This window comes from Methylorubrum podarium (genome assembly GCF_040270385.1).
GTDB classification, from domain to species: Bacteria; Pseudomonadota; Alphaproteobacteria; order Rhizobiales; family Beijerinckiaceae; genus Methylobacterium; species Methylobacterium podarium.
Genome location: NZ_JBELQE010000061.1, coordinates 1 through 57,485, shown reverse-complemented (window position 1 = coordinate 57,485; position 57,485 = coordinate 1). Strand labels below are relative to the sequence as shown.

Here is a 57,485-nt window from a genome sequence, read left to right as displayed (position 1 = left end):
GGAGCTGCTGGATCTTCTGCACGACGCGGTAATGGTCGCACTGGGGAAGGTCGCGGTTGGCGACGATGACGACGTGTCCGTTGGCCGGAACCGCGAGGGGCGCCGGCAGCGGATCGACCGCCTCGATCAGGCTGCCGATCTGGTCGAGGCAGGCGGTGAGGCGATCGTCCGCCTCCTGCCGCCGGCCGGCGGCGTAGTCCGCGCGGGCCTTCTCGCTCGTGAGCGCGAAGGACGCCGCCATGGCGCGATGCGCGGCGGCGCGCCAATGCGCGTTGGCGTGCCATTCCTCGGCCGAGCGCCGGACCCGGTCGAGCGCCTCCGCCACGCCGCTCGGCTGCGCGAGCAGGCCGTCGATCGCGTGGACGTGGCTCCACACGATGGCGCCCGGCACATCGGCCGCATGCGCGAAGGCGCGCGCGGCATCGTTCGTGCGGTTGAGGATGAGCAGCGCGTCGCCGCGGCGATGATGGAGGCGGCCGGAGACGAGCCCGGCCTTCAACGCCCGGTCGAAGGCCTCCTTGGCCCCGATGGCGTTGCCGTTGATGAGATGGTACTCGCCGATCCGCTCGAGGAGCTGGGCCGAGCAGGCCTGCCGCACGGCCTCGAGCTCCCAGAGCTGGAAACCCGTCGTGACGAAATGCCGGAGGGCGTTCAGCCGTCCGGGCGGCGGCGGGGCGACGCCCTCGGGCAGCAGCGAGCGGTAGACCGCCTCGTCGAAGCTCTCGGGAAAGGATTCCTCTCCGACGAGCCGGACCAGCGCCGCCGCCTCGGTGCCGGGCTCCCCCTTCCGGATCCCCTCGCCGAGCCAGTGGCGGTACAGGTCGGCATCACGAGTGCCGGCAGGAACATCCGGGTTGGACGAGCGATAGAAGGCGGGGTCGAAGCGCAGGCTCAGCGAGATCGGCGCGAGGCGGTCCACCCCCTCCGTCAGGAAGGCGACAAGCCCCTCCATGCGCGAGGTGGGCGTGCGCGTCAGCCACCCCTCGTTCAGCAATGCGAATTCGTGGAGCACGAAACGGTCGAGCCACGCGCCCGGGAGAACGCGTGCGGCAACCAGCAGCTCGACGAAGCTCTCGGCGGGGCGCGTGGCGGGGCGGCGCCCGCCCGACGCGGCATCGGGCGCGACGAGCAGGCGCTCGTATTCCTGATCGAGGACCGACAGGTCGGCCCGGTAGGCCCGCCCCTCGGACCGACCGAAGCGCAGATAATGCTCGCTGAGCTCCCACGGCTCGGACATGCCGGCCAGATCGTCGTGGAGCGCCCGGTAATGCTCGGGAACGAAGTCCTTCGGCAACGGGCTGCTGTCACGCTCCAGGGCCGCGATCAGCGCGGCCGCATTCCGGGCGCGACCCTCCTTCCGGCCGTGCCGGACGTAGTGATCCTTGAGGACCTTGCCGTCGTCCCCCAGGACGGCGAGGTCCGGATAATATCGCCGATAGAAGACGGGATCGAAGCTGCCCTCGCCCGTCGGCCCGCCGGACGCGCGCAGCCGTGGCCCGCGCGGGAGCTTTCCGAGTCCGACCTGCTTCGAGAGCAATTGCAAGCTGCGCCTGAACACCGTCAGCAACCTCGCGCGTGGATCGATCCACGATTTCCAGGTAGGATCCGGGTCGATGTCCGGTTCCGATCGGGTGGCCGATGGGTCGATGCGGCACCCAACCGGCCCGGAACGGGAAGGGGTCTTAGCACTCCCTGCACGCCGCTTCAGCGCGGGACAGCACCGAGCGCCGGGAATGCCTTCTTCCCGGTCTCTGAATGGCCTTCGCACGGATTGCCAGACGTCACATCTCGCCCCTCGACCGCGCTGCAACAAGCGAAGCAGTAGCCATTGCGCCGGCCGGGGGCAATCCTCCCGCCACAACCGTGGAGCGAAAATGGACCGGGCCGGATGGATCGACCATTTCCGGGCCGTCCGCGTCCTTCTTTCGAGGACAGGAGGCGCCGGCCCCCGTTTATGCCTCAGAATTCAAGAGCAGCGGTGCGATCCATGTGTAGGCCCATCTCAATAGGACGAGACGACCGATTCGGCACTGGCATACCGATAAGATGCACTGCAATTACGAAACAATATTTTGTTGAAGATGTATCAATGCGCTACAAAATAATATAACATAGCTTATTCGATCGAGAATTATGTTTTTACATTCATTTTATGTCGGATTTCAGGGCCTATGCTTGAAATTGTAGCCACGGCCCGTCACGACAGGCCCGCAAACGGTATCGCTCCCGCACTGCGGAATCCTGCCGCGCTTCGCCGTTGTCGAAGCGGTGCTTGAACGGGTGCCTCGGTGCCGACCATGGAAGCCGGCAGCACCTTCGCCCCGACCGGGAAACATGCGCCGGCCGGAGGCCGTTCGGGCGCGTTCACCTCTCGGTGATCATCGTCTTTTCCGGGAGGCGGCGCCGTATCCGGCCGGATCGCGTCAGGCTGGCGTCGCTCGCCCCCGTCGCGACGTCCGTTCTCCCCGCGGCCCCGATCGCTCTGTCGTCGCAGCGCCTCGGCGCGATCCTGAGGCGGCGGCGCGTCGATTGCGGCCGCCTCTTCATCGGCTCCGAGACGCCGCCAGGCCTACGGCTCCCGGCCAAGCAGGCTCGAGGACGAGAGGCGCGGCGCCGAATCCTGCGTCCGCCCGTGCCGGACGCGCCTTATTCCCGGATCGCGGCGAGGCGGGCGGCCGCGGCGTGCAGGGCGGGATCGTTGCGCGGACCGCTGAGCGCGTAGGCGGTGCTGCCGTTGCGCCAATAGGCGGTCGTCCCGTCGCTCGAACGGGCCACCGGCTCCACGCCGTCGGCCAGCGGCGCGGCGCTGCTGTGCTTGGCGAACAGGGCGAGTTCACCGATCTCGGCCGACTGGATCGAGATCTCGATCCCGGTGCCGCTCCGGCTCGGGAAGACCTGTACGTCCCGGACGACCCAGCCCGCCGGCAGCGGCGGCAGGTCGACGCCGGTCGCGGCTTCGATGCCGGCGGGATCGTAGGCCGAGGCGAGGGGCAGGCTGGTCACGCGGGCGCGGATCTGGACCGCCTCGCGGGCCTGTGCCGCCTCTTCGGCCAGGGAGGGATCGATCGGCGAGGCGAAGGAGCCGGGCACGCCGAAGCCGCCGCTCTCGGTATGGGCGAGCCAGCCCGCCCCGACCAGCACCACGACCGCCGCCGCCCGGCGCAGGCGGGAACGGACCCGCTGCCAGGCGAAGGCGCGATCGATCCGGCGGGCGCTCGCGCGCAGCCGCTCCGGCGGCAGGCTCGGCACGGACAGGAAGGCTTCGCGCAGGGCGTCGCGATCGCGCAGGTCGGCCATGACCTGCAGCGCGTCCTGGGGATTGCGCGCGAGATGCGCCTCGACCTCGACGCGACGCATCGGATCGAGTTCGCCATCGACATACGCGATGAGATCGGTTTCCGTGACGGGATCGACCATCGGCCCACTCCGACTGCCCTGCTTGCCCACCGGTCAGCCTCGTCGCCGGCCGGTGCTGCTGTGATAACGGTTCGCCGGGGTCATCAATTCCGCCCGACGACACGAAGATGCGCGCGGCCCCGGTCGGGGCCTTCGTCGGACGAGCCGGCCTTGCCCTTGTGGCTGCCTTCCTCGAAGGCGCGCAGGGCGGCCCGGCCGCGACCGAGCCGCGACATCAGGGTTCCGATCGGGATGCCCAGCACGGCCGCCGCGTCCGCATAGGCCATGCCTTCGAGCGTCACGAGGTGAAGCGCGGCGCGCTGCTCCTCGGGCAGGCTCTCGAACGCCTTGCGGATCTGCATCAGCCGCACCTGCCCTTCCTGAGCCGGCGGGGCCACCTCCTCGGAGAGCTGCACCAGCACGTCGGCATGGCGCGCCTCGACCCGCTTGCGGCGCTGCTCGTCGATGAAGACGTTGTGCAGCACCGTCATCATCCAAGTGCGCAGGTTCGTGTCGGGCCTCAGGCTCGCGCGCGATTCGAGGGCGCGAACCATGGTATCGTGGACGAGGTCGTCCGCCTTGAGCGAATCCCGCGTCAGCGACCGGGCGTAGCGCCGCAACGGCACCAGCAGGTCGACGATATCGGAGCGTTTCGAGCGCGTTCTATCGAGCACCATGATCCGTTGACGTCCGTCCGGAGCCTTTTAATCCGCGCATTCGGCTCGCCGGCGACAAACCTCGCGAGACATCCTCGGCGGATCGTTCCGCGTCCCGCGCGAATCGATCCGGCCCAAAAAAGACGACCCCGGCCCGGATGTCGAATCCGGGCCGGGGTCGCCGTCCTTCCGATCCGCCTCGACCGGTCATGCCGGCGAGGCGAGCGCCTGAGCGCGCCTGAGAGCGGCTCAGTTCTCCTCGTCGCCCGGCTCGAACACCTCGGGCTGGGTCGAGGCGGCGCTGGCGACCGGCGTCGGCGCCTCGATGGTGGAGGGCACGTTCACGCCGTCGCGCTTGTAGATGTCGTCGCGGAACTGCACCGTTCCGTCCGGGGTCGCCCAGGCGGTGATGTAGGTCCAGTAGACCGGCACCGGCTGCGTGAGGCGGGCGTCGATGCGCTGGCCGCTCTCCACCGCCTGCTCGACATGGGCACGGTCCCAGCCGGGCGTGTCCTTCAAAAGCCACGTGATGTACTCGCGCACGTTCTGCACGCGGACGCAGCCGGAGGAGATGAAGCGGAAGTCGTCGCCGAACACGCCGCGGGAATTGGTGTCGTGCATGAACACGCCGTGCGGGTTCGGGATGTTGATGCGCACGACGCCCATCGAGTTGAAGTCGGCGCCCGAATCCTGGCGGTAGGTGTAGCGGGTGCCCTCGTCCGAGTTCCAGTTCACGGAGCGCGGCGAGATCTCCTGGCCGCCCGAGAGGATGCGGATCTTGTTGTCCGTGAGGTAGTTCGGATCCTTCTGCATCTTCGGGATCAGGTCCTTCCTCACGATCGAGGCCGGGACCGTCCAGGTCGGGTTGAAATTGATCTCGACCGCCTTGGCATTCATGATCGGCGACTGGCGGTCGATCTTGCCGACGCCGGCGGCGTGCAGCGTCACGACCTGGCCGTTCTCCACCGTCTGCACCAGGGCGGCGGGGATGTTGGTGATCACGAAGCGCCGGCCGAGATCGCCCGAGTAGGAGCGCAGGCGAATCACGTTGGTCTCGAGCTGGCGCAGGCGCACGTCGGCGGGCACGTTCATCGCGGCCTGCGTCGCCGGGCTCATCTGGCCGGTCTGCGACAGGCCGTGGCGGGCCTGGAAGCGCTTCACGCCGGCCGCGACGTAGGAATCGTAGACGCCGGCGCCGCCGGCGGTGGCGTCGAGGTCACCGGTGACGATCAGGCGCTGGCGCACCGCCGCCACCGCCGGGCCGCGGGAGCCGACCCGCAGACCCGCCGCGCCGGACACGGCCTGCCAGCCGCCGCGGGCGACGATGGAGCGGTACTTCTCGACCATCGCCTCGGTCGCCGCGATGGTGTCGGGCGAGAGGATCGGCGTCGAGGAGCGGTGCACCTGCATGGTGGTCGGCGAGGAATAGTCCTGCGCCCATTCGGCCTGGGCGAAGCCGGCCTCGCGCGCGACCGCCGGGCCGGCGAGCAGCGTCGCCCCCAGCAGAGCGGCGGCCAAGGGGCGGGCCGAGGAGCGGACAAGGGGACGGAGGTGGGCGTGGCGCGCGGTCTGCAGCATCGATCCGGGCTCTGGATGGAGGGTGCGGTCGGTGGACCCGGCCAAGGGTCTCGGCTCGAACGCCGGGGGGTACTTCGGGGTACGCCCGGACGCGAAAGCCAAGTCTCGGCCAAGTCCTCGTGCCGCGTTTGTTGCGGTCTCGTGGTTAAGAAGCCATGCCGTTCCGGGCCATATTGTGGCGTCCGGGTGTGGCGGCACACGCCGTGTGGCCCGAGGACACTTTTGCCGAGCGTCTTGCCGAGGATCGCGCGGGGCGGCGGAATGGCGCCGGCCCGGCCCCTACCGGAGCCGCGCGAAGCGGCGTAAGGCTCGTGCATGCCGAGCCCACGCCGCGACCGGACCGGAGGAGCGCCGCGCGTCCTGCGCGGGCTGACCGCCGTGGCCGCCCTCTACGCGCTGGTGCTCCAGGCCCTGCTCGGCGGCATCGCGGCCCTTCCCGTCACGGGGGCGCCCGCCTTCCTCTGCCAGCCGGACGCGGCCGTCGCCACGGCGGCCCCGGCGAAGGACGGGCTGCCGGCCCCGGATTCGCACCATGCCGGCTGCTGCACGGCCGCGCATCACGCGCCCCCCGCGACGCTCCCGCCTCCCCCATCGGCCGAGATCGCCTGGCCCGAGCGGGACGCCGCCCGCGCCGACTGGTCCGGTGCCCAGGGCCGGGCGGCCCGGCCGTCGCCCTTCACCCTCGCCCACGCCCGGGCCCCGCCGGCCGTCTGACTCGCCCGATCCCCGCGATCCCTCGACGTCAGACAACCGGACCCATTCCATGCCCCGCTCCCGTTCACGCGCTCCTCTTCGCGCCGCCCTGCCGCTCGTCCTGATCGGCCCCGCGCTCATCGCGCCCGCCTCGGCCCACGCCGTGCTGGAGCGCAAGGAGGCGGCGCCCAATGCCGCCTATCGCGGCGTCGTCCAGATCATGCACGGCTGCGACGGCCGCCCGACCACCCGCGTCAGCGTCACCATCCCCGAGGGCGTGACCGGCGCCAAGCCGATGCCGAAGCCCGGCTGGACGATCAGCACGGTCAAATCGGCCTATGCCCGCGCCTACCCCTCCTTCCACGGACAGGTCTCGGAGGGCGTCACCCGGATCACCTGGAGCGGCGGCAGCCTGCCGGACGACCAGGTCGACGAGTTCACCTTCTTCGCCCGGATCTCGGACGCCTTCGCGCCCGGCGCGACGATCTACTTCCCCGTCGAGCAGGACTGCACCGAGGGCAGCTACCGCTGGAGCGAGGTTCCGGCCGAGGGCGAATCGGCGCGGGGGCTGAAGGCGCCGGCCCCGGCGGTGCGGATCGTCGCCGCCCAGGGCGGCGCAGGTCACCAGGGCGGCACGGTTCAGGCGGCGCAGGCCCCGGCCGCCCCCGCCGCGAGGGCCGGGGCGATCGCGATCGAAGCGCCCTGGCTGCGGGCGACACCGGGCGGCGCGAAGGTCGCCGGCGGCTACGTGACGCTGCGCAACGCGGGCACCGAGCCCGACCGGCTCACCGGCGCCGCGATCCCGCAGGCGGGCCGGGCGGAGATCCACTCGATGACGACCGAGGGCGGGGTGATGAAGATGGCGCCCGTCGAGGGCGGCCTCGCCGTCGCGCCGGGAGGAAGCGTCGCGCTCAAGCCCGGTGGCTACCACCTGATGTTCCTCGACCTGAAGGACGGGCTGAGGGCGGGCGAGACCGTCTCGGGCACGCTGACCTTCGAGCGGGCCGGGACGGTGCCGGTGACCTTCAGCGTGGCGCCGATCGGCGCGCAGGGACCCGGCGCCGGATCCGAGGCCGGCGGCCCCCCGCACCATCACTGAGCGGCGGCACCGGCCGTCGACCCCGCCGCGCGGGGCTCGAAGCCCGAGATCCGCGCGCTCCCTTTCCTCTCCGAACGGAGACACGATCATGCGCCTTCACGCTGTCCCGGCCGCCCTCCTCCTCGCCCTCGGTTTGGCTGCGACGAGCCCGGCCCGGGCCCACGACTACCAGGCGGGCCCGCTCAAGATCGGCCATCCCTGGTCGCGGGCGACGCCCGGCGGGGCCAAGGTCGCGGGCGGCTACCTCACGGTCACCAATACCGGCACGGAGCCCGACCGGCTCACCGGCGGCACGATCGAGGCGGCCGGGCGCGGGGAACTGCACACGATGTCGATGGAGGGCGGCGTGATGAAGATGGCGCCCCTCGCCGACGGCCTGGCGATCCCGCCCGGCCAGACGGTGTCGCTCGCCCCGAGCGGCCACCACCTGATGTTCCTCGACCTGAAGGCCGCGCTGAAGAAGGGCGAGCGGGTGAAGGGGACGCTGCGCTTCGAGCGGGCCGGCAGCGTCCCGGTGGAGTTCGCCGTCGAGAGCCTCGCCGCCAAGGCCCCGGAGGGGGCGGGCGGCAAGCCCGGCCATTCGGGGCAAGACCATTCGGGGCAAGACCATTCGGGACATGACCATGGCCACTGAGCCGCGACCGGACCGGGCCGCCGCCCCCGCCTCGAAGCGGGGGAGCACGCTGATCCTGATCGCCTTCGCGCTCGCCCTCGTCGGCATCGTGGCGGCGACGGTCGCCTTCCTGCCGCGGGGGGACAGGCCCTCCGCCCTGTCGGTGGTCGGCGGCCCGTTCCGGCTCGATTCCTCGAAGGGCGGCACCGTCGATTCGCGGGCGCTGAAGGGCAAGCCCTTCCTCGTCTTCTTCGGCTTCACCCAGTGCCCGAACGTCTGCCCGACGACGCTGGCCGACCTCGGCACCCTGCTCGACGAATTCGGCGCGCAGGGCGGCGCGATCCAGGCCTACTACATCACCCTCGATCCCGAGCGGGACACGCAAGAGGTGATGCGGGAGTACATGGCCTCGTTCACCGACCGGATCACCGGCTTGACCGGCGCGCCGCAGGAGATCGAGCGGGTGGCGCGCGACTACCGCGCCTTCGTGAAGCGGGTGCCGCTGCCCGGCGGCGACTACACCCTGGAGCACACGCTGATGGTCTACATGATGGACCGCGACGGCGGCTTCGCCGGCCCCCTCGACCTCGATGCCGGGCACGCGCTCGCCCTGAAGCAACTGCGCAAGCTGGCCGCCGACGGCCGCAACACCTGAAGGCTCGGAGCCGCCGACGGCACGGCGCCCGCCCTGGGGCCGAGACGAAAACCGGGCGGCCGGGACCGTGAGTCCATTGACGCCCGTGCGAGCTTGGCCATAGCTGGCGGCCATGCGAGGGCGCTTGCCGGGATGGTCCGTGTGCCGCGCGGTCATCGCCGTGGCCGCGCTCTACGCGCTCGCCCTGCAGGTCGTCCTCGGCGCGGCCGCGCTCGCCGGAACCGCCGGCCCCGACGGCGGCCTCGTTCACGTCCTCTGCGCGCCCGATGCGTCGGACCCCGACGCGCCGGCGAAGCCGCACCCGGCGCACCTGCCCTGCTGCCAGGCCGCCCACGTCCTGCCGAGCCTCGACGTGCCGGAGCCCGGCCACGCCCTCGTCGCCTGGCCGCCGGACCGGATCGCCCCGGTCGCGTGGCGGCCCGAGATCGTCGCCCTCCCCCGCGCGCCGCCCGGCACGCGCCCGAGCCCGCGCGCCCCGCCCGTCGTCTGATCGATCGCCCTCCCCGATCCTTCAGACCACGGACGCTTCCTCATGCCTTGCCGTCAACGGGCCGTGCCGCGTGCCGCCCTGTCATCGCCCCTGCTCGCCGCCGGGCTCCTCCTCGCCGCCCCGGCCTTCGCTCAAGCCCCGACGGAGGACGCGGCCACCTCCTCCGCCACGCTGTCCGAGATCAGCGTCTCCGGGACCGGCCGCCCCGCCGCGCCGGGCGAGACGGCCGGCTCGCTCACCGTCCCGAGCGTCGCCGCGCAGCGGGCGGCGGTGAACGCCACCGTCGGCTCGGTCGCCTTCGTCGATGCCGCGACTTTCCAGAACCGCTACGCCAACACCGTGCGCGACGTGCTCAAAGACGTGCCCGGCGTGTTCGTGCAGGAGCGCTACGGCCAGGAGATGCGCCTCTCGATCCGCGGCTCCGGCATCGCCCGCGGCTTCCACGTCCGCGGCATCGAGCTGCTGCAGGACGGCATCCCGCTCAACCTCGCCGACGGCAGCGGCGACTTCTACCAGATCGACCCGCTCTCCCTGCGCTCGGTCGAGGTCTACAAGGGCGGCAACGCGCTGACCTTCGGCGCAACGACGCTCGGCGGCGCGGTGAACTTCGTCACGCCCACCGCCTACACGGCGCTGGCGCCGAACACCGTCCGGATCGACGGCGGCAGCTTCGGCACGATCCGCGAGCATTTCCAGATCTCGCGGATCTCAGGCCCGGCCGATCTCCTGATCTCGGGCACGGCGACCGATTCCGACGGGTTTCGCGACCACGCGACCCAGCGCACGCGCAACCTCAACGCCAATGTCGGCTACCGGCTCGCGCCGGGCGTCGAGACGCGCTTCTTCCTCGGCTACTACGACACCGACCAGAAGCTGCCCGGCTCGCTCTCGCTGTCCAACGCCCTCAACAACCCGCGCCTCGCCAACCCGAGCGCGATCACCGGCAACCAGTCGCGAAAGGTCACGACGGAGCGGATCGCCAACCGCACCTCGTTCGAACTGGAGGTCGGGCGCCTCGACATCGATTCCTGGGCGATCCACAAGAACCTCTATCACCCGATCTTCCAGGTGATCGACCAGGACGGCTGGACCTACGGCGTGGCGCCGCGCTGGGCCGGCACGTTCGATCTCGGCGGCTATCGCAACGACCTGATCCTCGGCCTGCGGGCGTTCGCCGGCATCAACGAGGCCCGGCAATTCGTGAACGTGGCCGGCCTGCGCGGTGCCCAGACCCTCAACGCCCGCCAGAGCGCCTCGAACTACGAGGCCTATGCCGAGAACCGGTTCTGGTTCCTGCCCGACATGGCGCTGATGACCGGCGCCAAGCTGTTCTCGGCGAACCGCACCTACAGCGACAAGGGCGGCCTGCCGACGAACCCCGCCGCGCGCTTCGCCGCCGTCACCTACGAGGGCATCAACCCGAAGCTCGGGCTCCTGTGGCAGCCGCTGCCGGAGATCCAGGTGTTCGCCGACATCACCCGCTCGCGCGACGTGCCCGATTTCTCCGACCTCGCGCAGACCAACACGCTCGGCACCACCTTCGTCCCGCTCGCGGCCCAGCGCGCCTGGACCTACGAGGCGGGCTCGCGCGGCCGGATCGACCGCCTCGCCTGGGACGTGACGCTCTACCGGGCGGAGGTGCGCGACGCCTTGATCAACTTCACGCCCAATCCCGGCCTGAACATCCCGGCGGCGACCTTCAACGCCCCGCGCACCCGCCACCAGGGCGTCGAAGCCGCCGTGACCCTCGACCTCGCCGAGGATCTGACCGGCCCCGGCGACCGGCTCAGCCTGACCCAGATCTGGACGCACAACGATTTCCGCTTCGTCGGCGACCCGGTCTTCGGCAACAACCGCATTGCCGGCGTGCCGGTCGACGTGCTGCGCACGGTGCTGGGCTACCGCCATCCGAGCGGCTTCTACCTCGCCCCGGCCCTCGACTGGGTGCCGCAGGGCGCCTTCGCCGACCACGCCAACACCCTCAAGGTGCCCGGCTACGCCCTCCTCGGCCTCCAGACCGGCATCGATTTCGCCAACGGCGTCTCGCTGTTCGTGGATGCCCGCAACCTCACGGACGCGCGCTTCATCTCCGACATCGCGGTGGTCACCAACGCCGCGACGGTGGCGGGCGGGCCGGTGGCGTTCTTTCCGGGCAACGGCCGCAGCGTGTTCGGGGGCGTGCGCACCTCGTTCTGAGGGTTCGGACCGCGAAGGGACGGCCCGCGGGCCGTCCGGGCGGCCGAGGGCGGAAGGGCGACGTCCGGACGGCGAGAGGCCGGAACCGGATTGTTCGCATGCCCTTCGCGCCGCGTCCGATAGGCCGCATCGGGCCGACACCCCTTAGTTGTTTCGGCACGCATCCTTTCGGCGAACCCGCTGCCACAGGCGGGCAGGCGCGCTCATCACAATTCGCATGTCGGAGGGGTTGATCCGGAGCGAGCTCCGCATCAGCCTGACTGTATCCAGCAATCGGCAAATCAGAAATTTCAGATCGTCATCCTGAAGACATTGGAGCGAGGTCATGCCGAATTCATTGCGGATCCTTTGCGTCCATGGCCTCGGCGATCAGCGTCAGAGCGGCTGGGATGCCGATTGGTCCCGTGCGATCAAGCAGGCCGTGGGACCGGACACGGACACAGAACTCAACTTCAAGTTTCTCACCTACGATCCGATTTTCGAACGCACCGATATCAGTTTCGCGGATACGCTCGGCGCCTTCTGGAAGCTGGCACGCAGCGGCCTCGGCGGCTTGTTCCGTCAACCGCGCGGGCCGATCACCAACGTCTCGGACCGGCTCCGCTGGACGGCCGGCTATGTCGTCGCCTGGGTGGAAAACGAGAAATTCCAGCAGGAAACGCGGACGCTCGTGCTCGAGACCCTGCGCGAGTTCAAGCCGGACGTCGTCCTGGCCCACAGCCTGGGCTCTCTCGTGACGTACAATGCCTTCTCGCACGCGGAGGCAGCGGAAAGCGAAACGGCCAAGGCCCTCCTCAACACCCATTACGTCACGTTCGGATCGCAGATCGGCAACCCCTTCGTTCTCGGCAACCTCACCTACGGCCGGGTCCAACCGCTTGCCGTCAGGCATTGGCACCATCTCTACAACGAGCACGACGACGTCTTCACCGCGCCGCTGCGGGTTCAAGGCGTCGACAATTTCAATCAGCTCCTGACGCCGTTCGATCTCCCCGGCGCCGGGGACCATGACGCGGCCGCCTACCTCACCCATGTCGTGACCCAGACCTCCTTCTGGAGACCGCTCGTCGACGTCGCCACGGGTCGCTTCAAGGCGATCGGCCTCGCCGCGCCGAGCAACGCCGGTCCGTGGAACCGGTCGCTGCCCGCCGCGGCCGGATCGCCGCGGCGCAAGGCGCTCCTGATCGGGATCGATGAGTATCCCGACGCCGCCAACCGGCTGTCGGGCTGCGTCAACGACGTCTTCTCGATGAGCGCGACGCTGCAGGATTGCGGGTTCGAGCCGGATCAGATTCGCGTCTGCCTCAACGACCGCGCCACCGCCGACGGCATCCTGTCTCGCCTCGAATGGCTGGTGGACGGCGCGCAACCCGGCGACCAGCTGGTCTTCTTCTATTCCGGACACGGCGCGCGCGTGCCGGAATACGGCCTGCACGAGGAACCGGACCGCCTCACCGAGACGCTCGTGCCGTACGATTTCGACTGGACGCCGGCGCGCAGCGTCTCCGACGAGCAGATCAACGGCTTCTACGCCCAGCTTCCCTACGAGACCCAGCTCCTGATGATCTTCGACTGCTGCCATTCCGGCAGCATGCATCGCGACGGCGCCGCCCGCGCCCGCGGGATCACGCCCCCGGACGACATCCGCCACCGCCAGCTCCGGTGGAACCGCGACGAGGAGATGTGGGTCGAGCGCGACTTCACCCCCTTGAACGACGAGTTCTCACGCCGCGCGTCGCAAAAGCAGGCCTTCTTCGGTTCCAATCTCGCCACGGTCCGCCTGGGACGCTCCGCCCTGCTCCGCGTCAGCGACCAGAAGAGTTACGACCACGCCAAGAAGGCGCGCGGAGCACCGACGGGGCCGTTCCTCCCCGTCATCATCGAAGCCTGCGGCGAGGAGCAGTTTTCCTACGAGTACCGTCACGGCGCGACCAGCTACGGCGCCTTCACCTTTTGCCTCACGTCCATCCTGCGCAAGGAGAAGAACATCACGTTCCGGCGCCTCGTCGAACTCGCGACCGAGCGGCTGGAACGGCTCGGCTATCACCAGAAGCCGCAGATCCTGGGGCCGGCCGTCGACCTCGACGCGAAGGTGCCGTTCGAGACGGGGCGAGGCGGGAAGGCGCCCGCCGGCAAGCTGCCGGGTTCGGCGACTCCGCGAACCTCCGGCTGACGCCCGCGACGCGGGTCGGCGCGCGCCGCCCTCCGGCCGTCACCGCGGGGCCGTCCGATCGGGTCGAGGCGCGGGGACGCGGCGCGCCCGAAAGGCCGCCGGCCGCCCGGAGCGAGCGACGGCGGGTTTCACGATACGGCGTTCGCGCCTCCCAACGCGGCGAACCGGAGACGCGACGACGCTCCAACCCGCTCGGACACCGGCCCGTCGGGACCGATCGGATACTTCCGTCATGACGTATAATATGGAAAAATACGCTAATTTACTTGATCTAACAGACGTTTCATAATGAATAATCTCGGCCGGATCCCGATCTATTTCGATTAAGGGATTTTCAATAAACAAAGGTGATTACTCAGACAAAAGGCCGGTGCCGAGAATCCAGATGCTGAAGAATCTCAGGTCGATCAGCGCCAAGATCGCCCTTTCGATCGCCCTTCTCATGATGCTGTCGATCCTCACCGGCATCTTCGCCGTGAACAAGATCGCGCAGGTCGCCGAGATCAGCGAGACCATGGCCCGGCATGTCGAGGCGAACACCGTCCTGGGCGAGCTTGCCTCGCTGAGCCAGAAGCTGCGCGGGGTGACCGCCCTCCAGCACTTCTCCACCGACACGGATCGCCGCCGCTACGAGGTCGAGGCGTCGAGCGCACGTGTGTCGTTCTCGCGGGCCTGGAGCCAGTACGCATCGCTTGCCGGGGAAGGGCGCGAGGCCGAACTCGCCAGCCTGCTGCGCGTGGCCTGGCAGCACTTCCTGGCCGTGCAGGAGGAGGTCGCCGTCCTCGACAAGGCGGGATCCGTGTCCCTCGCCACCGCCGTCCTGCAGAAGGATCTGAGCAAGGACGCGGCCAAGTTCTCCTATGCCGTCTCGGCGGTGCAGACCTTCCGCGGCGGCGAAGTCGCCGCCGCGATGCGGCGCGCCGACGAGATCCGGGCCTCGGCCAGGCTCTGGATCCTGATCGCGCTCGCCACCCTCACCGGCTTCTGCCTGGTCGTGGGGGGCTACCTGATGGCGAACATCTCCAAGCCGGTCCGGCGCATGACGACCGTGATGGCGCGCCTCGCCGACGGACAGCTCGACAGCGCCGTCCCCGGCACGCAGCGGAAGGACGAACTCGGCGCGATGGCCGGCGCGGTGCAGGTGTTCAAGGACAACCTGATCCACACCAAGGCCCTGGAGGCGGAAGCCGCCCTGGCCCGCGCCTCGGCCGAGGAGCAGCGCCGGGCCGCCATGCACCGGATGGCCCATGCCTTCGAGGCCGCGGTCGGCAGCGTCCTCGACACGGTCTCGTCCTCGGCGACCGAACTGCAGGCGACGGCGCAGGCCATGACCGCCACCGCGACCCAGACGGCGAGCCAGTCCACGAATGTGGCCGCCGCCGCCGAGGAGGCCGCCTCGAACGTCGGCACCGTCGCCGCCGCGGCCGAGGAACTCGGCGCCTCGGTGCTGGAGATCGGGCGCCAGGTCGCCGGCTCGGCAGATTTGGCGCAGCGCGCCGTCACCGAGGCGGACGGGACCGCCGCCCTGGTGCACGAACTGACCACGACCGTCGCCAGGATCGGCGAAGTGGTCACGCTGATCTCGGGCATCGCCGCGCAGACGAACCTGCTCGCGCTCAACGCCACGATCGAGGCCGCCCGCGCCGGCGAGGCGGGCCGCGGCTTCGCGGTCGTGGCCGCGGAGGTCAAGGCGCTGGCCGACCAGACGGCCAAGGCGACCGAGGAGATCGCGCGGCAGATCGGGCAGGTGCAGGGCGCGACGGGTCAGGCGGCCGCGGCGATCGGCGGCATCGGCGATCGCATCCGCACGATCAGCACCGTGGCGTCCTCGATCGCCGCCGCCGTCGAGGAGCAGGGCACGGCGACGCAGGAGATCGTATCCAACGTCGGGCGGGCGGCCGTCGGGACGGGCGAGGTGACGAAGAACATCGTCGGCGTGGCGGGCGCCGCGGAGACGACGGGCGCGGCGGCGCGCCACGTCCTGGCCTCGGCCTCCGAGCTCTCGCGCCAATCCGCGCATCTCGCTGCCGAGATCGCCCGCTTCCTCGAAACCGTCCGCGCCGCCTGACGGCTCCCGACCCCATCCGACGGAAACCCACACCATGCGCGTCGCCACCGCCGCACTCGTCCTCGCCCTCGCCGCCGCGCCTGCCGCCGCGGAGACCCGGATCTTCGCCTCGCTCGACAGCGTCGCCGGGCAGCCGTTCCAGGGGGCCGTGAAGGCCGCCGTGCTGGAGGCCGCGAAGAAGGATCCGACCCACGTGCTGACCGTCAAGGAGATCGGCCCGGATCCGGCGCAGCATCTGCGCAACGTCGAGGCCGCCATCGCCGCGAAGGCGAATGCCGTGATCGTCAACGTCGGCGATCCGGCGACGGCGCGGAAGATCGCGGCCCTCGCCGCCGAGGCCGGGATGCCGCTCGTCTTCCTGAGCCGGCGGCCCGCCCTCGATCGCGTCGGCGACAAGGTGTCGATCGTCTCCTCCAACGATCTCGTCGCGGGCCGCCTTGAGACGCGCATCCTGGCCGACAGGCTCGGCGGCAAGGGAACGGTGGCCATCCTGCGCGGCCCCGAAACCGACGCCGCCGCCCGCGAGCGCCGCACGGGAATGCAGGAGGTTCTCGCCGCCTATCCCGAATTGACCGTGGCGGTGGAGGCCGGCGCCGACGGGCTGCGCGACGAGGCCAGGGGTGTCGTCGCGGGCTGGCTGAAGGAGGGCCGGACGTTCGACGCCGTCGTCAGCGCGAACGACGAGATGGCGCTCGGGGCCGTGGCCGCCCTCCGCTCGGCGGGGCTCGCGGGCAAGGTCCTCGTGGGCGGCATCGACGGCGGCCGGGAGGCCATCGCCGCCGTCAAGGCCGGAGACATGGCCTGCACCGTCCTGCAGAACGCCGCCGCGCAGGGCGCCCAGGCGGTGGCGAACGCGGAAAAGTTCGGCCGCGGCGATTACGTCCAGCCCTACGAATGGATCCCCTACGAATTGATCGTCGCCGAGAACGTCGGCGCCTATATCCGGCGCTGACGACGCGGGGCGTTCGAAGAAATCCTTCGAAACGCCCGGCCGCCGGCCTTCCTCAATACTGCACCGTCGCGCGAAGGCCGAGCACCGCGGCGTTGCGCACCCGGCGGCCCTCCGGGTCGCGGGGGTTGGCGATGCCGCCGCCCGGATGCAGGACCAGTTGCACGTCCGGCTGCACGGTGAAGCCCGGCACCACCACCGCCTGATAGGTCGCCTCGATCACCGTCTCCGCCCGCCGCCGCGGCGTCGGCGTGCCGGTCGAGACGATGGTGTCGATGTCGGACCGGCGCGCATCGTCGGAGAGGCGGGCATAGGCGAGGCTGAGGCCGACCGTGTCGTCGTCGCGGCCCTCCAGCAGGCCCTTATAGGCGAGCCCGGTATCGAGATAGGCGGAGACGAGGCTGGAGCGGGTCGGCGACCACGCCGCGCGCAGGAAGAAGCCGAGGCCCTCGTCGTCCTTGCCGGTCTCCCGGTAGAGCGTCTGGTCGTAGACCGCGTAGATCCCGGCATTGCCGCGCAGGCGGCGGCCGATTCCGGTGGCGTTCGGGTCGGCGAGCGGCAGGCCGGTCTGGTCGAAGCGCAGGGATTCGAACCGCCCGAAATGCTGCCAGCCGCCCAGGGTGATGTCGCCGGGCAGGCCCTTCGCGTCCTTGTCCGTGTTGTAGGCGTAGGTCGCCTCGGCCACGACGAGGGCGGGATCGTGGGCGCGGAAATTGGTGCCGGTGCGGTTGAGGCGCTGCGCCTCCGGATCGTCGCCGGGGCGGTTGGCGCCGGCCGGGTCGCCGTCGAAGAGCCCGGCCTGGAGCGAGAAGCCGTTGCCCGGCACGTATTTGGCCCGGATCGCCGGCGTCGCGAGCGGGTAGGCCGGGCCGCCGCTCGGCAGGTCGAGCCCGGTGATCGCCGGCCAGCCGAAGGTCGAATTCACGAACACGGTCGCGGTCTGGCTGACGAAGAACTCGGTGTCGGCCGCCTGCTGGCCGACCCGCACGCCGAGCTGGCCCTCGAAGAGCTGCTGGTCGAGCCACAGCACGTAGAGGCGGGAGGCGGGCAGCGCCTCGATCACGCTCGCCGCGAGCAGGTTGCCGACATAGTAGCGCGACAGGCCGGTGCCGTGGATGAAGTAGGCGTTGGCGTGGACCGTGGCGCCGTCCCAGCCGGCGAGCCGCTGCAGGTCGAGGTTGAGCCGCAGATTCAGCCGGTCCTCGACGATCGCGCCCTGGCGGATGCCGCCGACGGGGTTGCCGAGGGTCTCGGCGATGTAGGTGAGGCTGTACTCGATGCCCCGCGCCTTCAGCAGGGGCCGCAGGCCGAACGGATCGCCGACCGGCCCGAGGGAAGGCTCGATCGAGCGCACGTAGCCGCCGGAGGCCTGACTCGTCGATTCGGGCTGGGAGACCGAGATCCGCGGATCGCCGCCCGCGCCCTCGTAGACCGGCTTTCCGGTGGATTGCGCGAGGGCCGGCGGACCGGCCAGAGCCGTCAGGGCGAGCGCGACGGGCAGGACACCTGGAACGGGGCGGCGGAACACGAGAGAACCCCTGGGGCGGGCCGTAAAGCTTGAGTTTACGGTCCGGCTCTCAACTCGGCCAGAGAACCAGCGGTAGAAACGCCGCCTCCCGACCGCGTGCCCCGCACCGGGATCGGGACCCAGGGACGGCTTCGACGGCGTCGTTCAGGCCGCGCTGTTGTCGAGCGCCCGCAGGTTGGCCACCAGCTCCGAGAATCCGTCGCCCTGGATCAGCACGTGGCGGCGGAGCTGATCGGCCGCCGCGGCGCCGTCGCCGGCGAGGATCGCGGCCACGACCGCCTCGTGCTCGGCGAGCGACTGCGCCACCCGGTGGCGGGCGCGCAGCTGCAGCCGCCGGTAGGGCGAGAGCCGGCGGTGCAGCGCCAGCGCCTGCCCGCACAGGAAGTCGTTGCGGCAGGCGCGGTAGACCACGGTGTGGAAGACGTAGTTCTCGCCGTAATAGGCTTCCGGATCTCCCGCCGCGGCCACCCGGGCGCAGGCCGCGAGCGCGCCCGTCAGCTCCGCCTCGAGTTCAGGCGTGAGGCGGCGCGCGGCGAGCCGGCCGCAGGACGCCTCCAGCTCCGCCATCGTCTCGAACATCTCGAGGAGGTGTCCCGGCTCCGGGGCGCTCACCACCATGCCGCGGCGCGGCTTGGTCTCCACGAGGCCGGTGGCGGCCAGCTGCAGCAGCGCCTCGCGGATCGGCGTGCGCGAGACGCCGAAGCGCTCGGCAAGCTGCGTCTCGTCCAGGCGCGCCCCGAGGGCGAGACGCCCCTCGACGATCTCGTCCTCGATCGTCTGCCTGAGGCGCTGGGTCTGGTTCATCGGTCGAGTCATCGGCGATTTCCTGCCGATCCATATTCAAGGGCGTTGACAAAATATGCAAGATGGCGCGATCTTGTATTCTATGCTGCGCAGCCACGTATATTGTGCGGCGCACAAAAGCCCCCTCAAGCGGGCGAACGAGATTCCGCGAAAGCGGTATTCGGAAGGAAACGCCATGACCCTGAACCGCCGCCACCTCCTCGCGGCCGGACTGGCCGCGCCCGCGCTGCTCAGGCTCGGGACCGGCTCGGCCCAGGCCGCCACGATCCTGAAGCTCTCGCACCAGTTCCCCGGCGGCTCGATCGACGAGGGCGATTTCCGCGATCGGATGTGCCGGAAGTTCGCGGCCGCCATCAAGGAGCGCTCGAAGGGCGCGATGGAGGTGCAGGTCTATCCCGGCTCCTCGCTGATGAAGACCAACGCCCAGTTCAGCGCCATGCGCAAGGGGGCGCTCGACCTGTCGCTCTACCCCTCGCCCTATGCCGGCGGCGAGGTGCCGGAGATGAATATCGGCCTGATGCCGGCGCTGGTCCCCTCCTACGCCCAGGCCGTCGCCTGGAAGGACGCGCCCGTCGGCCGCAAGCTCACCGAGATCCTGGATGCCAAGGGCATCGTGCTGGTCTCCTGGGTCTGGCAGGCCGGCGGCGTGGCGAGCCGCGAGCGCCCGCTGCTGACGCCCGAGGACGCCAAGGGCATGAAGGTCCGCGGCGGCTCGCGCGAGATGGACCTGATGATGAAGCAGGCGGGCGCCGCCACGCTCTCGCTGCCCTCGAACGAGTCCTACGCCGCGATGCAGACCGGCGCCTGCGACGCGGTGCTGACCTCCTCCACCAGCCTGATCTCGTTCCGCCTGGAGGAGATCTCGAAGGCCCTGACCTCGGGCCGCGAGCGCTCCTACTGGTTCATGCTGGAGCCGATCATGATGTCGAAGATCGTGTTCTCGGGCCTGCCCAAGGACCAGCAGGACCTGATCATGGCGGTCGGCGCCGAGCTCGAGAGCTTCGGCCAGGAGGGCGCCAAGGCCGACGACACCCGCGTCGAGGAGGTGTTCGGCAAGGCCGGCGCCAAGGTCGTGCAGCTCGACGAGCCGACGCTCGGCAAGTGGCGCGACATCGCCCGCGACACCGCCTGGAAGGACTTCGCCAACAAGAACGCGAGCTGCGCCGAGCTGCTCAAGCTGGCGGAGAAGGTCGCATGAGCCACGCCTTCGACGCGGCCTCGGCCGCCTCCGAGACGCCCAAGGCCGAGGAGGCGCGGGTTCCGGGCCTGCTCGGCGTCATCGACCGCACCACGCGCCGGCTCAACCACCTCATCCTGGTGCTGGGCGGCGTCGCGCTCGTCGCCGCCTGCCTCGTGCTCAGCTACTCGGTGCTGATCCGCTACGTCCTGCACGAGCCGACCGAGTGGCAGGACGAGACCGCCGTGTTCCTCATCGTCGGCGCGACCTTCCTGTCGGCGGCGGGCGTCCAGGCCAAGCGCGGCCACGTCGCCATCGAGGCGCTCACCGGCCTGCTGCCTCCGGGCGTCAACCGGGTGCGCCTCGTCCTCGTCGACGTCGTCGGACTGGCCTTCGTCACCTTCTTCGCCTGGAAGAGCTGGAGCCTGTTCCACGAGGCCTGGGTCGACGGCCAGATCTCGCAATCGACCTGGGGGCCGCCGCTCTGGATCCCCTACCTGCTGATGTCGGCGGGCATGAGCCTGCTCGCCCTGCAATTCGTCCTGCAGATCGCCGAAGCGGTCCTCTACGGCCCCCGCGCCGCCGGCTGGGCCAAGCCGAAGATCGGCCTGGGGGCGGACATCAACCGCGACCTGCACGACCGCCCGGACGTCACGCCCGAGGGACCGGACCCCATGGGGCAGACGACGGGACAGACGACCGGACGCACGACAGCCACGGCCCCGGTTCGGCCGGTCACGACGACGGGAGGCAAGGCATGAGCACCGCCGCGATCGGCTTCCTCTATGCCGGGGCGACCCTGGGGGCGATGCTCTCCGGCATCCCCATCGCCTTCGCGCTGGGCTTCGTCGCCTTGGCCTTCATGTACGCGTTCATGCCCGCCGCCTCGCTCGATACGGTGGCGCAGAACGTCTACGAGGAGATGGCCTCGATCACCCTGCTCTCGATCCCGCTCTTCATCCTGAAGGGCGCGGCGATCGGGCGGAGCCGGGCCGGCCAGGATCTCTACTCGGCGATGCACGCCTGGATGCACCGCATCCCCGGGGGCCTCGGCATCGCCAACGTGTTCGCCTGCGCCCTGTTCGCGGCAATGGCCGGCTCCTCGCCCGCCACCTGCTCGGCGATCGGCTCCGCGGGCATCCCGGAGATGCGCAAGCGCGGCTACTCGCCGGGCTTCGCCGCCGGGATCATCGCCGCGGGCGGCACGCTCGGCATCCTGCTGCCGCCCTCGATCACCATGATCCTCTACGCGGTCGCCGCCGAGCAGTCGCTCGGGCGCCTCTTCCTCGCCGGGATCGGGCCGGGCTTCCTCCTGGTCGCCCTGTTCGCCGCCTGGTCGGTGTTCCGCTTCCGCTCGGAATTCGCGGCGGCCAAGCACGCCTACGAGCAGACCGGCGCGCAGCATCCGATCCTGCGGGAAGACGCCTACAGCATGCGCGAGCGCTTCTCGACGCTGCCGCGGGTGCTGCCCTTCGTGGTGCTGCTCACCGGCGTCATGGTCGCGCTCTACGGCGGCTACGCCACGCCCTCCGAGACGGCCGGGCTCGGCGGCCTGCTGGCGCTCGCCCTGATCGCGGTGATCTACGGGGTGTGGCGGTTCCGCGATCTCGACCCGATCCTGACCGCGACCCTCAGGGAATCGACCATGCTGATGCTGATCATCGGCATGTCGCTCCTCTACGCCTACGTGATGAGCTACCTCCACATCAGCCAGGCGGCGGCGCAGGCCATCGTCGCGATGCAGCTCTCGCCCTGGGTCCTGCTCGCCACGATCCTGGCCCTGGTGATCGCGCTCGGCTTCTTCCTGCCGCCGGTCTCGATCATCCTGATGACGGCGCCGATCATCCTGCCGCCGCTCAAGGCCGCCGGATTCGACCTCGTCTGGTTCGGCGTGGTGATGACGATCACCATGGAGATGGGGCTGATCCACCCGCCGGTGGGTCTCAACATCTTCGTCATCAAGAACATCGCCCCCGACATCCCGCTCAAGGACATCATCTGGGGCACCCTGCCCTTCGTGATCCTGATGGGCGTGGCGATCGTCCTGCTCTGCCTCGTGCCGGGCATCGCCCTCTGGCTGCCGGACCTGCTCCTGCCGACGACGCGCTGACGCACCGCCCGTCGCGAGACGAGAGACCCTCCGTGCGACAGGCACGGAGGGTCTCTTGTTTGGTGAACCATTCGTTGCCCGCCGCGATAAAACTCGCCTTAACCCTCGGGCCTCAAGATCGTCCCCTCACAGCCGCTTCCGGCACCGGACGGGAGACGATCCGTGACGAAGCCAGTCGCCGAGACCAAACCAGCACGGGGCGCGAGTGCCGCGCCGCCGCTGAGCCCGAGCGTGCGCCGCCACCTCGGCAAGAGTCTGCGCAGCCACTACGCCGACAGCCTCACCGAGCCGGTCGGCGAGCGCCTCGAAACCCTGATCGGCCGCCTGGACACGCCGCAGGACCGGACGACGCGCTCCTGACCTTTCGAGGACGATGGCCGCGCAGCCGAAACGCCCGGCCGCGACGGAGGCGGCCGGGTGTTGAGACTTTGCGATGCGGGTTTGGAGGGGGCCGCGGCGCGCTCAGTCGAGGGCGACGGCGACCAGGGAGAACAGGCCGGCCAGAAGCAGGTTGCAGGCGATGAGGACGATGACCGTCATGGATTGGCTTCGCGACTGAGAGGAAATCGGACAGGCATCGGGGGATGGCGGGACGAACCGCCGTAGGGAGAGCGTCTAGCGGGAGAAGCTTGACGGAGTGCTCATCCCGTCCGATTGCGGCGCCGGCACGGCCCGGTTCGCCGAAAGCGATGCAGGAAGATCACAGAGGTCACGCGACGATCGCTCCGTGCCCGCTTCCTTGGCCCTCCCGCGTGAACCCGCCCTGAACCGCGGCGGCCTTCACCGCTGCGACGCGGCCACAATCGCCGGGCCGCCGAAAACCGATAGGCTGTTTTCCGTCTCTCCCCCGCAATATTGCCAAGATTTGGTTAACGGACTAGGCTCGCGACGTCCCGTTTCGAGACAGGATCCGGCCATGATCTCTCTGAGTGAGTCCCTCCTCACTGCCGCCGGCCTGTTCGGGCTCGGTGCCTCCGCCGCATCGGTCGGAAGCCCGGCGTCGCGGGCTTTTTCGGATTTTTCCCCCGAGGACGGCGCGCCCCTCGCCGAGGGAGGAAGCCCGTCGCCGGAGGATGAGGCGGCGGACGATCCCTTCTTTACGGCGGTCGCCGATGCCCTGCGGGAAGCGGGCTACCTGGATTCCTGAAAATCGGTTGATTAAGCCTGCCTGATCTGCCGCCCGTCGCGGGCGCTCAGGAAGGTTGCCGTCCCGCATGTCCAGGTCCTCCGCCGTGTCCCCCGACGTGCTCGCCGCCATCGGCGGCACGCCCCTGATCCGGCTGCGCCGCGCGTCCGAGGAGACCGGCTGCACGATCCTCGGCAAGGCGGAGTTCCTGAATCCCGGCCTGTCGGTGAAGGACCGGGCGGCGCTCTCGATCGTGCAGGACGCCGAGGCGCGCGGCCTGATCCGGCCCGGCGGCACCATCGTCGAGGGCACGGCGGGCAATACGGGAATCGGGCTCGCGCTGGTGGCGTCCGTCCGCGGCTACCGCACCGTCATCGTGATCCCCGAGACGCAGTCGGCGGAGAAGAAGGAGACGCTGCGCTTGGCCGGCGCCCGGCTCGTCGAGGTGCCCGCCGTCCCCTTCGCCAACCCCAACAACTACGTCCACGCCGCCCGCCGCCTCGCCGAGCGGCTGGCCGAGACGGAGCCGGCCGGCGCCTTCTTCGCCGACCAGTTCGACAACGTCGCCAACCGCCGCGCCCATGTCGAGGCGACCGGCCCCGAGATCTTCGCGCAGACCGGCGGCGCGGTCGACGGCTTCGTCTGCGCGGCCGGCACCGGCGGCACGCTCGCGGGCGTGGCCGAGGCGCTGCGGGCGGCGAAACCGGGGGTGACGATCGCCCTGTCCGATCCCGAGGGGTCGGCGCTCCACGCCCACTACACCACCGGCACGCTCAAGGCCGAGGGCTCCTCGATCACGGAGGGCATCGGCCAGGGTCGGGTGACGCGAAATCTCGAAGGCTTCCGGCCCGATCTCTCGTTCCGGATCCCGGACGCGGAAGCGCTCGGCATCATCTTCGGCCTGATGCGCGAGGAGGGCCTGTCGCTCGGCGGATCGTCCGGCATCAACGTCGCGGGCGCGATCCGGCTCGCCCGGGAACTCGGGCCGGGCCACACCATCGTGACGATCCTCTGCGACGGCGCCGCGCGCTACGCCTCGAAGCTGTTCAACCCCGCCTTCCTCGGCGAGCGCGGCCTGCCGATTCCGGACTGGCTCGGCCCGTCCACCGAACCCCTGCCCGACTGGAGGGCGTGAGCCGCGGGACACCGCAGGATCACACCGAGCCGGCAACGAAATCGCGGGCGGAAGCGTTGCTGTGAGTGCTCAGGCGACGGTGTTTGAGCAATCCGGAGACGGCCCGACGATGCTCACCACCATTCTGCTCATCCTGCTGATCCTGCTGCTGTTCGGCGGCGGCAACTTCTACGGCGGCGGGCGCTTCCGCGGCCCCGGCTTCGGCCTCGGCGGCATCCTGCTCATCATTCTGATCGTCCTGCTCGCGACCGGCCGGATCTGAGGCCCGGCGCCGTCGCGCCTCACCGCGCGCAGGTGATCGCGACGACCGCGCCGAGAACGGGCGCCGCCGCCTCGCCCAGCGTGGCCGCGGTGCCGTTCGCGGTGCCTTTCGCGGACCCCGTGCCCGCCCCGGCGGACACGCCGCTCTCGCCCAGGAAGGCCGCCACGGCCTTCCCCGGCACGACGGCGTAGCGCGTCGGCGGCATCACCCCGGCGATCAGGCGGGGCGCGGCGGGAAACCGGGCGACGAGCCCGACAAGCCGGCCCGACCGGTCGAGCACCGGCGCGCCGCCCGCGCCGGGCTGGAGCGGAGCGTAGACGCCCTCGGCCGCGGCGCTGGCGGGAGCGACGCTCGGACGGCCCTTGGCCTGGGCACCGAGCACGAGCAGGGCCTCGCCCTCGGCCGCCGGATCGGTGCGCAGCGGCGGCGGCGTGCCGCCCGCGAGCCCCTCGGCGGCGAGCAGCGCGAGGCTGCCCGACGCGTCGCGCCGCTCGATCCGGGCCGTCGCGCCGCCGATGCGGGGCGCGGGGCAGGCTTCGAGGGCCGAAACCGCCGTCAGCACCCGCCCGCCGCCGAGGAGCAGGCCGGTCGCGGCGGGGCGCGCCTCGGCCGGCGCGCCGGGCAGCGCAGGGGACAGCGCGGGCGCGACCGCCATTCCGGGTCCGGACGCGGGCGGGCGCGGGGCCGAACCGGCGGCCGTCGCCGGTGCGGCGGCGGCGGCCGGCATCTCCTCGGGAAACGGTGTGAAGGTGTTGGCCACCGCGATGACGAGACGATCGACCGTGTCGGCCAGCGCCCTGTCGTAGCCGAGGGTGAAGCCGCGGATGCCCGCCGGACCCTCGGCGTAGCGGATATAGGAGCGCCCACCCGCGGTCTCGGCGGTGACGACGACGAAGTCCGGCTTCCTCAGCTTGTAGGTCACCTTGCGGCCGGGCATCGCGGCGGCGGCCCGCTCGAACAGCGCGTCGAGGCTGGTCTCCCCTTGCGGAAACGACTTGGTGTCGAGGGTCACCCGCCCGTCGGCGCTCTGCCAGCGGGTGCCGCCGGGGATCGCGCTCTTCTTCGGCAGCAGCGCCTCCGGCACGCCGATCACGACGCCGCTCGCCGCATCGGGCTGGACCTTGAAGCGCGCCGCCCGGCGGGCCTCCTCCGCCTCGCGCTTGAGCGCCGCGCGCTCCGGCGGCGAGAGCAGGCCGGTGGGGGCGGCGCCGGTGCGGGTCTGGTAGGTCTGGATGCCCTCGAAGCTGCGCTTGCCGAAGGCGCCGGTGGTCACACCGTTGTAATCGCCGGTCCAGACGAGGGCGTCCTGCAGGCCCCGCCGCTCCGCCTCGGGCAGCGCCTCGAAGGCTGCCCGGGCCGCCTCGAAGGCGGGGTCGGGCGCGGGCGGGGCCGGCACGGCGGGCTTCGGCCGGGCCGCCGGCGGCGGAGGGGCGGGATTGTGCGGAGCCGGCATCTGGGCCAGCGCCCCCGTCGCGAGGCAGGCGGCCAGCAGAGCCGGCACGCTGCGAACGATTCGTGTCTGTGCCGCCATCACCCCCGCCCGATTCGATGAGCGGCCGCGATGATGCCAGCGGAACGGTGGCTCTCACAAGCCGCGGCGCGGCCGAGCCGGGGCTTCGAATTCGGGCTGACGCTCCGACAGAACTTTTCCGGCTCCTCACCCCCGTCATTCCGGGTTCGCCTTCGGCGCCCCGTAATGACGGGGGGTATGGACGAGGTGATCGGCATCCGAGAAGCCGGCCGGATCACGGAGCCAGCCAAGGACCGAAGCCGAGCGTTGCGGCCGGCGCGGCAAGTGATAGCTTGCCGGCCGCGGGCGCCCCCGGTTCGGGCGCACCGGCCGGAGGAGACGAGCGCATGTCCCAAGGCAAAGGTCTCGGGCGTCTCGGCGCGGCGTTGATCGGCGCGACGCTGCTCGGCCTCCCCGCCCTGGCCCAGACGCCGCGCCCGGCTGCACCGCCGCGGTCGGCGACCGCGCCCGTCGCCAAAACCTTCCTGCGCGAGAACCTCGCGAGCGCGGGCGTCCGGCTCGAGACCGCGCTGAAGAGCGAGGCGCCCGCGGGCGGAAAGACGGCCGCGCAATGGCGCCGCGAGGCGGAGGTCGCCGCGCGGAGCGAGGGGGCCGAGCCGGATGCCGAGCTGAACGCCTACGCCGCCGCCGTCGCGGCCGACCCGAACGATGTTCGCAACTGGCTCGACTACGCCCGCGCCGCGAACGCAGCGGGCAACGACGAGGAGCGCTCCGATTATTCCGCCCGGTTCAAGCTGAAGGGCCGCGCGAGCGCCGCCGCCTACCAGGGCTACCTGCGCGCCAAGAATCCGGCGGACGAGGCGCGGGCGCTCGCCCGGCTCGGCGAGATCCAGGCGGCCCAGGCCGAGTGGCGGCCGGCGCTGGAGGCCTACCGGGCGAGCCTCGCGATCCGGGACGAGGCGCAGACCCGCGCCACCTACGAGAGCCTGCGCGCGGAGCACGGCTTCCGCATCCTCGACTACAAGGTCGATTCGGACGCCGCCGCGCCGCGGGTCTGCTTCACCTTCTCGGAGAGCCTCGTTCCGAAGACCGATTACGCCCCCTACGTCGCCGTCTCGGGCGCGGCCAACGCCGCCGTCACGGCGGAGGGCTCCCAGGTCTGCGTCGACGGCCTCAAGCATTCCGAGCGCTACGCCTTCGTGGTGCGCCAGGGCCTGCCCTCCTCCGTCGGCGAGAGCCTGCTGAAATCGGCCGATTACGAGGTCTACGTTCGCGACCGCTCGCCCCAGGTGCGCTTCACCGGCCGCAACTACGTCCTGCCCCGCACCGGGCAGGCAGGCGTGCCGCTGGTCTCGGTCAACGCGCCCACCCTCGACGTGGAGGTGCTGCGCATCGGCGACCGCGGCCTGCTGCCCGCGCTCCGCTCGGAGGAGTTCCTGAGCCAGCTCAACGGCTCGACGGCCAAGACGATCGCCGACCAGAAGGGCCAGCGCGTCTGGAAGGGCACCCTCGACACGGCCAAGGCCGAGACCAACCGCGAGGCGGTGACCGCCTTCCCCGTGCTGCAGGCGGTCGGCAAGCTGGAGCCCGGCCTCTACCTGATGCTGGCCAAACCCACCGGCACCACGGATTCGTCGGAGGAGGAGTACGGCGGCTACGAGGCGCAGGCGACGCAGTGGTTCGTGGTCTCCGACCTTGGCCTCACCGCCTTCAAGGGCCGCGACGGCGTCCACGTCTTCGCCCGCTCGCTCGCGAGTGCCAAGACGGTCTCCGGCGCCGAGATCCGGCTGATCGCCCGCAACAACGACGTGCTCGCGGTCGCCAAGACCGACGGCCAGGGCCACGCCGCCTTCCCCGCCGGCCTCGCCCGCGGCGAGGGCGGGCTGGCGCCGGGCCTCGTCGTGGCGCAGCTCGGCGACGATTACGGCTTCCTCGACCTCGCGCTCGGCGCCTTCGACCTGTCCGACCGCGGCGTGAAGGGCCGCCCGGCGCCGGGCGGGGCGGAGGCCTACCTCTTCCCCGAGCGCGGCGTCTACCGCTCCGGCGAGACGGTGCAGCTCACGGCCCTCCTGCGCGACCCGCAGGGCGCGGCGGTGAGCGGCCTGCCGCTGACTTTGGTGGTGCGGCGGCCCGACGGCGTCGAGTATCGCCGCGCGGCCGTCGCCGATGAAGGGCTCGGCGGGCGCTCGCTCGCCCTGCCGCTGATGTCGGGCGCGATGCACGGCACGTGGCGGGTCGCGGCCTATACCGATCCGAAGGCGCCGCCGGTCGGCGAGGCGAGCTGGCTCGTCGAGGATTACGTGCCCGAGCGGCTGGAGGTGAGCCTCACCCCGAAGACGCCGAGCCTCACCCGCGGCGAGCCGGCGGTCATCGACGTCGCCGCGCGCTACCTCTACGGCGCGCCGGGCTCGGGGCTCGACGTCTCGGGCTCGGTGGCGGTCCAGGCCGCGGCCACCCCCGGCATCAAGGGCCTGGACGGCTTTTCCATCGGCCTCGACGACGAGGCCGTGGAGGCGACGACGTCGGAGATCGACGGCAAGGCCACCACCGACGCGCAGGGCAAGACCACCGTCACCGTGCCGGTGCAGGAGGTGGCCGCGCCGCGCGCGCTGGAAGCGAAGATCACCCTCGCCGTCGGCGAGCCGGGCGGCCGGGCGCTGAGCCGCAGCGTCACCCTGCCGATCCTGCCGGCCCAGCCCGTGCTGGCGATCCGCAAGAATTTTGGCGGCGATCTCGCCGAGAACGCGACGGCCACCTTCGACGTGGTCATGGCCGCCCCCGACGGCCGGCGCCTCGCGCAGGACGGCGTGACCTGGACGCTGTCGAAGGTCGAGCGGACCTATCAATGGTACCGCGCCGACGGGCGCTGGAGCTTCGAACCGGTGAAGTCGAGCCGCCGCATCGCCGACGGGCGGGTGGCGGCCAGCGCGGAGGCGCCCGCGCGCATCGCCGTGCCCGTCGGCTTCGGCCAGTACCGCCTGGAGGCGAGCGTGCCGGGCCAGCCGCAGGCGGCGGCGAGCGTGTCCTTCACCGTCGGCTGGGGCGGCTCCGAGACCGCCGACGTGCCCGACCTCCTCGACCTCACCCTCGACAAGGGCGCCTACGCCGCGGGCGAGCGGCTGCGGGCGCGGCTCGCACCGAAGTTCGCCGGCACGGCGACGCTCGCCGTCGTCAGCGACCGGGTGCACGAGATCCGCGACGTGGCGGTGGCGGAGGGCGGCACCACCGTCGAGATCCCGGTCAAGGCGGAATGGGGCGCGGGCGCCTACCTCGTCGCCACCGCCTACCGCCCGCTCGATCAGGCCGCCAAGCGCATGCCGGGCCGGGCGCTCGGGGTGGCGTGGTTCTCGGTCGACAAGGAGAAGCGCGGCCTCTCCGTGTCGATCGAGGCGCCGGAGAAGGTGCGCCCCCGCGGCACCCTCACCGTTCCGGTGAAGATCGCCGGGCTCAGTCCCGGCGAGGAGGCGCGGGTGACGCTGGCGGCGGTCGATGTCGGCATCCTCAACCTGACCCGCTACGAGGCGCCGAACCCGTTCGCCTACTTCTTCGGCCAGAAGGCCCTCGGCCCGGAGATCCGCGACCTCTACGGCTACCTGATCGACGGCATGCAGGGCACGCTCGGCGCGATCCGCTCCGGCGGCGATGGCGGCGCGACCGAACTCGCCGACGCGCCGCCGACGCAGGCGCCGCTCGCGCTCTACTCGGGCGTGGTCGCGGTCGGCGCCGACGGAACAGCAAAAGTTCCGCTGGACCTGCCCGCCTTCAACGGCACCGCCCGGCTGATGGCGACCGCCTGGACGAAGAGCCGCGTGGGCCAAGCCCAGGCCGACGTGATCGTGCGCGACCCCGTGGTCCTCACCGGCACCCTGCCGCGCTTCCTCAATGTCGGCGACCGCTCGCGCTTCTTCGTCGCCCTCGACAACGTCGAGGGCGCGGCCGGCGACTACACGGTCGATCTCGACCTCACCGGCCCCGTCGTGGTGGCGGGCGAGGCGGTGCACACCACGATGCGGCTGGAGGCCGGCGCCAAGGGGCAGCTCGTGATCCCGATCACCGCCGCCGGCCCCGGCACGGCCCGGCTCGACGTCAGCCTCACCGGCCCCGGCATCCAGGGCAGCGCCGGCCAGTCCTTCGCCCTCGGGATCAATCCCGGCACCGGCGCGCTGGTGCGCCGGAACCTGCGCCCGCTGGAGCCCGGCGCCGGCCTCGACCTGACGCCGGACCTGCTCGCCGACATCCTGCCCGGCACCGGCGCGGTCTCCGTCGCGGCCAACCGCCTCGGGGGCATCGACGTCGCCGCCCTGCTGCAATCCCTCGACCGCTACCCCTACGGCTGCTCCGAGCAAGTCGTCAGCCGGGCGATGCCGCTCCTCTACGTCAACGCGCTGGCGGCCGGCGAGAAGCTCGGCCTCGACGGCGGGCTCGACGAGCGGGTGCGCGCGGCGATCGAGCGGGTGCTGGCGCGCCAGGATTCGAGCGGTGCCTTCGGCGCGTGGTCCACGGAGAATGCCGGCGACATCTGGCTGACCGCCTACGTCACCGACTTCCTCACCCGCGCCCGCGAGCGGGGCTTTGCCGTGCCGCAGACCGCCTTCAACAGCGCGCTGGACCGCCTGCGCAACACGGTGGCCAACACCACCACCATCGAGAACGGCGGCATGGATTTGGCCTACGCGGCCTACGTGCTCGCCCGCAACGGCCGGCCGGTGATGGGCGACCTGCGCTACCTCGCCGACACCAAGCTCGCCGACTTCGCCACGCCGCTGGGCCGGGGGCAGCTCGCCGCCGCGCTCGCGCTGCTCGGCGACCGCGGCCGGGCGCAAAAAGGCTTCGACGCGGCCCTGCAGGCGCTCCAGGCCGAGCGCGACAAGGGCGCCTACCGCGCCGATTACGGCTCGCGCCTGCGCGACGGCGCCGCCCTGCTGGCGCTCTCGGCTGAGACCGGCTTCACCCGCGAGACGCTGCAGCCGGTCGCCGCCGTGCTCGGCCAGGAACGCGGGGACGGCCGCTCCACCAGCACCCAGGAGAACGCCTGGATGGTGCTGGCGGCGCAGAGCCTCGCCAAGGATTCGGAGGGTCTCGCCCTCTCGATCGACGGCAAGACCGAGACCGGCCCGCTCTCCCGGCTCTACCGGGCGTCGGCCCTGGAGGCGCACCCCGTGCGGATCGTCAACCAGGGCCGCGAGGCGGTGGCGGTGGCGGTCGGCGTCCAGGGCAACCCGATCGCCCCGGAGCCGGCGGCGTCGCAAGGCTTCACCGTCGAGCGCGCCTTCTACCGGCTCGACGGCAGCCCGGTGGATCTCGCCAAGCCGCTGCGCCAGAACGACCGCCTCGTCGCGGTGCTGAAGGTGACCGAGGCCAAGGCCAGCGCCGGGCGCCTGCTGCTGGTCGACCGCCTGCCCGCGGGGCTGGAGATCGACAACCCGAAGCTGCTCGACGCCGACGCGCTCTCGGGGCTGAGCTTCGCCAAGTCCGAGGTGGCGCCGATCCATACCGAGTTCCGCGACGACCGGTTCGTCGCCGCCTACGACCGCACGCCGGAGCAATCCGCCTTCTTCTCCGCGGCCTACACCGTGCGCGTGGTCTCGCCGGGCACCTACGTGCATCCGGGCGCGAGCGTCGAGGACATGTACCGACCCGAGCGGTTCGGACGCACCGCGTTCGGATCGGTCGAGGTGATGTCGGCGAAGTGAGATGAGCCGTGCTGCGGCTCCCCCTCGCCCCTCTGCGGGAGAGGGTGGCCCGCGAAGCGGGTCGGGTGAGGGGAGCGACCTCTCCGGAAGCGTCGCCCCCTCTCCCGCCCGCTCCGCAGGCATCCTCCCCCGCAGAGGGGGGAGGGTTTTTCTCGCGGCCACCTTCGCCGTCGCGGTCCTGCTCGCGGGCGCCCTCTGGCGCTACGCCGCCACCCTCCCGCCCCTCGACCTGACGCAGGCCGCGCTCCGCTCCACGGTCATCCTCGACCGGAAGGGCCAGTTGCTGCGCCCCTTCGCCACCGCCGACGGGCGCTGGCGGCTGCCCGTCACCGCGGACGCGATCGACCCGCGCGCCCTCGCCATGCTCAAGGCCTACGAGGACCGCCGCTTCGACAGCCATCCGGGCATCGATCCGGCGGCGACGCTCCGCGCCGCGTGGCAGTGGCTCGCGCACGGAAGAATCGTGTCGGGCGGCTCGACCCTGTCGATGCAGGTGGCCCGCCTCGTCGAGCCGCGGGCCGAGCGCTCGCTGCTCGCGAAACTCCGGCAGATGGTCCGCGCGGTCGAGCTGGAGCGTCGCCTCGGCAAGGCGGGCGTGCTCGACCTCTACCTCGCGCTCGCCCCCTATGGCGGCCCGGTCGAGGGGATGCGGGCGGCGAGCCTCGCCTATTTCGGCCGCGAGCCGGCGCGGCTGTCGTTCGCCGAGAGCGCGCTCCTCGTCGCCCTTCCGCAGGCGCCGGAGGCGCGCCGCCCCGACCGCTTCGCCGCCAACGCGAAGCGGGCCCGCGACCGGGTGCTCGACATCGCCGCGGAGCGCGGCGTGCTGACCGCCGACGAGGCGCGCGCGGCCAAGGCCGAGCCGGTGCCGACGCTCCGGAAGCCGTTCCCGATGCTCGCGGCGCATGCCGCCGAGCAGGCCCACGCCGCCGACGAGTCAGCCCGGGTGCAGCACCTCACGCTCGACGCCCGGCTCCAGGCGAGCCTCGAGGCCCTGGCCGCCGAGCGCGCGGCCGCCGCCGGCCCGGCGCTCTCGGCCGCGATCCTCGCCATCGACAACCGCACCGGCGCGGTGCTCGCCCATGTCGGCAGCGCCAGCTATCTCGATGCGGCCCGCGCCGGCGCGGTCGATGCGACCCAGGCCGTGCGCTCGCCGGGTTCGGCTTTGAAGCCCTTCATCTACGCGCTGGCCTTCGAGAACGGGCTCGCCCATCCCGAGACGCTGCTCGACGACCGCCCGGCGCGCTTTGCCGCGAGCTACGCGCCGGAAAACTTCGACATGGGGTATCGCGGCACGGTCACGGCGCGGGTGGCGCTGCAGCAATCGCTGAACCTGCCCGCGGTCGATCTTCTCGACGCGGTCGGCGCCGCCCGCTTCGTCGCCCGGCTGCGGGGGGCGGGCGCGGCGATCCTGCTGCCGCGCGACACCGCGCCGGGCCTGCCCGTGGCGCTCGGGGGCCTCGGCATCACGCTGACCGACCTCGCCCGGCTCTACGCGGGACTTGCCCGCGGCGGCGGCGTGCCGGCGCTCGCCCGGCGCCTCGACGGGCCGCCCGCGAACCCTGAGCCGGAGCGCAGCGTCGCCGACCCGGTCGCGGCCTGGTACGTCGCCGACATCCTGCGCGGCGCCCCGCCGCCGGAGAACGCCCTGCCCGGCCGAATCAGCTTCAAGACCGGCACCTCCTACGGCTACCGCGACGCCTGGGCGGTGGGGTTCGACGCCCGCGTGACCATTGCCGTCTGGATCGGCCGTCCCGACGGCGCCTCGGTGCCTGGCCTCGTCGGGCGGAGCCACGCCGCGCCGATCCTGTTCGACGCCTTCGCCCGGTTCGGCGGCGAGCCGGAGGCCCTGCCCCGCCCCCGCGACGCCCTCGTCGTCGCGACCATGGCCCTGCCCCCGCCGCTGCGCCACATCCGCCGGGACGCGCCCAAGACCTTCGCGGCGACGCTCGGCGTGCCGCTCAAGATCGCCTATCCGCCGGATGGCGCCCGTGTCGATCTCGGCATCAGTGAGGGCGCGCAGGCCCGCCTCGCCCTCAAGGCGCTCGGCGGCCAGCCGCCCCTGACCTGGATGGTCGACGGCCTGCCGGTGGCCGAGGCGATGCGGCGGCAATCGGAGTGGAGCCCGGAGGGCGCGGGTTTCGCGCGCATCTCGGTGATGGATGCGGCGGGCGCCAGCGACAGCGTGGTGGTGCGGCTGGAGTAGCGCGCCGAGGTCACACTCGTGCGGTGCCACACGTGACTCTTCCGCCCTTCGCTTTAACTGCACCCCGCGAGGCCACGTCCTCCCCCACCATGCCTTTTCGCGGTGGGGTCCAAGTCCGGGACGGCCCGGCTCATGAACCACATGAGGTTGCCGTGGCCTGGATCGTTCTCGTCGTCGCCGGTCTGCTCGAGGTCGTCTGGGCCTTCGCGATGAAGCAGTCGGAGGGGTTCTCGCGCCTCTGGCCGAGCGTGATCACCCTCGTCACCATGGCAATGAGCTTCGCCTGCCTCGCCTGGGCGATGCGCAGCCTGCCGCTCGGCACCGCCTACACGATCTGGACCGGCATCGGCGCCGTCGGCGCCTTCATCGTCGGCATCGCCTTCCTCGGCGAGGCGATGAACGCCACCCGCATCCTGGCGGCGGTGCTGATCGTCAGCGGCCTCGTGCTGATGAAGCTGTCGAGCACGGCTTGAGAATGGGCCTTCAGCCTTCGCAGCCCGGAAACACCGCGAACACGTCCTCGCGCACCCGGGCGAGGATCTGGCGGTAGGCCGGCTCGCAGGCCATGCCGGCGCTGATGCGCCCGTACTGCGCGCCCTCGGCCAGCCCGCCGCGCTCCGGCACCAGGGCGAGTGGGGTCGCGGCGGGAGTGAGCTGCGTGCCGCGGCCGGAGAACAGGGTGGTGAGGATGCCGAACATCTCGCCCTGGATCGTCGGTCGCCCGAGCACGGCGAGGCGGTACTGCCCCTGGAAGTTGGTGACGAGGTAGATCTGGCCCGACTGGTTCGGCACCGAGACGGTGCCGGACTGGGCGAACGGCGCGTCGAGCCGCTCGGCCTCGCGGAAGACGAGGCGGGCGCTCTCCGGGTCCCAGGCGATCTCGGTGCGGTAGGCGAAGATCGCCCCCGCCTGCCCAAAGGAGGGGCGCAGCGTCAGGTAGCGTCCTTCGAGGAAGGCCACCGCCTCGCGGGTGTAGGAGCCGAACTCTTCCGGCGCGTGCCGCACCCGGTCCGCGATGGCCGCCGGCGGCGCCGCGGCCGGCACCCTCAGGGGAAGGCCCAGCGCCTCCTCCAGGCGCAACGTGGTCGCCAGGGTGAAGGGCCGGCGACCGGAGAGGGCCTTCTCCAGGGTCGAGATGCTGATGCGGGCCGCATCCGCTAGGGCCTGCCGCGACATCCGGCGGCGGGCCAGCGCCTCGCGCACCGCCTCGGCGATGAGACGGCTCTGCGCGTCGGGCAGCTCGGTCTCGGGATGGTCGGCCTCGATCGGCGGCATGGTGCGGGTTCCGGACGGATCCGCACAGAACCGCACAGAGGCCGGAACCGTCAAGGTTCGGCGACCGCCTCCACCAGCAATCGCTCCGGTCCGTGCGTCACGGCGTCGAGCGGCCAGCAGGTGGCGAGCACGAGGTGGCGGCCCGGCGCCTGCGGATCGAGGCCGGAGGCGTCCCAGCGCACGACCCGGCGGCCGGTGACGCGGAAGCGGACGGTCCGGCGGTCGCGGCGCACCACCGTGATCGGATCCCCCACCGCGAGCCGCCCGAGGCTGCGGAACTGAGTGTCGCGGTGGGCGGCGTAGACCGCGGTGCCCGGCTCGCCCGCTTCCGGCGTGCCCTCGACATGGCCCGGCCCGAAGGCGAGCGCCTGCCCGCTCGATCCGGCGAGCGCCACGTAGCTCTCGCGCAAGTCCGGGAAGACGATGCGGGCGACCGGCACGGTGTCAGCCCAGGGCCAGGGCCGCACGCCCGTCCCCTCGGCGAGGGAGCGGGCGAAGGCGCGCTCCAGGAGAATTTGCGCCAGGGCGGCCTTGGCCGGGATCCAGGCGGCCTGGGCGAGCAGCACCAGCCCGGATACGACGAGGAGGGCGGCCGGAAGGGCGAAGACGCCCCTCCGGCCGGGGCGCCGCGGCGCGGCGCCCGTGCCTGCGCTCCCGCTCACGCCGCGACCCGGCGGCTGCGGCGGGCGAGGACGAGGCCGAGCGCCAGCAGCAGGCCGCCGAGCAGGGCGCGGATCTCGAAATCCGTCGCGGTCTGCGGCAGCGCGACCGGCTGCGCGGCGGCGAGTTGGGCGGCCGGGGCGGCGGCGCGGCGCTGGCGCGGCGGGGGAAGCGGCTGCGCCTCGTCGTCGCCGAACAGGGCGGCGAAGTCCCAGCCCGCCGGCAGGTTGAGGGGCAGGTCGGTGCTGGCGAGGCGGGCGCCGGCCGGCCGGCGCGGGGTGGCGTCCACCGCCACCAGCGAGGTCAGGCGGGTGGTGAGCCCGTGGTCGAGGGCGAGCCGCAGGATCGCGGCGTCGGCGGCGTCGGGCGAGAGTCCGCCGGTCAGCCGCGCGGTCTCGGCCTCGGCGATCTTCGCCCGCGCCCAGAGCTTGCCGATGCCGGTGCCGGCCTCCGCCCGGTCGAGCGGCAGCACCGCCTGCCACGGTTGTCCGCCGATCCGGCCGGTGAGGGTGAGCGTTCCGCGCGCCTCCGTCATGCGGGCCGAGAGGGTCAGCGGCTCGCCGCGGTAGAGGTCGGGCAGGCGGGCGGGCGTGGCATCGACGCCGGGCTCGGAGAAGGTCGCGGTCAGGCCGGTGACGGCCGGGCTCTCCAGCTTCACCAGCAGGGCGCGCATCCGCTCGGTCACCTGATCGGGCGTGCCGATCTGAGTGACGCTGCCGCGACCGAGTTCGGCGGCATGGCGCATCAGGTAGCCGTTCGGGGCCGAGCCGATGCCGACCATGAACAGCCGCGAGCGCCCGCGCTCCGCCGCGATGGCGGAGAAGATCTGTCCCTCGTTGCCGATGGCGCCGTCGGTGAGGAACACGACCTGCCGCAGGCGGCCGGTCTCCCCGGGGGTCGCGTCCCGCAGGGCGGCGCGCAGCGGCGCCAGCATCTCGGTGCCGCCGCTCGCCTCCAGGCCGGCGACGAAGCGCTTGGCCCGGTCGAGATGGGTCTCGTCGGCGGGCACGACGTCGGGGAACAGCACGTCGTAGCTGTGATCGAAGCGGATCACGTTGAAGCGGTCGCCCGAGCGCAGCCGGTCGAGGCCGATCAGCAGGCTCGCCTTGGCCTGCCGCATCGAGGCGCCGCCCATGGAGCCGGAATTGTCGATCACGAACACCACGTCGCGGGGGATCGGCGCGGCCGGGGTCGCGGCCTCCGGCGGGGTCACCACGGCGAGCACCGCCTCGCCCCCCGCGACCCGCTCGCGGAACAGGCCGACCGCGGGCGCCTCGCCGGGTGCGGCGGTCCAGGTCAGCTCGAAGTCGCGGTCGGCGGCGGTGGCGCCGTCGGCGAGCGTGATCCGGCGCTCGCTCGCGGAGACCTCCTCGACGCGGATCGCGTGGGTGGCGCTGCGCACCGTGCCCAGCGGGAAGCCGGCCTTGAGGTCGATCTGAAGCGTCAGCGGGTTGACCGGCGCGTGGCGGGCCGGGTCGAGCACCGGCGCCGCGATCTTCTGGCGATCGGGAACGGGGTCGGCGGCGGAGGCGCCCTCCACGGCGGAGGTCACCAGCGGCGGGGCCGGGCTGTAGCGCGGGGCGGCCACGGTCGGCAGGCGCAAGGAGGCGGTGCCGCCCGATTGCCGCACCGGCTGCTGGTACGCGATCTGCACCAGCACGGTCTCGCCGGGGCCGATATTGGCGACCGCGTTGGTGAACAGGTTGGGTCGCTGCTGCTCGGTGAGCGCGGCGGCCCTGCCCTCGGCCTTGGCCGCCTCGTAGACGCGCCGCGCCGCCTCGCGCTCGCGGATGTCGGCGACGATGACCCGGTCGCCGATCACGAGCTTCATCGTATCGACCGCCGCATCCTCCGGCAGCGGGAACAGGTAGGTGCCCTCGACCCATTCCGCGGTGGTGTTGCGGAAGGCCTGGGTGATCGTCGCCCGCGCGGTCGGGCCGCTCACGGTGATCGCGGCATCCGCCCTGAGGCGGGGCGCCTCGACCGGCGCGCCGCCCTCGGAGCGGAGCAGCAGCGTGCCGCCGCCGCCTTCCGCACGCGTCTCCTGCGCCTTGGCCGGCGCGATGCCGGCGACCAGGGCGAGCAGGAGAGCGATCAGCGGGCCGAGCAGCAGGTTGCGCGGCAGGCTTGGCGCCGGGTGAGAGAGGGGCGAGCGGGGATGCGGGGACAGGGGAAGCGGGAGCATGGGAGCCTCCATCGGCGGATGCCGGCCGGGCGGCCGGTTCCTGCTAAGGCTCCTCCGGCGGGGGTCGCGCCGCCACGGGACGCTTCGCCAACCTTCGGCCCCGGCCCGCACCGGAACCGCCCGCGCTGTCCGGAAAGCGGCGCCGTTCGTCCCTTACCGTGACGCTTCGTCCGGATCGGTGCGGGATCGACGGCCCGAGCCCGCGGCGTCACGGCCCGCTGTCAGGCCGGCGCGAACCGCCTACATCGGGCCGATGTCCCGCTCGTCCTCCACCCGCATCGTCTGCATCCGCCACGGCGAATCGACCTTCAACGCGCATCACGAGGCGACGGGGCGCGACCCCGGCCATATCGATGCCCGCCTGTCCGAGCGCGGCCACGCCCAGGTCGCCGCCGCGCGGGAGGCGCTGCGCGCGATTCCCTTCGAGCTCGTCGTCACCTCGCCGCTGACCCGGGCGCTCCAGACCACCGCGGGCATCTTCTCCGATCACCCGTCCCGGCCCGACGTGCTGGTGGAGGTGCTGCACCGGGAGTGCCAGGAGAGCAGCTGCGACATCGGCCGGGCGGCCTCGGTCCTGGCGCAGGAATTCCCGGCCTTCCGGGTCGATCACCTGCCCGAGACGTGGTGGTACGCGGACGGGGAGGCGGGGCCGGAGGGCTGGCACGTCGAGCCGCGGACCCTGTTCGACCGGCGGGTCGCGGGGTTCCGCGACTGGCTGCGGGCGCGGCCGGAGCGGACCATCGCGGTCGTCGGCCACTGCACCTTCTTCTATCATCTGACCGGGCGCTGGCTCGCCAACTGCGAGGCGCTCGACATCGACCTCGCGGCGGAGCCGCGCCCGCGCGCCTACGGCTGAACCTTTGCCCGCGCCGTCTCCAGACGGGTGCGGGCGGAGAGCAGGTCGATCTCCGGCGCCTGGCGGCCGATCCGGAGCGCCTCGTCGAGAATCCGAAGCGCGGTCCGCCACGTCCCCTCCGCGAAGGGGGCGGCCCCCTCCGCGACCTCGGCGGCGCAGCGCGGGTCGGCGAAGGCGCGCAGGGCCGCGGTGGCGGTGCGCGACACGGCGGAGGCGCGGGCGCCCACGACCCAGGCGTGGCGGCAGGCGGCGGCGTGGGCGAGCGCGCCGCCCTGCATCTCGGCGGCGCGCAGCGCGACCATGGCCCCTGGCGCGTCGGAGGCCGTCTCGCAGCGGGCGGCGAGCGCCGGCAGGCCGGCCGCGTCGAGGAGCGGCGGCAGGATGCGGCGGGCGCTCTCCAGCGCGAGGAAGGCGGTGCGGTCGGCCTCGACCTCAGATGTATCCGCGGAACCGGAGAGCCGCAGCACGAAGGCCATCAGACCCTGCCGCTCGGCCTCCGGCATGGCGTCGTTGAGGCCGAGCGCGTAGGCCGCGAGCGGGCGCGAGAAGCAGGGCGGACAGTCCTCGCTCGCGGTGATCGCCCGGTAGGGCAGACCCGCCGCCACCAAAGCCGCCTCGTTGATGCAGGTGCCCCCGTCCGGCCCCGGGAAGGCGTGCGATCCCTTCAGGAGGCGCCAGTTCAGGAGGGGCGCGAAGGCGTCGAGGGCGTGGTCGCTCAAGCAGGGCTCCTCCCGATCCGAGAGGGCAGCCTGCCACGGCTCGAAGGGCGTTGGCGAGAGGGCGTTTAGCCACCCAGGCCGGTGGCCAGCCCCGACAGCATGGCGAGTCCCAGCACCAGCACGAAGGCCCCGGCCAGGAGTTCGAGCCCGCCGACCGCGAGGGCGCCGGCCGGACCGCGCCCGCCCGCGAGGCGCAAGGCCAGGGCCTTGGCGAAGACGGCGAGGCTCGCGAGCCCCCCGGTGGTGAGCGCGGTGCCGAGCGCCATGGCGAAGGTCGCGGCGATGCCGGCGGCGAGCATCCCTTGCGCGGCGCAGAAGACGAGGATCAGGACCGCCCCGGCGCAGGGGCGGGACCCCGCGGCGAGCACGACGCCGACCCGCTCGCGCCAGCCGTCGAGCCGGTCGAGGGCGGCGGCGTCCGTCAGACCGGCATGGCCGCAGCCGGGGCCGCAGGCCGCGGCGGGCGCATCGGTGGCGAGGCCGGCGAGCCGCCCGGCCTTGCGCCACGTCACCGCGGCGCCGAGCCCCGCCACGAGGGCGAAGCTCACGGTCTCGATCAGGGTGCCGGCCCGCGTCATGCCGGCGGCGGTCGCCCGCAGGACGAGGACGCCGACCAGCACGATGGCGATGGCGACGAGCGCCTGGAGCAGGGCGGCGGCGGCGCTCAGGGCGAAGCCGCGCCGGAGCGAGCGCTCGCCCGCCACGATGTAGCCGGCGATCACCGCCTTGCCGTGGCCGGGCCCGGCGGCGTGGAACACGCCGTAGGCGAAGCCCATCACGACGAGCGGCGTCCAGGTTCCGCCCGCCTTCAGCGCCGTCACGGCCGCGCGAAGCTGGCTCGAGAAATTGGACTGGACCGCGAGCAGCCAGCCCCCGAGCCCGGTCGCGGCGGGGGCGGCCTCGCGAAAACCGATGCCGAAGGGCGAGCGCGGCGGCGGGGCGGCGACGGGGCCGAGCGCCCAGGCGACGGCGGCGAGGAGGCCGGCGGCCGCCAGCACCGAAGCGGCGGCGAAGATCAGACGAAGCGGCCAGCGGACGCCCGCCGTGCCCGCGGGGCGCAACGCGGCGGTCAGGGACATGCGACGATGGCCCGGTTGGCGAACTGCTCGCCGTAATTCGCGGCCGCCGTGAGCGCCTCGAACATCGCCTCGGTCATCGACTGGCCGGCGGAGGCGACCGCGGGCTCGGCGTTCTTCGCCCGCGTCACCGTCATGCTGCAGCCGGGGGCGGCGCCGGCGAGGCGCAGGGCGTCGGCGCCCTCGGCGAGGCTGAAGGCGATGAAGTAGGTCGGATCGTAGATCTCGACCGCCGCGACGCCCCTGCCCTGCGGGGCGGGCGTCTTCAGCGGCAGCAGGAAGCTTAAGGTGAGCTTGCCGCCCTCCATGGCCATCCGCGGCTCCTGCGGCTCGGCGAAGGCCTGCTCCTTGCCCGCCACCTTGAGCTTCGTGAAGTAGGCGAACTCGGCGAGGTTGGCGGCCTGCTCGTTGGCCGAGCCCTGCAATTCCTCGGGCGAGAGCTTGCCGTCGCCGTTCGCGTCCAGCCCCTGGGTCAGGAAGGCGGTGTATTCGGGGTCGAAGGTCCAGGCGTGGCGGATGCCGGTGACGCGGCCCGCCTCGTAGGCGAGCTCGGCCTTGGCCGTGATCCAGACATGCGGGTGGGCGCTGGCCGAACGGATGGCGGCGAGATTGATCGCGAGGCCGGCCGCGAGGGCGAGCCCGGCGGCGAGGGCGAGACGTCTGAGGGATGCGGCGATCGGCATGGCGCTCGGATCGGTCTTGCCTGCGTTGGAGGAGGGTGCGGCCTGCGACTCTTGCCCGGACGATCGGGCGAAAGCAGGGCGCCGCGGCGGCGCGTGAAACGGATGGTTCGATGACGGAGGCCGAACTCGCGGAACTCCTGCGCGATTGCCCGACCCTGTTCCACATGGCGGAGGCCGGCGCTTGGCCGACGATCCGCGGCCACGGGCTCCTGAGCACCCGGGCTGCCCTCGACCGGTTCGCCGTGCCCGACGCGATCCGCGCGGCGGCGGAGCGGCGGCGACCGGAGGGGATCGTGCTGGAGCGCGCCGATCTCGGCCGGATCGTGCTGCGCGATCAGAAGCCGCTCAGCGACCGGGCCCTGGCCCGCTGCCTGCGCGACAGGTTGACCCCGGCGGACTGGCACCGCCGGCTCAACGAACGGGTGTTCTTCTGGTTGAGCCGGAAGCGGGTGCTGACGCTGCTGGCCGGCCGCGCCTACCGGGATCACGCCCACGAGATCCTGGAGATCGACGCGGCGGCCCTGGTCGCCGCCCACCGCGACCGGATCGAGCTCTCCGCCATCAATTCGGGCGCGACGGGACGTTTCCCGGCACCGCGCGGCGCGGACACGTTCCGGCCGATCGACGCCTACCCCTACGCGGAATGGCGGAAGAAGCGGCCGCGCGGCGAGCGGGTGGTGGAGCTGACGGTGCTCGGCGCCGTGCCGGAGCTGGAGCGCTTCGTGCGGCGCGTGGTCGTGATGCGCGGGGCGGACGAGGTGGAAATCCTCGCGGAGGCCGCGCCTACGGCCGCTTGAGCAGCGCCTCGACCTCCGCCTGCTCCGCCTCCGACAAGCCCTCCCGCGGCGGCGGGCGGCGGCGCGACAGGCGCCAGATGCCGAAGGCGCCCAGCCCTACCGCGAGGAGCGGACTCAGCCAGAGCAGCAGCGTGTGCCAGCCGAAGACCGGGCGCAGCAGCACGAACTCGCCGTAGCGGGCCACGACGTAATCGACGACCTGGCCGTTGCTGTCGCCCTCCTTCAGCCGCTCGCGCACCAGCACGCGCAGGTCCTTGGCGAGCGGCGCGTCGGAATCGTCGATCGACTGGTTCTGGCAGACGAGGCAGCGCAGGCCCTCCGAGATCTGCCGCGCCCGCGCCTCCATGGCGGGATCCTTCAGCACCTCGTCCGGCTGAACGGCGAGCGCCGGGAGAGCCGCGAGGCTCAGGGCGAGCGCGATGATCGTGGGGCGAAGGCGGCTCATTCGGCGGGCACCGCGGAGGGAGGCAGCTTGGCGCGCGCCTTGACCGGGGCGCCGACGCGCATGCGCCGATCGGTGAGCGAGAGGCCGCCGCCCGCCGCCATGATGAGCGAGCCGATCCAGATCAGCAGCACCAGCGGCTTATAATAGAGCCGCATGCCGATGGCGCCGTCGGGCATGACCTCGCCGAGGCTGGCGTAGATCTGGCTCACGCCGACCGTCTTCAGGCCGGATTCCGTCACCGTCATGCGGCGGGACGGGTAGAAGCGCTTGCCGGTCTCGACCGTGCCAACGTAGTCGCCCGCGCGGTTGCGCACCGTCAGGAAGGCGGTGGTCTCCTCGAAGTTCTTGCCCTTGGTCGGACCGACCCGGTCGAGGGTGGCGACGTAGGGGCCGGAGGCGACCTGACCGCCCGGCCGGATCGTCGCGAGACCCTCCGTCGCCCAGCCCTGCCCGGCGATGCCGAGCACCACGACGCCGACGCCGGCATGGGCGAGCGCGGTGCCCCAGGCCGAGCGCGGCAGGCCGATCGCCCGGCGCCAGGTCGTGCCGAGGTCGCGGGTCCGGTTCTGGCCGTAGCCGCGGGCGCGCGCCCAGATCTCCAGCACCGAGCCGATGATGAGGTAGGCGCCGAAGCCGAGGCCGACGGGGGCCATGATCGGACCGCCCCAGGTGAGCGCCGCGGCGGCGAGCGCGACGACGAGCGCCACCGCGAAGGCCGCGAACAGGCGCTGCGCCGCCGCCGCGGCGTCGCCCCGCTTCCAGGCGAGCGCCTGCCCGAACGGCACGATCAGGAGGAGCGGCAGCGCCAGTGGGATGAAGGTCCAGTTGAAGAAGGGCGGGCCGACCGAGATCTTCTCGCCCGTCAGCATTTCGAGGAGCAGCGGGTAGAGCGTGCCGACGAACACCGTGGCGCAGGCGGCCACCAGGAACAGGTTGTTCATCACCAGCGCCCCCTCGCGGGAGATCGGTGCGAACAGGCCGCCCTGGCGCAGGCTCGGCGCGCGCCACGCGAACAGGCTGAGCGCGCCGCCGATGAACAGGGCGAGGATCGCGAGGATGAAGACGCCGCGGCTCGGATCGGAGGCGAAGCTGTGCACTGAGGTGAGCAGCCCCGAGCGGACGATGAAGGTGCCCACCAGCGAGAGCGAGAAGGTGAGGATGGCGAGCAGGACCGTCCAGACCTTGAGCGCGTCGCGCTTCTCCATGACGACGATGGAGTGCAGCAATGCGGTGCCCGCGATCCAGGGCATCAGCGAGGCGTTCTCGACCGGGTCCCAGAACCACCAGCCGCCCCAGCCGAGCTCGTAATAGGCCCAGTACGAGCCCATGGCGATGCCGAGCGTCAGGAAGCTCCAGGCGATCAGGGCCCAGGGCCGCACCGCCCGCGCCCAGACGGCGTCGATCCGCCCCTCGATCAGCGCGGCGACGGCGAAGGCGAAGGTGATCGAGAAGCCGACATAGCCGAGATAGAGCAGCGGCGGATGGATCGCGAGGCCGAGATCCTGCAGCAGCGGGTTGAGGTCGTTGCCCTCCAGCGGCGCCGGCGCGACGCGGGCGAACGGGTTCGAGGTCGTGATGATGAACAGCACGAACACGAAGGTGACGCTCGCCTGCACCATCAGCGTGTTGGTGCGCAGGACCGGCGGCACGGAGGTCTTGGCGGTGGCGACCCAGGCGCCGAAAAGAGCGAGGATCAGCACCCAGAGGAGCATCGAGCCCTCGTGGTTCCCCCAGACGCCGGAGATCTTGTAGATCAAGGGCTTGGCGGTGTGCGAGTTCTCGACGACGTTCTGGACCGAGAAGTCCGAGGTCACGTGCGCGTAGGTCAGCGCGCAGAAGGCGAACAGGATGCAGGCGAAGGTGCCGAGCGCGGCGGGACCCGCCACCTCGCGCAGAGCCGCGTCGCCCGAGCGGGCCGCCCAGGCGGGCATCACTGCCTGCACCAGGGAGAGCGCCAGGGCGAGCGCCAGGGCGTAATGGCCGATCTCGACGATCACCGGCGGCTCCCTCGCGCGGTTTCGATCCGGATGGTCATGGAAATCCTCACCGCTCGCTGCGCTGGCCCAGGGTGGCGTCGGCCGAGGCCGGCTTCGCCGCGTCCTTCGGGGCCTCCTTCGCCGCTTCCTTGCCGGCGCCCTCCTGCCAGCGTCCCTGCGCCTTGAGGGCGTCGGCGACCTCGCGGGGCATGTAGTTCTCGTCGTGCTTGGCCAGCACGGTGTCGGCCCGGAACACGCCGCCGGCATCGAGGGTACCCTCGGCGACGATGCCCTGGCCCTCGCGGAACAGGTCGGGGAGCAGGCCGCGATACTGCACCGGAACCGTGGCGTTGGTGTCGGTCACGGAGAACTCGACGTTCTGGTCGGGCCCGCGCTTGACCGACCCCTCCGTCACGAGGCCGCCGAGGCGGAACCGGGTGCCCGGCGCGACGCCCTGCGCCGCCACCTCCGCGGGGGAGCGGAAGAACACGATCGAGCCGCTCATCGCCGACAGGATCAGCCCGAGCGCCAGCGCCAGCACGGCGCCGCAGGCGGCGATGAGGATCAGGCGGCGGCTCTTGCGGGTCACGACGGTTCCGTCCCGATTCGTCGGCTTCTTCTCGACCCTTCCGGCTGGCGAATGCCTGAAGGCCCCCCGACATCTGCGTCTTATCGAAAGACCGGTTTCGGCCCGACCGCCCGCCGGGTCAAGGTTGTACGGGCGGGACCGATTGTCAGGGGACGTGTCCCGCCGCGGTCCCATTCAAGCATCGTCCCGGATCGGGGATCCAGGACGATGCTCGAGATTCCTGTTTTTGCACCGGTTTTTCCAGACGAGCCGGCGGCCGCCTCTCGGGACGACGCTCTACGGCTGGGCCGGGTTCAGGCCGAGTTCCCTGCCCAGCGCGTCGAGGCGTTCCACCGCGGTCGGGTTGGCGGCGAGCGCCATCTTGGCCCGGTCGAGCGCCTGCGCCGCGGCCGGGCGGTCGCCGAGGACGCCGTAGGAGCGCACGAGCCGCATCCACTCGTCGGCGGAGCCGCCCTTGGCGGCGAGCCGCCGGTCGAGGCTCGCGACCATGCCGCGGATCGCCGCCTCGCGCTCGGCCGGCGGCATCGCCTTGACCGCGGCGGCCGCGGCGTCGGGCTCGACGGTGGTCTTCTCCCCGATCCGCTCGCCGGCCTTGTCGCCGGTCTCGGGCTTCGGCGGTGTCCCTGCCCCGGCGAGGCCGAGTTCGTGGGCCTGCCCGTCGAAGCGTGCCAGGGCTCCCCCGTCGTCGCGAAACGCCTTGCGTGCCCGTTCCAGGGCGTCGAGCGCCTTGTCGCGCTCGCCGAGCACCGCGTGGGAGCGCACGAGGCGCAGCCACTCATCGGCGGAGCCGCCCTGCTTGGCGAGGCGCCGCTCCAGCCCCTCGACCATGCCGCGGATCGCGTCGATCCGCTCGGAGGGCGGCAGCGCCTGGATGTTGCTGCCGGGCCCGGCCACCGGGGCCTCGGCCCTCGATCCCTGCCGAGTTCCTTCCTTGGCGCCGTCCTTGGTGCCGTCCCCGCCGCCCTCGGCCGCCGACCCGGAGACGGTCTCGCCCTTCAGCCGAGAAAGATTCTCCCGCACCGTCGGCAGCCAGGGGGCGTCCGCGGGCGCGGAGGCCGCCATCGCCTCGAGCCGCCGCACGGCGCCGGCGACGTCGCCGGCCTGCTCGTCGCCGCGGGCGAGATAGAACTGGGGCTTGGCCGCCTTCGGATCGGCGGCGAGGGCCCGGCCCAGCACCTTGCGCGCCTCCGGCGAGACCGTGCCGTCGGCCGCCGCGACGAGCGCCTCGCCCCAATCGGACAGGGCGTGGGCGTCCTCGCCCTTGAGGCGGACCAGGGCCGCGTAGGCGCGGGCCGCGTCGTCGAACCGCCCGAGCCGCATGTAGACCGGCCCGAGCACGCTCCAGCCACGGGCATCGTCCGGGTGGTTGGCGAGCCGCGCCTCGATCTGGCCGATGGCCGTCATCAGATCCTGCGCGCCGGCCCGGGTCGCCTTGCGGTCGGCGTCGGTCTGCGAGGGGAGATTCGGCGAGCCGTAGAGGCCGTAGACGACGAGGGCGACGAGGGGGATCGTGGACAGCGCGAAGGCGGAGGCCGCCCGGCGCTGGCGCAGATGCGGCTCGGCGATCGGCGCGGCGGCCGACGCCTCGGCCCGCTCCTCGCGGCTCGCCCGCAGCAGCCGGCGCGCGGCCTCGGCGCGCGCGGCCTCGGCCTCGGCCGGGGCGATGAGGCCGCGGCCGAGATCGCGCTCGATCTCGGCGAGCTGGTCCTCGTAGAAGCCGGTCTCGGTGGCGAGACCGTCGCCGCCCTCCGCCTCCGGTCCGGCCCCCGGCCGGCGGCGGCGCGACATCGGCCAGAGCAGCGCGAACACGGCCGCGCCGGTCATGGCCGCCAGGATGAACCAGATCGCCGTCATCAGACCCAAAATTTTCAGCTCGGCCCCGTGTAGAGCCCGAGCGGGGCCCGCACGACATCGCTTCCGGGCGACACGTCGTCACGCGCGGGGAGCGAAGCACGGCCATAGCACAGGCGGACCGGTCCGTAACCGTCGCGGAGCCCGCTGCGACTCAGCGTTGTCCGGCCCCCGCGGGCGCGTCGCCCGGCACCTCGATCACCGCGCGCAGGCCCCCGAGCGCCGCCGCCTCCAGGCGGAACCGGCCGCGATAGAGCGCGGCCAGGTCCGCCACGATCGACAGGCCGAGGCCGGAGCCGGGCTTGGTCTCGTCGAGGCGCCGGCCGCGCTTGAGCACCGCCGCGCGGTCCTCCTCCGGCAGGCCCGGCCCGTCATCCTCCACCGCCACGAGCAGGTGGGGATAATCGTGCTCGCCCGTCGGCGCGGCGGAGATCGAGACCCGGCCCGCCGCCCATTTCGAGGCGTTGTCGACGAGGTTGCCGATCATCTCCTCGAAATCCTGCTTCTCGCCGCGGAAGCGCAGGCCCGGCGGGACATGGACCTCGTAGGCGATGTCCTTGTCGCGGTAGATCTTTCCGAAGGTGCGCACGAGGCCGGCGAGCGCCGGCTCGACCTCGGTGGAGGTGCCCAGCGTGCCGGCGAGCGCGGCGGCGCGGGCGCGGTCGAGATGGTAGTTCACCTGATCGCGCATCACCGCCGCCTGCTCGCGGATCTTCTCCGACAGTTCCGGCGGGGCGTCGCTGCCGCCGGCCTCGTTGACGATGATCGAGAGCGGCGTCTTCAGGGCGTGGGCGAGGTTGCCGACCTGGGTGCGGGCGCGCTCCAGGATCTCGCGGTTGGTCTCGATCAGGAGGTTGATCTCGCCCGCGAGCGGGGCGATGTCGCGCGGGTACTCGCCGTCGATCCGGTCGGCCTCGCCGCGGCGGATCGTGCCGAGCGCGGTGCGCAGCTTGCGCAACGGCGCGAGGCCGAAGCGGATCTGCAGGAGCGCGGTCGCTGCGAGCGAGAAGCCGAGCAGGCCGAAGGTCATGAACAGCGAGAAGCGGAAGCGCTCGACGTCGTTGACGATCTCGTCGGCGGGTCCCGCCACCCGCACGGTGTAGCGCCCGTCGGCGCCGACATCGACGTCGCGCTCGACGATGCGCAGGGTCCGGTCGTCCTGGCCCTTGCCGTAGCCCTGGCGGATCTGGCCGATGGTCGCGGTGCCGGCCTGATCGGGCCCTTTGAGCGGCACGCCGACGAGCGAGCGCGAGGTGCGCAGGTCCCGCGGCTTCGCGTCGGGGCGCCCGACCTGCCAGTACCAGCCCGACAGCGGCAGGTCGAAACGCGGATCGCCCAGCGAGAAGGAGCGCGTCTCCGGCTCGCTCGGGCTGACCAGGTCGGTGGCGAGGTTGTTGGCGAAGACGAGCAGGCGGCTGTCGAAGGCGCGCTCGGTGTTCTCGCGGTAGAGCGTGGTGAGGATGAAGGCCGCGATGACGAGGATCGCGGTGCTCGACAGGAACGAGGACACCGCGAGCCGGACCGCGATGGAGCGGCGGCGCAAGGGGAGCCAGGCGAAGCGGTCGGTCATCGGCGCGGTTTCGTCTGCGGGCTGTCGCTCGCCTCGTCCTTCGTCCGGTCCGGCCCGCGCCGGTACAGGAAGGCACCGACGACGGAGACGATGGTTCCTCCGCCGATGACCCCGGCGACCCAGGGCTCGCCCATCCAGAGCGCGACGACGGCGACGGCAAGGGCCGAGAGGGCGAACAGCGTCGCGCTGATCTGACCGATCAGATCGCGCCGAATGGAGGCTTCGAGTGCCGCCTTCTCGTAGGCACGGCGGTGCTCGGACTCTCCCTCCCACTGCCGGAAGATGCGCTCGGGCGCGTCCGGGACGAGTTCCCGGAACTCCTCGATGACGGCGGGGGGCGGCAGAGGGCCACGCCAGTAGGCCCCGCGCTCGATCACGACGGACGCCTCGCGGAGCGGATCGGCCTTGCCCTGATCGGTCGGCCCCGCCTGCCGGGCCGGCGTCTTAGTTCGCCGCGGCTTGCGCACGCGCCCGCTCGCGCTCGATCACGACGCGCAGGTCGTCTCCGATCCTGAGGCCGTCGCCGAGCAGGGCCTCCGCCTCGTCGCGATGGGGATAACGCAACGGCGCGGTCGAGGACGGCCATAGTGAAGCCAGGGCGCTCAAGCCGGCCAGGAGGCTGCCGAGGCGCGTCCGATGCGGAGATGTCGGTGTCGTCGCGAGCATCGATCGCCTGGGCGAAAAACCGTCTACGTGGATGGCGCGGTCCAAGCCGGTCCTCGAGTGACCGTCTCGTCCGACATGTCGAATCTAGGACAGGGCGTCGCCGGTTGCCAAGGCATTCCGCCGTCGCCCCGCCGGCTCCGCCCTGCTCAACCCCGCCCCGCCGGCTGGTTCGGATCGATCAGGTAGCCCAATCCCCGCACGGTCTGGATCAGGTCCACGGCGAGCTTCTTGCGCAGCCGCCCGACGAACACCTCGATCGTGTTGGAATCGCGGTCGAAATCCTGGTCGTAGAGGTGCTCGGTCAGCTCGGCGCGGGAGACGACGCGGCCGGTATGGTGCATCAGGTAGGAGAGCAGCCGGTACTCGTGGCTCGTCAGCTTGATCGGGGCGCCGTCGACGAAGACGCGGCCCGAGCGGGTGTCGAGGGTGACGGGACCGCAGGCGATCTGACTGCTGGCATGACCGGCCGCGCGGCGAAGAATCGCGCGCACCCGGGCCATCAGCTCCTCCATGTGGAAGGGCTTGGTGACGTAGTCGTCGGCGCCCGCGTCGAAGCCGTCCACCTTGTCGGACCAGCGGTCGCGGGCGGTGAGGATGATGACGGGGGTCTTCACCCCGGCCCGGCGCCAGTTCTGGAGCACGGTGACGCCGTCGGCCTTGGGCAGGCCCATATCGAGGATGATCGCGTCGTAGGGCTCGTTCTCGCCGAGATAGCCGCCCTCCTCGCCGTCGAACGCCTTGTCGGCGACGTAGCCGGCCTCTTCCAGCGCGGCGACGACCTGCCGGTTGATGTCACGGTCATCCTCGACCACGAGCAGACGCACGGTCGGTTCCTCCTCGTCACGGGCGGCGCACCGCCCCTTACCACTGCCCGCTCACCTGTCCCGACTGGGCATCGACCATGACGTGCATGAACTGCCCGTCCCGGCGCAAGGCCGTCAGCAGGTAGACGAGCCCCGTCTCGTGCCGGCACAGGCTGGCGCGCTGGATCTCGGCGCGGGGGATGATCTGGCGCGCCGCGCGGATCGCGGCGATGGGCGGCACGACGCGCTTCTCGGCCACCGCCTCGCGCAGGTCCGCGGGCGACAGGCAGTTGTCGCCGCGGTTCAGCGGCTCCCGCTGGACCGGGACCGGCGCGAGGGCACCGGTCTCCTCGGCGAGCGGGCCGACCGCCCCCGCCGCGAGGACCGCGGCGGTCGAGACGACGATCAGCAGGGCGAGAGCTTGGCGCATCGGGGGCGACTGTCGCGCCAGCGCACTGAATGCGCCCTGAATGTTCGTGCGGGCCGCCGCGCCGAGCGTGAAACTCGGCATGAAAGCTGTCTTGCGGTCGCGGGCCATGTCCTGAGTCGGCGCAGTTGTCGAGGACAAGGCGGGACCGGCCCCGCGGTTCCCGGGGCGGGATTGCGCACGCCCCCCTCACGCCGTTCCTTCCGTCCGCGCGCGAAGGCGAGGGTCGCAGCACAGGCGCAGGGTCAAGCTCGCCAGATTCCCGCTGTCGACGGCGTCGAGGGCGGCCCGGCGCAGGGTGATCAGCGAGCGCTCGAAGCCGCGGCGCGCCACCTCCAGGCGGCCGGCGGCGGCCCGGGAGCGGCTTCGGCGCGAGGCCCGCGCGGCCGGAGCCGGGCCGGCGGCGGAAGCAGGGGCAGGCATGGGAAACTCCCTCTCATGGGTCAGAGGTTCGGCGGTCAGGGGTTCGGCCGGTGCTGCAGCTCGCCGATGCGCCGCAGCAGATCCTCGAACCGTTCCCGCGCGCGCTCGTCGCTGTGCGAGACCGCCCGGGCGGTCTCGCCCGTGAGCCGGACCAGATCCTCCAGCACGCGGGTGCGGCTCTCCAGGGCGGCGGCCACCGCCGCATTGGTCTGGGAGGCGCGCTCCAGCGCCGCGGCGGTGGCGCCCGTCTCGGCGATGCGCGCCTCCAGCACGCGCAGGCCGTCACGGTAGAGGTGGAAGCAGGCGAGCCCCAGCAGCACCGCGACGATCCAGCCGACGCCTCCGTCGGCGAAGAGGAGGTGCGCGGCTTCCGCGGCGATCTTGTCCATGGTTCCCACTCCCGGCACGTCGCCCGGATCGTCGCCTCCGGTGTTGCGCGGCACCAGGGCGTCAGGCGGTCTCGCGGCCCCCGCGGGCGGCCTCACGCGCGGACCCGCTTCCCAGGGCGCGCTCCAGGGCCGGTTCGAGGGTGTTGCCGGCGGTCGCCGCCGCCTCCAGGGGCAGGGACCGGAACACCTTCTCCGCGACACCCTCGCCGCCGCCCGCCGCCCGGATCAGCCAGGCCGGCGCCTGATCGAGTGCCCGCTGCACGGCGCGCGCGATCACCGCCGAGCCGACGGAAACGGTCAGCCGCCGCCCGCGGACGGCACCGGCGACGGCGTTCAGGGCGAAATCGGTGGCGTTGCGCACGAGGCGCTCGACCAGAGCCTGCGTGAGGAGCAGGCGCAGGGGGCCGCCGAAGCGGGCGAGGGCCGCCGCGAGCGCGGCGACGAGCACCGGCGTCAGCAGCGCGGCCAACCCTTGCGCGAGCGCCAGCACGGCGTCGCCCCAGGGCAGGACGAACAAGGCGGCGTCGGCAACGGCGAGCGCCGCCGCGTGGGCGGGGGCGCAGCCGCCGAGCAGGAGGAGCGGCGGCAGGGCCGGCCCGACCAGGACGACCCTGGCGACGGTTCGGGCGAAGTCGGCGGTGGGCGTCATGGCGGCGATCCTTTCGGGCGCGAAGGGTAAGGTGAGAAGAGGACGCGTTCAGCGGCGGGCGCGAAGCCGGTCCCGCAGCCAGTTCCGCCAGTTCCGCGCGCGCGTGAACCAGCCGGGCCTGGCAGCGGGCGGCGAGGACGGGGCGGGCGCGGAGACGGGCAGCGCATCGCCGCGGCGGGCCCGCGGCAGGGCGGTCGGGTAGGGCGTGTGGAACTGGTCGAACTCGCCCTGGCGGCGGGGGATGATCGCCGCCGGACGGTTCCACATCAGGATCGCTTCGCCCGCGCCGGCCCGGTCGCCGGCCCGCAGGCGCCGCAGCACCGTGGAGCGCCGGAAGGCCGCCGGGCCGATGTTGAAGCAGAGGGAGACCAGCGCGTCGAAGGCGTGCTGCGGCAGCGGCTCGGGGATCGCCTCGGCGACGGTGCGCACGAAGGCCGCCACGTCGCGGGCGAAGACCGCGTCCGCCTCCGCCGCGCCGATGCGCAGGCTCGCCCGCGGCACCGGCGGACCCGCGGCGGCGGTGTGGCCGACGCCGATGGTCCAGATGCCCTCGCTGTCGCGATAGGCGTCCAGCCGCCGCCCCTCCCGGGCGATCAGCACGGCGCGACCGACGGCGCTGAGGTCCATCGTCGATCTCCGATGTCGAGGGGAACGGGTCTCGAGGGGCGGGCGGCCTAATCCAGGCCCTCGAACACCAGCGAGAACAGGATGTTGGTCGTGGGCGCCGCCCCGGCGCTCGACACGATCCTGAGGCACCAGCGGTCCGATCCGTCGAAGACCGCGCTGTTGACGAGGTCGGCCGCCTGATTGGAGCCGCTTCCCGAGATCGTGCAGGTCAGGGCGGTGTCGGTGAACAGCTTCTGGAGCGTGAAGGTCCAGCTCTGGCCGGCACCCGGGGCGCCCTGCGTCACGACCCGCAGGGACCGGAACTGTCCCCGCCGGCCGGCGGCGGCGTAGACCTCGCTCTGATGTCCGCCGATGAGGGCATTGGTGAAGTACCGCGTCGCCCCGGCCGGCACGGGCCCCGGCCCGCTATTGCCCGCGATCACCTGCGCGGTCAGCACCGGCACGTCCGCGACGCTGACGCGGCCGGGAAAGGCGACCCGCCCCGTGGCGCGGTCGATCCGCAGCGCCTCGAACCAGTCGCCGCCGTTCGGGGAGACCTTCACGTGAAGGTCGTCGTCGCCGGTCAGCCCGATCTCGGCGCGGGCGGAAAACCCGGTTTGCATCAGCAGGGAGAGGACGTTGCCGGCCGCCTGCTTGTTGAGGGTGTAGCGCAGGTCCCCGCTGCCGCCCTCCGCGCTCGTCAGGGCGGTCCAGAGCGCCTTGTTGAGCTTGGCCGCGAAAGGATTGTCCGCATCCGCCCCCGTGCCGACCCCGAGGCGGGTCAGCCCGTCGAGAATGGTGAGCGTGGCGCGCAGCGGCCTCCAGGCCGAACCGGTGAAGAGGTAGAGTTCGGCCTCGTCGGCGACGAAGGCGGTCCAGCCCGCCCGCGGCTCGAGGGACAGCCACGCCCCGTCCTGAAAGCGGGCGATGCGGCCGGCCCAGCCGGTCCAGGCACCGCTCGGGTTGCCCGCGGCGATCAGGTAGCGGTCGCCCTCGGCGGGGCGCGCGGGCGGGGCGGCGCGGTCCTTGTCGAGGACGGCGAGCTGCACCAGCGCGTCGAGCAGCGCCAGCGCCTCGTTGTGGGTGACGTGCTTCTGCGCTTGGCCCCCCGCGATCAGCGGCAGGGCGAGGCTCGGGGTCGTGTCGGCCATGGGCCTCTCCGTCGGGGATCGGATGGGATCGGCGGTCACACGGTCCGCAGGCTCACCCGCGCCCGGCGGGCGGGGCCGGGGCCGGCGAGCCGGCCGAGCTGCACCACCGCCGCGTCGATCTCGGTGCGGCGCGCCGAAATCGGCGATCTCGTCGGCGCTGGCGTAGAGGACGCTCGTCGTGTCGGCGCCCAGGCTGCGCAGGATCCGCCCGTCCTCGGCGAGGATGTCGAGGCGGTAGCCTTCGGCACCCTCGTCGAGGGGCACGTCCGCCGGCTCCCAGGCATCGGCGTCGCGCCGTGCCCGGCGGGTCCAGCTGAAGCGGACGCCGCCGGCCTCGCGCCGGCCGCGCAGGTGGACCGGGCTGAGCGGCACGAAGACGGTCAGGTCCGCCGTCGCCGTAAAGCCCACGACCGCGGGATCGGCCGGATCGCGCTCCGCCGGGCCGACGCGGTAGAGGAAACGGCGGCCGGCCTCGTCGAGCCGGTCGATCAGCGGCCGGACGGCGCCGTCGTCGAGGCGCACGATCAGGCTGCCCGTCCCCGCCGGCCGGCCCGCGGCGGCCTCGCTGCCGGCCAGTCCCCGCAGCAGGCCCGAGAGCCGCCACGTCTCCGCTCCGACCAGCTCGGCTCTCGCCGCGGACAGGATCTCGACCGCCCCGTCCGGGCCGATCAGCGCGAACAGGTTGCCGCCCGCGAGTGCTGCGGTCTCGCCGACCGCGCTCAGGCCCTCCGCGTGGCGCAGGGTGACGTCGAGGCGGGCGTTGCGGTCGAAGCGCCAGAGCGGGCCCGGCGGCAGCGGGGTCAGGGTGCGGCCGAGGCAGGCCGGGTGGTCGAGGCTGCGGTGGGGCAGGAACGGCGCCCCCTCGCCGGCCGAGCGCCAGACCACGACGGCGCCGGGCCAGGGATCGGCCGAGACGGCGAGATAGGAGAGCGGCACCGGATCGCCCCGCTCCACCGGCAGGACGAGCGGCAGGGCGAAGACCGGACCCGGCACGGCCGGCGGCCTCCGGCCCGGTCGCGCGACCGGCGCGGCGGGGGCGGGATCGGGCCGGGACAGCGGCACCGCCCGGGTCTCGATCCGGCGGCCCGTCGGGGCGTCGTCGATGCGGGTGATCCGGTGGAGCGCGCCGCGGGTCTCGTCGGGAAGGGCCACGAGGTCGCCGGGCTCCAGGTCGATCCGGCGCGGGCTCACCCCGAAGGCCGCCGTGTCGCGGCCCGCGAGCGCCGCGTCGAGGACGGTCTCCGCCAGCGCCTGCGCGGCGTCGCGCCGGGTGACGAGGGCCGCATCGATGCGCACCTCCTGCCGCCGCGCCCCGGCCGGGCGCGCGGCGGACACGGCGGCGCGGCGGTAATCCGGGCTCTCGCCGTCGGAAAAGCCGACCGCGACGGAGCGCGGCAGCTCGCTCTCCTGCGCCCGCACCCGGCGCAGGGGCGCCGTCTCGCCCTCGCCGAGGACGAGGTCGCCCGCCTCCAGGGCGGCGGGGGCGCCCGCCCGCCCGTCGCGAATGCGCAGCGTCCCGGCCGAGACCGAGACGTCGAGGCCGAACAGGCGGGCGAGGGGCTCCAGCGCCTCGCGGGCGGAGAGCGGCCGATCGAGCACGGCGCCGTCGAGGAAGCCGGCGGCGTCGATGTCCAGGGGCGCGTCGATGCCGAGATCACGGAGGATCGCCGCGATCAGCCGGTCGAGTTCCAGCCCCTCGATCCGGCCGGTGATCCAGTGGCCGAGCGCCCAGTTGGCGGCGTCCGACCATACGGTCGTGAAGTCGGGGAAGGCCGGGAAGGGCCGCGCGTCCCAGGCCCAGACGGAGATGTTTTCGGCAGCGATCATCCGGCCGCCATAGACGGGCGAGACCGGATTGTGAGCCGGCTCGAAATCGTCCGCCTCCTCATCGAAGCGCGAGAGGATCGCGTCGAGGCCGCGGGCCTGGATCAGGTCGTCGCGGGTGCCGCGGGAAAAGGGTGGGAGCGCGTTCTCCGACGATTTCGGATCGGGGAAGACGTTCGGCCCGTTGGTACCGCGATCGACCGCGGGGATGCCGATCTCGGTGAGCCAGATCGGCTTGGCCCCCGGCATCCAGGCCGTCGGCCCGGTCTCGACGCCGCCGGCCCGCTCGACATGCGGGTTCGACCACCACGCGACCAGATCCTTGGCCCGGTAGATCCACGGCTTGCCGTAGGCGCCGTCGGTGATCGGCGTGCGGCGTTGCACGTCCCGGTCCTCGGGGCTGGCGTAGTACCAGTCGAACGCCTCGCCGGCGCCGAGACGCGTTTCGAGATAGGCGCGGTCGTAGGGGCTTGCCGCCTCGGCCGCGTCGCGGTGATCGGACCCGTCGCGCCAGTCCGAGATCGGCGGGTAGTAGTCGATGCCGACCGCCGCGACGGCCGGATCGGCGAAGAGCGGATCGAGGGGGAAGCGCACGAAGGCGCCGCCCTCGCGGACATGGGCGCCGTACTCGGTCCAGTCGGCGGCGTAGACGAGGCCGACGCCGCTCCCGAGGCGGGCGCGGACCTCGCCCGCGAGACGCCGGAGCTGTTCGACCGCCGGATAGGCGCCGGCCGGCCCGCGCACTCGCGTGAGGCCCACGAACTCGCTGCCGAGGATGAAGCCGGCCAGCGGCGCCCCCGCCGCCGCCCAGCCGGCGGCGAGGCCGGCATAGTGCAGGACCATTGCCCGATAGCCCTGCGGACCCTCGAAGAAGGCCGCGACCTGATCGGCGGCGGCGCCCGTGCCGTCCGGGCTGCCGGCGCGGTCGGGGGCGGGATCGCAGGTGATGCGTCCGCGCCAGGGATAGGCCGGCTGGCTCTCGCCGGAGCGATATGGGTCCGGCAGGGCGTTGCCGGCCGGCACGTCCATCATCACGAAGGGATAGAGCACGACCGAGAGGCCGCGGCGGCTCAGCTCCGCCACCAGCCGCCCGAGCCCGGCATCGGACGGCGTGCCGCCATAGGCGGGTGTCTCGCCGGAGCGGGAGACGGCCCGCGCCGCGGCCCGGCTCAGGCCGGCCACGGCCCAGGGCTCGCCCGGCGTCGCCTTCGTCGCCGAATCGACCCGCGGCGTCACGGTGCAGTGCCCGGCGCGCAGGTCGTCGCCGAACCAGCTCGTCACCACCGAGACCCGTTCGAGCCGCGGGCACAGGGCCTGGAGCGCGTCGAGGGAGGCGACGACGTCGCTGGCACCCTGGAACTGGAAACGGTTTGCCGGCTTCGTCGCGCCGAACCCGGCATCCTCGCTGACGGCGAGCGGGTCGAGGCCGAACTCGGTGGAGCCGGGGATCAGGCAGACCGCGCGGATCCTGTCCGCCAGCCCGGCGACGGGGCGGATCACCTCGAAGGCGAATTGCGGGACGCGGTTGCCGAAGGCGGCGAGCGGCAGGCGCTCGAACACGATGTAGGCGAGGCCGCGATAGGCCGGCGCGTCGTCCGCGCCCTCCTTGGCGACGATGAGCGGGTCGGGCGCCTGCGTCGCCGAGCCGGTATGGACACGCCAGTTCAGCGTCGTCAGGTCGAGTTCGCTGCCGTCCGCCCAGATCCGGCGCACCAGGGCGATCTCCCCGGCGCAGAGGCCGACGGCGAGATCGACGAAATAGCTGTAGGCCGTGCGCACCGTCTTCTGCC

Annotated in this window: 48 protein-coding genes and 1 pseudogene (1 of these 49 running past the window's edge); 21 read left to right on the top strand and 28 right to left on the bottom strand. The window is 72.4% G+C overall.

From position 1 onward, the window contains the following. The 4 genes from ABS772_RS10785 to ABS772_RS10770 form a co-directional block, all read right to left on the bottom strand. Positions 1–1,558, bottom strand: partial view of a glycosyltransferase gene (locus ABS772_RS10785; RefSeq protein WP_350394405.1) — the beginning only. It extends 2,321 nt beyond the left edge of the window; the window shows 1,558 of its 3,879 coding nt (coding positions 1–1,558); its start codon is at positions 1,556–1,558; the stop codon falls past the left edge of the window. A gap of 1,088 nt (positions 1,559–2,646) precedes the next feature. After that, on the bottom strand, positions 2,647–3,417 hold the full coding sequence (locus ABS772_RS10780; RefSeq protein WP_350394403.1) for an anti-sigma factor family protein: 771 nt from the start codon (positions 3,415–3,417) through the stop codon (positions 2,647–2,649). A gap of 83 nt (positions 3,418–3,500) precedes the next feature. Next, positions 3,501–4,073: a sigma-70 family RNA polymerase sigma factor gene (locus ABS772_RS10775; RefSeq protein ID WP_238256815.1), complete on the bottom strand. Its 573-nt coding sequence runs from the start codon at positions 4,071–4,073 to the stop codon at positions 3,501–3,503. A gap of 228 nt (positions 4,074–4,301) precedes the next feature. Next, the gene (locus tag ABS772_RS10770; protein WP_350394401.1) at positions 4,302–5,630 is read right to left on the bottom strand and encodes a L,D-transpeptidase family protein; all 1,329 of its coding nucleotides are present in this window, start codon (positions 5,628–5,630) and stop codon (positions 4,302–4,304) included. Between the two features lie 315 nt (positions 5,631–5,945). Here ABS772_RS10770 and ABS772_RS10765 point away from each other — a divergent pair, with 315 nt between their 5' ends. The 9 genes from ABS772_RS10765 to ABS772_RS10725 all read left to right on the top strand — a co-directional run bounded on the left by ABS772_RS10765 (position 5,946) and on the right by ABS772_RS10725 (position 16,569). After that, entirely contained in the window at positions 5,946–6,344 is a 399-nt protein-coding gene (locus ABS772_RS10765; RefSeq protein WP_350394400.1) for a hypothetical protein, read from the top strand. Positions 6,345–6,393: 49 nt separating this feature from the next. Next, positions 6,394–7,422, top strand: coding sequence for a DUF1775 domain-containing protein (locus tag ABS772_RS10760; RefSeq protein ID WP_350394398.1), 1,029 nt, complete (start codon positions 6,394–6,396; stop codon positions 7,420–7,422). Between the two features lie 88 nt (positions 7,423–7,510). Beyond that, entirely contained in the window at positions 7,511–8,056 is a 546-nt protein-coding gene (locus ABS772_RS10755; RefSeq protein WP_350394396.1) for a copper chaperone PCu(A)C, read from the top strand. Beyond that, the gene (locus tag ABS772_RS10750; protein WP_350394414.1) at positions 8,046–8,690 is read left to right on the top strand and encodes an SCO family protein; all 645 of its coding nucleotides are present in this window, start codon (positions 8,046–8,048) and stop codon (positions 8,688–8,690) included. The genes ABS772_RS10755 and ABS772_RS10750 overlap by 11 nt, the downstream gene beginning before the upstream one ends. Before the next feature lie 139 nt (positions 8,691–8,829). Continuing rightward, entirely contained in the window at positions 8,830–9,180 is a 351-nt protein-coding gene (locus tag ABS772_RS10745; protein WP_350394395.1) for a hypothetical protein, read from the top strand. A gap of 42 nt (positions 9,181–9,222) precedes the next feature. Beyond that, positions 9,223–11,376: a TonB-dependent receptor family protein gene (locus ABS772_RS10740; protein WP_350394393.1), complete on the top strand. Its 2,154-nt coding sequence runs from the start codon at positions 9,223–9,225 to the stop codon at positions 11,374–11,376. Positions 11,377–11,797: 421 nt separating this feature from the next. Beyond that, positions 11,798–13,549, top strand: coding sequence for a caspase family protein (locus ABS772_RS10735; RefSeq protein ID WP_350394391.1), 1,752 nt, complete (start codon positions 11,798–11,800; stop codon positions 13,547–13,549). Between the two features lie 385 nt (positions 13,550–13,934). Continuing rightward, positions 13,935–15,617, top strand: coding sequence for a methyl-accepting chemotaxis protein (locus ABS772_RS10730; protein WP_350394390.1), 1,683 nt, complete (start codon positions 13,935–13,937; stop codon positions 15,615–15,617). A gap of 34 nt (positions 15,618–15,651) precedes the next feature. Then, a complete protein-coding gene (locus ABS772_RS10725; protein WP_350394388.1) occupies positions 15,652–16,569 on the top strand; it encodes a substrate-binding domain-containing protein in 918 nt (305 codons plus the stop codon). A 52-nt stretch (positions 16,570–16,621) separates the two neighbouring features. Here ABS772_RS10725 and ABS772_RS10720 read toward each other — a convergent pair whose 3' ends face one another. Beyond that, entirely contained in the window at positions 16,622–18,094 is a 1,473-nt protein-coding gene (locus tag ABS772_RS10720) for a carbohydrate porin (protein WP_350394386.1), read from the bottom strand. 144 nt (positions 18,095–18,238) lie between these two features. Beyond that, positions 18,239–18,910 carry a GntR family transcriptional regulator gene (locus ABS772_RS10715; RefSeq protein ID WP_238254277.1) on the bottom strand — a complete coding sequence of 224 codons (672 nt, stop codon included), beginning with the start codon at positions 18,908–18,910 and terminating at the stop codon, positions 18,239–18,241. A gap of 163 nt (positions 18,911–19,073) precedes the next feature. On the opposite strand from ABS772_RS10715, the gene dctP reads away from it, so the two are divergent. From dctP to ABS772_RS10680, 7 genes are all read left to right on the top strand, one after another. Continuing rightward, positions 19,074–20,096, top strand: coding sequence for a TRAP transporter substrate-binding protein DctP (gene dctP / locus ABS772_RS10710; RefSeq protein WP_350394383.1), 1,023 nt, complete (start codon positions 19,074–19,076; stop codon positions 20,094–20,096). Beyond that, positions 20,093–20,836, top strand: a complete 744-nt coding sequence (locus tag ABS772_RS10705; RefSeq protein WP_350394381.1) for a TRAP transporter small permease — start codon at positions 20,093–20,095, stop codon at positions 20,834–20,836. Before dctP ends, ABS772_RS10705 begins: the two co-directional genes overlap by 4 nt. Continuing rightward, positions 20,833–22,185 (top strand): TRAP transporter large permease, encoded by a 1,353-nt coding sequence (locus ABS772_RS10700; protein ID WP_238254273.1) that lies wholly within the window; start codon positions 20,833–20,835, stop codon positions 22,183–22,185. Before ABS772_RS10705 ends, ABS772_RS10700 begins: the two co-directional genes overlap by 4 nt. A 162-nt stretch (positions 22,186–22,347) precedes the next feature. After that, positions 22,348–22,545 carry a hypothetical protein gene (locus ABS772_RS10695; protein ID WP_238256489.1) on the top strand — a complete coding sequence of 66 codons (198 nt, stop codon included), beginning with the start codon at positions 22,348–22,350 and terminating at the stop codon, positions 22,543–22,545. A 556-nt stretch (positions 22,546–23,101) separates the two neighbouring features. Then, positions 23,102–23,332 carry a hypothetical protein gene (locus tag ABS772_RS10690; RefSeq protein WP_350394379.1) on the top strand — a complete coding sequence of 77 codons (231 nt, stop codon included), beginning with the start codon at positions 23,102–23,104 and terminating at the stop codon, positions 23,330–23,332. A gap of 67 nt (positions 23,333–23,399) precedes the next feature. Next, a complete protein-coding gene (locus tag ABS772_RS10685) occupies positions 23,400–24,446 on the top strand; it encodes a cysteine synthase A (protein ID WP_350394377.1) in 1,047 nt (348 codons plus the stop codon). A 109-nt stretch (positions 24,447–24,555) separates the two neighbouring features. Further along, entirely contained in the window at positions 24,556–24,708 is a 153-nt protein-coding gene (locus ABS772_RS10680) for a DUF3309 family protein (RefSeq protein WP_012453303.1), read from the top strand. Positions 24,709–24,727: 19 nt separating this feature from the next. On the opposite strand, the gene ABS772_RS10675 is transcribed toward ABS772_RS10680, so the two are convergent. Continuing rightward, positions 24,728–26,239, bottom strand: coding sequence for a serine protease (locus ABS772_RS10675; RefSeq protein WP_350394375.1), 1,512 nt, complete (start codon positions 26,237–26,239; stop codon positions 24,728–24,730). Positions 26,240–26,565: 326 nt separating this feature from the next. Between ABS772_RS10675 and ABS772_RS10670 the strand changes: the two genes are divergently transcribed. From ABS772_RS10670 to sugE, 3 genes are all read left to right on the top strand, one after another. Continuing rightward, a complete protein-coding gene (locus tag ABS772_RS10670; protein ID WP_350394373.1) occupies positions 26,566–31,872 on the top strand; it encodes an alpha-2-macroglobulin family protein in 5,307 nt (1,768 codons plus the stop codon). A 1-nt stretch (position 31,873) separates the two neighbouring features. After that, entirely contained in the window at positions 31,874–34,075 is a 2,202-nt protein-coding gene (pbpC, locus tag ABS772_RS10665) for a penicillin-binding protein 1C (RefSeq protein ID WP_350394372.1), read from the top strand. Between the two features lie 152 nt (positions 34,076–34,227). After that, positions 34,228–34,548, top strand: a complete 321-nt coding sequence (gene sugE, locus ABS772_RS10660; protein WP_238258687.1) for a quaternary ammonium compound efflux SMR transporter SugE — start codon at positions 34,228–34,230, stop codon at positions 34,546–34,548. 10 nt (positions 34,549–34,558) lie between these two features. Here sugE and ABS772_RS10655 read toward each other — a convergent pair whose 3' ends face one another. Genes ABS772_RS10655 through ABS772_RS10645 form a run of 3 tightly spaced genes read right to left on the bottom strand, consistent with a single transcriptional unit; the run spans position 34,559 to position 38,195 of the window. Next, positions 34,559–35,350, bottom strand: a complete 792-nt coding sequence (locus tag ABS772_RS10655; protein ID WP_350394370.1) for a helix-turn-helix domain-containing protein — start codon at positions 35,348–35,350, stop codon at positions 34,559–34,561. Between the two features lie 50 nt (positions 35,351–35,400). Then, entirely contained in the window at positions 35,401–36,012 is a 612-nt protein-coding gene (locus ABS772_RS10650) for a class GN sortase (RefSeq protein ID WP_350394368.1), read from the bottom strand. After that, the gene (locus tag ABS772_RS10645) at positions 36,009–38,195 is read right to left on the bottom strand and encodes a marine proteobacterial sortase target protein (protein WP_350394367.1); all 2,187 of its coding nucleotides are present in this window, start codon (positions 38,193–38,195) and stop codon (positions 36,009–36,011) included. Before ABS772_RS10645 ends, ABS772_RS10650 begins: the two co-directional genes overlap by 4 nt. Positions 38,196–38,448: 253 nt before the next feature. Between ABS772_RS10645 and ABS772_RS10640 the strand changes: the two genes are divergently transcribed. Beyond that, the gene (locus ABS772_RS10640) at positions 38,449–39,051 is read left to right on the top strand and encodes a histidine phosphatase family protein (RefSeq protein WP_350394365.1); all 603 of its coding nucleotides are present in this window, start codon (positions 38,449–38,451) and stop codon (positions 39,049–39,051) included. Here the strand turns inward: ABS772_RS10640 and ABS772_RS10635 are convergent. The 3 genes from ABS772_RS10635 to ABS772_RS10625 all read right to left on the bottom strand — a co-directional run bounded on the left by ABS772_RS10635 (position 39,042) and on the right by ABS772_RS10625 (position 41,529). Further along, the gene (locus tag ABS772_RS10635; protein ID WP_350394363.1) at positions 39,042–39,770 is read right to left on the bottom strand and encodes a hypothetical protein; all 729 of its coding nucleotides are present in this window, start codon (positions 39,768–39,770) and stop codon (positions 39,042–39,044) included. The genes ABS772_RS10640 and ABS772_RS10635 overlap by 10 nt on opposite strands. Positions 39,771–39,835: 65 nt before the next feature. After that, positions 39,836–40,849, bottom strand: a complete 1,014-nt coding sequence (locus tag ABS772_RS10630; RefSeq protein WP_350394362.1) for a nickel/cobalt transporter — start codon at positions 40,847–40,849, stop codon at positions 39,836–39,838. Then, positions 40,840–41,529, bottom strand: a complete 690-nt coding sequence (locus ABS772_RS10625; RefSeq protein ID WP_350394360.1) for a DUF1007 family protein — start codon at positions 41,527–41,529, stop codon at positions 40,840–40,842. The genes ABS772_RS10630 and ABS772_RS10625 overlap by 10 nt, the downstream gene beginning before the upstream one ends. Before the next feature lie 110 nt (positions 41,530–41,639). On the opposite strand from ABS772_RS10625, the gene ABS772_RS10620 reads away from it, so the two are divergent. After that, positions 41,640–42,326 carry a DUF7002 family protein gene (locus ABS772_RS10620; protein ID WP_350394358.1) on the top strand — a complete coding sequence of 229 codons (687 nt, stop codon included), beginning with the start codon at positions 41,640–41,642 and terminating at the stop codon, positions 42,324–42,326. On the opposite strand, the gene ABS772_RS10615 is transcribed toward ABS772_RS10620, so the two are convergent. From ABS772_RS10615 to ABS772_RS10545, 15 genes and pseudogenes are all read right to left on the bottom strand, one after another. Next, on the bottom strand, positions 42,313–42,771 hold the full coding sequence (locus ABS772_RS10615; RefSeq protein WP_350394356.1) for a cytochrome c-type biogenesis protein: 459 nt from the start codon (positions 42,769–42,771) through the stop codon (positions 42,313–42,315). The genes ABS772_RS10620 and ABS772_RS10615 overlap by 14 nt on opposite strands. Beyond that, positions 42,768–44,768, bottom strand: coding sequence for a heme lyase CcmF/NrfE family subunit (locus ABS772_RS10610; protein WP_350394354.1), 2,001 nt, complete (start codon positions 44,766–44,768; stop codon positions 42,768–42,770). Before ABS772_RS10610 ends, ABS772_RS10615 begins: the two co-directional genes overlap by 4 nt. 46 nt (positions 44,769–44,814) lie before the next feature. Beyond that, positions 44,815–45,336 carry a cytochrome c maturation protein CcmE gene (gene ccmE, locus ABS772_RS10605; RefSeq protein ID WP_350394352.1) on the bottom strand — a complete coding sequence of 174 codons (522 nt, stop codon included), beginning with the start codon at positions 45,334–45,336 and terminating at the stop codon, positions 44,815–44,817. Positions 45,337–45,612: 276 nt separating this feature from the next. After that, entirely contained in the window at positions 45,613–47,190 is a 1,578-nt protein-coding gene (gene ccmI / locus ABS772_RS10600) for a c-type cytochrome biogenesis protein CcmI (RefSeq protein ID WP_350394350.1), read from the bottom strand. A gap of 151 nt (positions 47,191–47,341) precedes the next feature. After that, complete coding sequence (locus tag ABS772_RS10595) at positions 47,342–48,757, bottom strand: ATP-binding protein (RefSeq protein ID WP_350394348.1); 1,416 nt, start codon at positions 48,755–48,757, stop codon at positions 47,342–47,344. Beyond that, the gene (locus tag ABS772_RS10590) at positions 48,754–49,224 is read right to left on the bottom strand and encodes a DUF2335 domain-containing protein (RefSeq protein ID WP_350394346.1); all 471 of its coding nucleotides are present in this window, start codon (positions 49,222–49,224) and stop codon (positions 48,754–48,756) included. The genes ABS772_RS10595 and ABS772_RS10590 overlap by 4 nt, the downstream gene beginning before the upstream one ends. After that, positions 49,202–49,468, bottom strand: coding sequence for a hypothetical protein (locus ABS772_RS10585; RefSeq protein ID WP_350394345.1), 267 nt, complete (start codon positions 49,466–49,468; stop codon positions 49,202–49,204). The genes ABS772_RS10590 and ABS772_RS10585 overlap by 23 nt, the downstream gene beginning before the upstream one ends. 101 nt (positions 49,469–49,569) lie before the next feature. Then, positions 49,570–50,247: a response regulator transcription factor gene (locus ABS772_RS10580; protein ID WP_350394343.1), complete on the bottom strand. Its 678-nt coding sequence runs from the start codon at positions 50,245–50,247 to the stop codon at positions 49,570–49,572. Positions 50,248–50,284: 37 nt separating this feature from the next. Next, positions 50,285–50,656 carry a PepSY domain-containing protein gene (locus ABS772_RS10575; protein WP_350394413.1) on the bottom strand — a complete coding sequence of 124 codons (372 nt, stop codon included), beginning with the start codon at positions 50,654–50,656 and terminating at the stop codon, positions 50,285–50,287. Between the two features lie 186 nt (positions 50,657–50,842). Then, a complete protein-coding gene (locus ABS772_RS10570) occupies positions 50,843–51,076 on the bottom strand; it encodes a hypothetical protein (protein WP_350394341.1) in 234 nt (77 codons plus the stop codon). A 35-nt stretch (positions 51,077–51,111) separates the two neighbouring features. Beyond that, a complete protein-coding gene (locus ABS772_RS10565; RefSeq protein WP_350394339.1) occupies positions 51,112–51,465 on the bottom strand; it encodes a hypothetical protein in 354 nt (117 codons plus the stop codon). Between the two features lie 61 nt (positions 51,466–51,526). Next, positions 51,527–52,114, bottom strand: a complete 588-nt coding sequence (locus ABS772_RS10560) for a hypothetical protein (RefSeq protein WP_350394337.1) — start codon at positions 52,112–52,114, stop codon at positions 51,527–51,529. A gap of 48 nt (positions 52,115–52,162) precedes the next feature. Further along, positions 52,163–52,741: a lysozyme gene (locus ABS772_RS10555; protein WP_350394335.1), complete on the bottom strand. Its 579-nt coding sequence runs from the start codon at positions 52,739–52,741 to the stop codon at positions 52,163–52,165. A 47-nt stretch (positions 52,742–52,788) separates the two neighbouring features. After that, complete coding sequence (locus ABS772_RS10550; protein WP_350394333.1) at positions 52,789–53,871, bottom strand: DUF2793 domain-containing protein; 1,083 nt, start codon at positions 53,869–53,871, stop codon at positions 52,789–52,791. Positions 53,872–53,906: 35 nt separating this feature from the next. Next, positions 53,907–57,485, bottom strand: a pseudogene (locus ABS772_RS10545) (baseplate multidomain protein megatron); the annotation flags it as partial.

Coding starts and splice junctions, on each gene's coding strand:
- ABS772_RS10780 (WP_350394403.1), bottom strand. CDS start 3,417: ATGGTCGATCCCGTCACGGAAACCGATCTCATCGCGTATGTCGATGGC.
- ABS772_RS10775 (WP_238256815.1), bottom strand. CDS start 4,073: ATGGTGCTCGATAGAACGCGCTCGAAACGCTCCGATATCGTCGACCTG.
- ABS772_RS10770 (WP_350394401.1), bottom strand. CDS start 5,630: ATGCTGCAGACCGCGCGCCACGCCCACCTCCGTCCCCTTGTCCGCTCC.
- ABS772_RS10765 (WP_350394400.1), top strand. CDS start 5,946: ATGCCGAGCCCACGCCGCGACCGGACCGGAGGAGCGCCGCGCGTCCTG.
- ABS772_RS10760 (WP_350394398.1), top strand. CDS start 6,394: ATGCCCCGCTCCCGTTCACGCGCTCCTCTTCGCGCCGCCCTGCCGCTC.
- ABS772_RS10755 (WP_350394396.1), top strand. CDS start 7,511: ATGCGCCTTCACGCTGTCCCGGCCGCCCTCCTCCTCGCCCTCGGTTTG.
- ABS772_RS10750 (WP_350394414.1), top strand. CDS start 8,046: ATGGCCACTGAGCCGCGACCGGACCGGGCCGCCGCCCCCGCCTCGAAG.
- ABS772_RS10740 (WP_350394393.1), top strand. CDS start 9,223: ATGCCTTGCCGTCAACGGGCCGTGCCGCGTGCCGCCCTGTCATCGCCC.
- ABS772_RS10730 (WP_350394390.1), top strand. CDS start 13,935: ATGCTGAAGAATCTCAGGTCGATCAGCGCCAAGATCGCCCTTTCGATC.
- ABS772_RS10725 (WP_350394388.1), top strand. CDS start 15,652: ATGCGCGTCGCCACCGCCGCACTCGTCCTCGCCCTCGCCGCCGCGCCT.
- ABS772_RS10715 (WP_238254277.1), bottom strand. CDS start 18,910: ATGACTCGACCGATGAACCAGACCCAGCGCCTCAGGCAGACGATCGAG.
- dctP (WP_350394383.1), top strand. CDS start 19,074: ATGACCCTGAACCGCCGCCACCTCCTCGCGGCCGGACTGGCCGCGCCC.
- ABS772_RS10705 (WP_350394381.1), top strand. CDS start 20,093: ATGAGCCACGCCTTCGACGCGGCCTCGGCCGCCTCCGAGACGCCCAAG.
- ABS772_RS10700 (WP_238254273.1), top strand. CDS start 20,833: ATGAGCACCGCCGCGATCGGCTTCCTCTATGCCGGGGCGACCCTGGGG.
- ABS772_RS10690 (WP_350394379.1), top strand. CDS start 23,102: ATGATCTCTCTGAGTGAGTCCCTCCTCACTGCCGCCGGCCTGTTCGGG.
- ABS772_RS10685 (WP_350394377.1), top strand. CDS start 23,400: ATGTCCAGGTCCTCCGCCGTGTCCCCCGACGTGCTCGCCGCCATCGGC.
- ABS772_RS10680 (WP_012453303.1), top strand. CDS start 24,556: ATGCTCACCACCATTCTGCTCATCCTGCTGATCCTGCTGCTGTTCGGC.
- ABS772_RS10675 (WP_350394375.1), bottom strand. CDS start 26,239: ATGGCGGCACAGACACGAATCGTTCGCAGCGTGCCGGCTCTGCTGGCC.
- ABS772_RS10670 (WP_350394373.1), top strand. CDS start 26,566: ATGTCCCAAGGCAAAGGTCTCGGGCGTCTCGGCGCGGCGTTGATCGGC.
- pbpC (WP_350394372.1), top strand. CDS start 31,874: ATGAGCCGTGCTGCGGCTCCCCCTCGCCCCTCTGCGGGAGAGGGTGGC.
- ABS772_RS10655 (WP_350394370.1), bottom strand. CDS start 35,350: ATGCCGCCGATCGAGGCCGACCATCCCGAGACCGAGCTGCCCGACGCG.
- ABS772_RS10645 (WP_350394367.1), bottom strand. CDS start 38,195: ATGCTCCCGCTTCCCCTGTCCCCGCATCCCCGCTCGCCCCTCTCTCAC.
- ABS772_RS10640 (WP_350394365.1), top strand. CDS start 38,449: ATGTCCCGCTCGTCCTCCACCCGCATCGTCTGCATCCGCCACGGCGAA.
- ABS772_RS10630 (WP_350394362.1), bottom strand. CDS start 40,849: ATGTCCCTGACCGCCGCGTTGCGCCCCGCGGGCACGGCGGGCGTCCGC.
- ABS772_RS10625 (WP_350394360.1), bottom strand. CDS start 41,529: ATGCCGATCGCCGCATCCCTCAGACGTCTCGCCCTCGCCGCCGGGCTC.
- ABS772_RS10620 (WP_350394358.1), top strand. CDS start 41,640: ATGACGGAGGCCGAACTCGCGGAACTCCTGCGCGATTGCCCGACCCTG.
- ABS772_RS10615 (WP_350394356.1), bottom strand. CDS start 42,771: ATGAGCCGCCTTCGCCCCACGATCATCGCGCTCGCCCTGAGCCTCGCG.
- ccmI (WP_350394350.1), bottom strand. CDS start 47,190: ATGACGGCGATCTGGTTCATCCTGGCGGCCATGACCGGCGCGGCCGTG.
- ABS772_RS10595 (WP_350394348.1), bottom strand. CDS start 48,757: ATGACCGACCGCTTCGCCTGGCTCCCCTTGCGCCGCCGCTCCATCGCG.
- ABS772_RS10575 (WP_350394413.1), bottom strand. CDS start 50,656: ATGCGCCAAGCTCTCGCCCTGCTGATCGTCGTCTCGACCGCCGCGGTC.
- ABS772_RS10570 (WP_350394341.1), bottom strand. CDS start 51,076: ATGCCTGCCCCTGCTTCCGCCGCCGGCCCGGCTCCGGCCGCGCGGGCC.
- ABS772_RS10565 (WP_350394339.1), bottom strand. CDS start 51,465: ATGGACAAGATCGCCGCGGAAGCCGCGCACCTCCTCTTCGCCGACGGA.
- ABS772_RS10560 (WP_350394337.1), bottom strand. CDS start 52,114: ATGACGCCCACCGCCGACTTCGCCCGAACCGTCGCCAGGGTCGTCCTG.
- ABS772_RS10555 (WP_350394335.1), bottom strand. CDS start 52,741: ATGGACCTCAGCGCCGTCGGTCGCGCCGTGCTGATCGCCCGGGAGGGG.
- ABS772_RS10550 (WP_350394333.1), bottom strand. CDS start 53,871: ATGGCCGACACGACCCCGAGCCTCGCCCTGCCGCTGATCGCGGGGGGC.